We start from the raw sequence: 57,671 nt of genomic DNA, 5'->3' as shown, positions 1-57,671 counted from the left end.
CTACATCAGAAGCCAAAGCGTTGGCGAAGCAGTTGCAGTCCGCCAAAGAGCACAATCCCCGTGAAATTGGGTTGCAGTGCTTGGCAATCATGCAGACCGATGATTGCACCCAAGAAGATGCCGCTCAGATACTGGGGATCAGCCGACAAGCGGTCGGACGTGCACTGAAAGCCGCCAGAATTGATGCCCGCCTGATTGCTTTGTTCCCTGTCGTTAACGATTTATCGCACACGGACTATGCGCTCCTCGATAAGGTGATGAAAGCATTTCAGAGTGACGATGCTGGTTTGGCCGCTTTCATTGCCCAGTTGACAGAGCAGTTGTCGGTCAGCGATTGGAGCCAAGTTGATCTGACAACCAAAGAATGGTTGATCCAACGTATCACCACCGAACTTAAGATTGTGACAGCGAAGCAGGTGGATGCCAGCGTGTCCGTCACGCAATTGAAAGCTTTCTCGTCGAGTGCGCAGTTTGCTCGAAAGCGGGTAAAAGGTCGCAATTTTAGCTACGAGTTCGGGCGCTTACCCAAGTCCGTCCAACAAGCGCTCGATGACGCCATTTGCCAGGTACTTGACGGTTATCAGGAAGACTGACTGCCACTCGGGATCACCAGAACCGGGCAGTGCGACTGCTCGGTCACTTCTTGCGTGACGGAGAAAGATAAGGCTCGATTGAGTAAGGTCGCATGACTGTGTTTGACCATGAGTAACAGCTCTGCGTCTAACGCCCGGCCCCGGCCAACAATGGTTTTGGCTACTTGAACCGGTAACACGTCCGAGATCGCCTCGCTGGTGACATCGAATCCGTGGTCACTCAATTGTTTAAAGTATTCTTTCAGCCGCCCTAAGGCTTGGCTCGGTCCTTCTCTTACCCCCTCCCCTTCGACACCTTCTACTACATTGACCGTCACTAACAAGAGTCGATGGTTGTTGGGGTGGAGAAATTGACGCGCATAGTTAATCGCTACGTCGTCTGAGTCACTGCCATCCATTAAGATCATGACGGGACGGCGACGCCCCGAAACGGTCGCCCTCAATGGGGGTAAAGGATGGCTGATCTGGGGCTTGGGCAGTCTCGCTTTCGAAATGATGAAACACGCAATCAACGCAAACACGGCCGCTAACAAGAAGCTGTATTGCGATCCGTAATGCTCGCCAATGTGAGTGATCAAAATGGGTGCGATGGCCCCACCTAGCCAACGTACAAAATTGTACGCCGCGGAAGCGATGGAGGTAGAGTTGGGATGGGTCTCCAGAGCCAGCTCCGTGAATAACGTATTGACCACGCCAAACAAGCCGCCCGAGATAATGATGGCAATCACCAGTGGGGCGCGATGAAAGTGGCTAGGCATAGAAAAGTAGCCCATGATCAACATCAGAACCACCAAGACCCACTGACACCGGCCGACAATGGAAACGGGATGTAATTGACTCTGCCACCTTGGGGTGATCAGCGTTGATGTGATGGCCAGCGCGATACCCCAACCAAAGAAGACCGCTCCGATTTCTAATACCCCGAGATCAAGTACGAACGGGGAATACGCCAATATGGCAAAGAAGACAAAGTTGTAAAAAAACGCGCTCAGGCTAATGAGCCTAAGTTTGGGTTGTTGCAATGCTTGAAACGGGGCTGATAGTGCGTGGCGTTGGTTGTGTTTAACGGGGGTCGCAGGAACGAAGTAGGCAATCGAGACGAAACCAATCAGCATCAGCAATGCTGTCCCCCAAAATGGGTAACGCCAAGACCCCTTCCCTAATATCGCACCAATCAGTGGTCCTATGGCGATGCCCACGCCAAGCGCGGCTTCATAGAGACGAACCGACTCCTTACCTTTCTTTTGTGACAGTGTCACTATTAGAGTGAGAGCGGTGGCAACAAACAAGGCATTGCCTAACCCCCACCCGCTCCGATACCCGACCAACTGTTCGACCGTTTGTGATGTTCCCGATCCTAGCGCAAAGACCGCGACAATAAATGCCCCAAGCATGATGCTGTTTTTTAACCCAATACGTGTGGCGACTATGTCAGTGATGAGCATCATCACGGCGGTGATCAGGAAGTAACTGGTGAACAGCAACGATACTTCGCTCGGCGTGGCATGTAACCCCTCTGCAATGGCGATTAAGATCGGATCGACCAAGCCGATCCCCATAAAGCCCACTGTGGAAGCAAAGACAACGGCATTAATGGCGGCTCGTGGTGAGCGTGTTTGATTCATGGGCACAATTCCTCTACCAGGGTAAGACATCAGAAAATGGAATAGATAAAGAAGCTAACGGTCATCAGTAACCAATAAAGCGCGATGAGGACACTGGACAACCATGCAACACGACGCCGTTTCCAATGCAACCACGGCACAAGTACACACCATATCGCCCCAAATATGACGGCAACAAATCCAATCGCGATCAGGAATCCATGCGGAAACACGTACGAGAACACCATCGGTGGGATAAACGCAATCAACCCGGCTTGTAAGAAGTCACGTTTGCTCACCGTCAGTTGGTCGGGTAGCAAGTAGTCGAATAGGCCTTTCGATACTCCGTATATTGGGGGCACCAGCAGAGCCACTAACCAGACGATGAGAAAAGCGTGCGTCAAACCGCTCATGGTAAATACCTGATAGAGCACGTCGAAAGAGCTGACATCAAGAGCCAACTGACTCAGCACCGATTGTTGGTCAAACAAACTTAGAAAAATACCTAACCAAATGGCATAGCCAACGATGATGAAGATGACGCCAAGGCGTAGTGATGCGATTACCCCTTTTCGCTTTCTCCCTTGGTCATGCAGGACTCTCAGTGCGGGCATCATGGGTTGGAATCCAAAACAATTCGCAAAGAAGATGGGCAATAAAGGAAGAGCGACTCTCGGATCGTCCAGCATGCCCATCGCATCCTCTGCAACTAGGTTCTGGACGTGCAATTGCGGGAATAAGGTAACAATTAGGCTGACAAAAATGATCAGCAATAGCACGTTGCAGATTAGGACAACAGCCGACATGCTTCGGATACCCAGGGCCATCATCACAAAACAGATGACACCGATGATAATAGTAACCACGCCATGAGGAAGGTGGAATGGCAACAAAGACATAGTCAGCTCACTGATGACCGAGAAATACGCGTACAACAAGACAAACAGAGATAGGATGATGATGGCATCGACCCACTTTCGACCGTACGCGCCGACTGCTTTTTCTAGGATTTGGCGCATTCCATCGGAAACCCTGTGATAGCTTGAAATTTCCAAGTACTTGATACTGGCTGTATAACTTACGGCTAAGGTGACGAGTAAAATGATGATGACGCCGGAGGTCCAAGCGGTGACGCTCAAGACTGGTAAGATAATGAAGCCTAATCCAATGCATGAACCAAATACCACGGCGGCGCCAGAAACGGCTTTTTGAGTATTGGTACCGAGAGTGACACGATGAGAGCGGCGCATCTTAGGCTCCTCTGCGTATTGTTAAGGGTATCGCCCAACGTCGGTGGTGGGTGATCTAGAGGACAATCATCGTGATTGATGTATGGGGGGCAATGCCAGTTATTGATATTTATTAAGCAACATTAGTGACGGGCATCGTACATACTACTCCCCGTATACTCCCATGAAATTTGTCAATGCTCAGGGAGAGCATGGCACGACGGAGTGCAGCCGATGAGCGTTGGGTCAATGTGCGTGTGGCACTGTGCTGGGGTTGAGAGTTGTCAATGCTCAGGGTGAGCATGGCACGGCGGAGTGCCGCCGATGAACGTTGGATCAATGTGCGTGTGGCACTGCGCTGGGAGTTGGAGTTGTCAGTGCTCAGGGTGAGCATGGCACGGCGGAGTGCAGCCGATGAGCGTTGGGTCAATGTGCGTGTGGCACTGCGCTGGGGTTGAGAGTTGTCAATGCTCAGGGTGAGCATGGCACGGCGGAGTGCAGCCGATGAACGTTGGATCAATGTGCGTGTGGCACTGCGCTGGGATAGTGAGTTGTCAATGCTCAGGGTGAGCATAGTACGGCGGAGTGCAGCCGATGAACCTTGGGCCAACGTAAGTATGGTACTCCGCTGGGATAGTGAGTTGTCAATGCTCAGGGTGAGCATGGCACGATGGAGTGCCGCCGATGAACCTTGGGCCAACGTAGGTATGGTACTCCGCTGGGGTTGAGAGTTGTCAATGCTCAGGGTGAGCATGGCACGGCGGAGTGCAGCCGATGAACCTTGGGCCAACGTAGGTATGGTACTCCGCTGGGATAGTGAGTTATCAATGCTCAGGGTGAGCATGGCACGATGGAGTGCAGCCGATGAACCTTGGGCCAACGTTGCTATGGTACTCCGCTGGGATTGAGAGTTGTCAATGCTCAGGGTGAGCATGGCGCGACGGAGTGCCGCCGATGAACCTTGGGCCAACGTTGCTATGGTACTCCGCTGGGATTGAGAGTTGTCAATGCTCAGGGTGAGCATGGCGCGACGGAGTGCAGCCGATGAACCTTGGGCCAACGTAGGTATAGTACTCCGCTGGGATAGTGAGTTGTCAATGCTCAGGGTGAGCATGGCACGATGGAGTGCCGCCGATAAACGTTGGATCAATGTGCGTGTGGCACTGCGCTGGGATTGTGAGTTGTCAATGCTCAGGGTGTGCATGGCACGACGGAGTGCAGCCGATGAGCGTTGAGTCAATGTGCGTTTGGCACTGCGCTGGGGTTGAGAGTTGTCAATGCTCAGGGTGAGCATTGAGCGATGATGAGGGTAATTTGTTACTTTAATGTCTAATAAATCATAATGAATCGTGCTGTATAAGAGGCTGGCGTACGATGCCTGAAAAGGTTGTTTAATTCGTAACTCGGAGTGGTCATTGACTAGAGACGATGACACTCCACTACTGTTAGGAGTACTGTTATGTCAACGGAAAACAGCGCAATCCCCGCCTTTGCCTACAAAATTAAAACGGTTGAGCCCATTCGATTGTTGTCCAAGGAAGCGCGAAAGCAAGCTCTAATCGACTCAGGCTACAACCCTTTTGGTCTAAAAAGTCGAGAAGTGTACATCGATCTGCATACCGATTCAGGGACTGGAGCCTTGAGTCAAGATCAGTGGGCCGCTCTGATGGTGGGCGACGAAGCTTACTCTGGGAGTCGAAGTTTTGAAGCGCTCACTGAGTCGGTGAAACAGGTGTTTGGTTATGAGCATTTTGTTCCGACCCACCAAGGGCGTGGATCAGAAAAAATACTTTTTCCTATCTTGGTAAAGCGGGTGAAAGAACGTCGTAGTGAGGCGAGCAAAGACGTTAAACCAGTCTTTATCTCCAATTTCCACTTTGATACTACGGCGGCACATGCAGAAATAGCAGGCGCTAAAACCATTAATAGCGTGGTGGATGAAGCGTTTGACACTGGTAAAAGCTACCCGTTCAAAGGGAACTTGAACCTAGAAAAGGCCAAACAACAGATCGAAGAGTATGGTCCTGAAAATGTTGCTGGTCTGGTCATGACGATCACTTGTAACAGCATGGGTGGACAACCCGTGTCAATGGCGAACTTGAGAGATACGTACGCATTGGCGAAAAAACACGGTATCCCTGTAGTCATCGACGCCGCGCGCTTTGCTGAAAATGCCTATTTTATTAAACAGCGGGAAGTCGGCTACCAAAGCGAAACCATCGCGGACATCGCTTTGGAGATGTTCACTTATGGCGATGTGATCACGGTGTCCGCTAAAAAAGACCCTATGGTCAATATCGGGGGGCTATTAGCTGTCAAGGACGACGACGATCTCTTCCGTCAAGTGCAAGTACTGTGTATTTTGAACGAAGGCTTTATCAGTTACGGGGGGTTATCAGGCCGAGATATCCAATGTTTGGCGGTGGGGCTAAAAGAGTCGGTGGATGAACATTACTTGCATGCCCGAGTGAGCCAAGTGGAAGCATTTGGTAAAGAACTGATTGAGGCAGGGATCCCTATCCAGACTCCAGTGGGTGGACACGCCATTTTCGTTGATGCCGCGCAACTTCTTCCTCACATTCCTAAGACGCAGTTCCCAGGCCATGCGCTTGCAAATGAGCTGTATTTAGAAGGTGGGGTACGAAGCGCGGAAATTGGTTCGTTTTTGATTGGACGTGACCCTGACACCGGAGAACAAAAAGAAAGTGGTGTCGAGCTGACACGATTGGCCATCCCTAGACGTGTCTATACCAATGATCAATTGTCCTATGTGGTCGATGTGTTACGTCGTATCAAAGCTCGAGCCGCACAAATAGGCGGTTATGAGTTTGACTATGAACCACCTGTGTTACGCCATTTCTTGGCTCGCCTCAAACCTGTCGACCAATAAGTCAACGTAGGTTTTACTGAGTAATGTCTAAGCTTCCCCCATCCTGATCGGATGGGGTGTTTTCATTGTCAGCCAAACACAATTGGTAGCCAATGTTACGCTTGGTATGAATAAATGACCGCCCGAGTTCTGTCCGCATTTTCCTCCTTAACCGACAAACCAAAACCCGGACTGCATCATGGTTTACAAGTTGGTTGTGACGAATAGAAACTGCAATGTCGTCCAATGATGCATAGCGGTTTACGTTCAGCACCAAATAAGCCATCAAATCAAACTCAGACGCTGTCAGTGGTAAGGTGACGGATTGGCAACGGAGAGTGTGGTCGTGAACATGCAAATGCAAGGGCCCATAAACCAGGTGACTCTCGGCCATCACACCGTGATGCCAGCGCTCCAAGATAAACGTCAAACGGGTTTTCAACTCGAGCGTGGTCACGGGCATCATGATCCAATCGAGCATGCCTGTAATCGGATAGGGGATCGACTCTTCTTCGGGCAAGCGATCGGTTATCCATAGTAAAGGTGACGGAAAGTAAGGAAGGTGAGGGGACTCCAATAAGTCGATCACCGCTTGGAGAGGCCGCATGATCGCGATACAGTCATAGCCTCTCAACATCGGAATGGTAAAAGCGTAGCTGTTGGCATACGACACTTGGACTTCAAATGACTCAAGGTTAGTGAGGCGATGGATCACATCCTGACTATAATCGACAGACGTTTGCGTCAGCAACAAGATTTTCATGACGGCACTTTCCACATATTGACATCAAACCACCTTGTCATACGCAATGAGTTTCTCAACTTATTAGTGATTTTTAACTTGATTTTTGATGGTCTGTGCGCTGACTTCATTAAACGTTTTTAAATGTTACGCCGTCACTTAGGCGTAATCCAAAAACGTACCTTAACGGCGATGGTCACGTTAATAATCATTAATATAATTTTGAGCGCTCGGGAAAGGTGCGTCATGGCAGAAAACTAATTTAATGATAAATAAGTCATTTTTACGTCTAAATAAAAAAAAGTGTATGTTTTTCAATTAATAACGCAAAGTGATTACTCTAATATATTGATTGAAATAATAAAATAATTTATTTCAAATAGAGATCTCATCGGAGCAGGGAGAAGAAGGAGGCGACATGTCGGCCGTTGAATGCACGAAAATTTCATGCGCGTTTTGTCGAGAAATTCGTTTGATTGAACAGGTGCTAGGAATTCAAATTCGTTCGACCAATGGGAAAATGTCGGTGGTACAGGGAAATCGACACATAGGTTGCAGCCTGAATGCCGTTCGAGCCATGTGTTACTTTTGCAAGATGCAGGATTGCCTTGTCACCAAAGCGGAAATCGAAGACTACGTCTGGCAGGGCGGCATCGTAGGCATGAGCAGTTTGCCCGTCTTGATGCATGAAGTGCGGCGGCTCATCGCGGCCAGTCCCTACGAAATTGTGACCCTTCGTAATAAAGGCTTCGTTTTTCATAACGCTAGAAACAAGCGTTTGATTGACCGAAGGCCAATTGTGATGCTGCAACCATCCGCTAGCTAAGCAATAAATTGATATAAAGATTTTTAATGCCGATATCGACGCGACTTGCCGTATTCTGGTGACTTCTGGATCAATCCTGTCGTCAGGACGTGCGGTGGCGGCTGTGTTTTCGGAGCGATCAACACCAGACGTGCTGACTCCCCTGCAGCAGGGTTGATCCAGTTCTCACCATAGGATCGCGAGCGGCTTGAGCCTGGAGAGGTCATAAATGCCCCCTTACTTTATCCGACCCTTTGTTCTGTCCCCTCAACACAAGCGCGTGACCGTCGCTGAGCGGGTGTTCTTATATCGAGCTTGTCACGAACATGTGCTAAGCGAACTGTATGCCTCAACAGGGAAAGTGGTGCAAATGAACCTTAGTGCGCAGCAGCACCAACTCTTTGGGCCGCGAGGCTACGGTATTGTTGTGGAGCAAAGCCAACCCGCGCAGTGGTTCTCGTCTGTCGTGCTCCACAGCGATCGAGCGTTGAAGGTCGCCGAGTGGCTGACTCGAGATCTGCTGGTCGCTCAAGGTCGGCCCTTGGTGATCTGTGTATGTTCCGATGGGGATATCCCCGCTTTTCGCGCCCGTCTTCATCGGGTAACTTGGCCGAAAGACGCAGTATGCGTACTGGGTCTACGCATTGACGGAACCCTTTGGGTGACCATTGAGGAACGTCGTGAGGAAGAACGACCGCCTTGGCTGAGCGTCGATCACCGCTTAGCATCCGCCCCATTGTCCCACCGTGACACTCAATACATATCCACCATGCTCTACCAGATTGTCATGGAATGTTTTGTGATGGGGTTTCGCGCGGGAGAAACTACCCCCATGCCATGTCGCCACTATAGTATTCATCTGTCGGGGTTTCGTTCGGAACGACATTGGCCATGATCGGACAACCGCGTGCGCAAGAAAGTTGTTATAGTCAACAGATAACGCGTGCAGTAAAGTAAAGGGACGTTCCCGGATGGATACCAAGATGACTGCATTGCCCCTCAGTATTGCCCAAGTTCATGCCTTCCTCGCCTTACAAGGCCACAGTGTGCGTGTCCACCATCCGCCTACACGAGAACCCAATGCACACCTGCACCGCTTCTGGCAAGCCGAACGAGGGGAGAGTATCTCAGTGATCAGTGCCGATGTGGTCCCCCCTTGCGCACAGCGTATCGCGCGTGCCCTCGGGCGAACGTTGGGTCACTGTATCCACCATCAAGACTCGGTACAAGCGTTTGATCCCGATCTGTCGATGTCGCAGACTGCCTCCTCGGTGGTGGTATTGGATAGTCGACTGTTGACACAACGTTGGATAACCTTACCCGTAGTGCAGCTTGACGTCGTCCTTCAACTGAGCCCTTCAGCGTTAGAAACCCTAACGCAAGGGCGGTGGCTACCAATAGCCTAGAGCTCCGTCGTGTTCATGCGGCAGGCCGCAATCACGTCTGTTTCGCCATTGATTAACCTGCCGTTATGGACGTCAAACTCTTGGCGATTTGAAAGTCAAAAAAACAACCTCTGTCTGGACCGTTTGAGGTCGGATTCGCCCTCGCTATACGCATTTTTTTCACACTTGTTGAGCGATTACCAGCAAAGCCTAATTTTTTGTCTATGCTTTAGTTAAGCGACTGAGTTTGCTATGAAGTCGTGATGGGCATCACCAGAATCTTAGGAAGAATGACAAGCGAGAGAGTATGGCAAAGAGCAGTTTTCAGGTTCTCTACATCGATGATGATGAATTCATGCTGAAAGCCGCCAGTCGGTTGCTGAGGCGTTTGAAACCCGACTGGTCAATCACCTTGATCCAAGATCCGGCGACGTGGCGGGATCTGACTGACGCTCAGGCCATATCCCCCGATTTGGTGTTGAGCGATCTCATCATGCCTGAGCTGAAGGGAGACGAGCTTCTAGCGCAAGTCAGCCAACATTTTCCCAATAGCATCCGAGCCTTGATCACTGGTGACACCACGGTCGAGATCGAAGCGTTGACCAATAACTGGACCCATTTTATTTTACCCAAACCGTTCTCCGAAAAAGACTTTGAGCAAATTCTCACGTGTGCTGAGAGGCTCAGGACTTTACCGTTCTCCACCCGCTGTCGACAAAAATTAGCCGGTATCGAGAACTTGCCAGTGCTGCCCAGCATCGTTCGACAGCTGGAACGGTGTATGGACGACGAACAATGTGGCAGTGCTGAGTTTGCCCATATCGTTGCCAATGAGCCTCCCTTGGTGGGTCAGGTGATCAAAGCCGCGAATTCCGTGTATTTGGGGTTCGAAAGCCGCACCAACTCGTTGAGTACCGCAGTGTCTCGATTGGGCATGAAGGTGGTCTGCGGCATTGCGATGACCATGATGAATCGCAACGCTTTTCGCCAACTTAGCGATGAAGAGCATGAGGCGATCGTGGCACACCATCAAACGCTTGCTAACCTTGCTGGGGCTCTTGCCCAGCAATTACATTGGTCTGTGGAAGAGCAAGACAACGTCTATTTAGTGTGTTTATTGTCTGCGATTGGGGAATTGATCCTCAAGGAGATGGGCCACACGCAATCGCTGGACAGCGACAATCCGCTTGATTTACAAGTGGGCTATCGAGACACCGACGTGATCAGTGCCTACGTGCTGATCTTGTGGGGCTACCATTTGCCCGTGGCGGAAGCGATTCTGACGCTTGGCCAGACGTCCGACGTCGCTGAACCTCATCAGTGGGAAATGGGTCAACTGGTGCACTTTTGCCACGATTATACGCAAGCGCAGAATGCCGGGACGTTGAACGAATGGCTGGACTCCCTGCCTGAGCCATTGGCCGTGTTGCCGGCCCTGTTGCTATCACCGGAAGAGTAGGAGGAGCCTATGTCATCCATTTCAATCACCATTGTTGATGATTCTAAAATGTCACGGAAAGCTGTGATGCGTGCCTTGCCGCAAGAGTTGCATGACAACGTCTATGAAGCCACCAATGGGGTAGAAGCCCTTGAAAAATTCCATGAGGGGAAAGCCGACGTCATGTTTTTGGATCTGACCATGCCCATCATGGACGGCTTTGAAGTTTTGTCTGAGCTAAAAAAACAGGCCGCACGGAACTTCGTGTTTGTGATCAGCGCCGATATTCAGCCTACGTCTCAGCAAAAAGTCATGGAGCTGGGCGCGGTGTCGTTTCTTAAAAAACCACTGGATGCGTCGATGTTGAAAGAACTGCTGCATGAGGTAGGCATAATATGAATCCGACCTTAAGTGCCGACCATGAAGACTCGCTCAAAGAGTTGCTCAACATTTCGATGGGACAGGCGGCCTGTAAACTGGCCACTTTGCTCAATCATCCAGTGACCTTGACTATTCCCAGCATTGACATCGCTTCGCCAGGTCAGTTGATGGAAATGTTCGGTGATGTCAAAGCCAATTACTATACTAGGCAACCGTTTTTCGGCCAAATGTCTGGCGAAGTCATTACCCAACTGACCAAGCAAGGCGGCCACACCATTGCCAGTGATTTGTTGGCACTGGACGATGACCAAGTGATCGATAGCCAAACGCTCCACGACAGTTTGCTCGAGGTGTCGAACATCCTGTCTGGCGCGAGCTTGAGAGGGCTGTGTGAGCAAATTGAGCTGGATACGCGGACTCAACCTCCGGTCATGTATTCCCCGGCGCGCCAACCCATTCCTAGCAATAAATGGCAACAAGCGATCATTTTGCATGTTTCTTTCTTGATCGAGTCTGCAAGTTTTGAAACCAAGACCATCATTTGTTTCGCCGAAGATGGGTTTAATGTCATCGTAAACCGATTGGACGAGTGGCTATAGCAAGGGGGAGATATGAAAGCAAAACTGGCGCTCTCAGATTTACTCAACCAACTGTCGGTAGCGATGTGCATCGTTCGTAAAGACTACACCATCGTGATGGCCAACGCGTACTTCCAGTCACGGGCAGGCCTCGCCAAAGACGCGCTACTAGGGCAAAACGTCTTGTCGGTTTTCTCAGACGGCGCCGCGTTACTGAAACGCAAAATCGACACGGCGTTTGTCATTGAATCGCCAAGCTTTTCGTCTTGGGAACAAGCTCCCCACGTTCTGCCGTTCCAGTCTTCTCGCCAAGTATCTGGACAAGAAGAGGAAATGTTCCAAGATCTGGAATTTATCCCTATCCATGGCCAAGACGGTGCTCTGGACCACGTGTGCATCTGTGTCTACGATCTCACGGCTCAAGCCTGTCAACAAACCGAGCTCAAGAGCCTGTCTCGCCGCCTGCATCGTGAACAAAAAGAACTCAAAGACGCGTTAGCCCACCTTAAAAATGCCCAAAGCCAACTGCTGCAGTCGGAGAAAATGGCATCGATTGGTCAACTGTCGGCGGGTATCGCCCATGAAATCAATAACCCTCTCGGCTTTATTACCTCCAACATTCAGACGTTGGACGACTACTTTCGCAAGATCTCTGACGTCGTGAGTACACTGGGGGAAGCGATCGACGGGTCGGGTGACGCGCCGCTGGTCGAGCAAAAACGGCAGTTGATGGAACAGTCTCAACTGACGTATGTGCTGGAAGACGTCACCGATCTGATCGCAGAGTCGCTGGAGGGCTCCTCCCGAGTGATGGCGATTGTGAAGAACCTGAAAGAATTCTCCCACGCCGACGACTCTGAATGGCTTTATAGTGATCTCAGACAAGGATTAGACTCCACTCTGCGCATCATCAACAACGAAATCAAATACACCGCCACCGTCGAGCGCGAATACGCTGACGACGTGCCAAGTGTCTACTGCCAACCTATGCAGCTTAATCAGGTGTTTCTCAATCTGTTGGTTAACGCCAGTCACGCCATTCAAGAAAATGGCGTGATCCGGGTGCGGGTGCAACCACTCGCGAACGACCAGGTGCAAATTCAGATCGAAGACAACGGCGCGGGTATCCCTAAAGAAAACCTGTCGGCGATCTTTGAGCCGTTTTTTACGACCAAACCCGTCGGCGATGGCACAGGGTTGGGGCTCTCTGTGTCGTATGGGATCGTCAATGCACACGGGGGAACCATCGAAGTGGATAGTGAAGTGGGTAAGGGGACCACCTTTACGCTGACTCTACCTGTGCACAAAACCACGGCGGACGCCGCCGATCCGATCAGTTAACGCAGTCGACAGGATGGGTTGTCATGGATTTTGCTGAGATTCTCATAGTGGATGATGAAATGAGCATCCGAAATGCGCTACGACGAGAGTTGCGCTTTAAAGTCGCCACCGTACACACTGCGGAAAACGCGGCCCAGGCGCTCGAGGTCCTCGACGCCCACCACATCGATTTAATCATCACCGATTACCGTATGCCGAGGATGACCGGCACCGAACTGCTGCTGGAAGTTAAGCAACGACACCCAGAAGTCCCCGCGATCATGTTGTCAGGCCAGGCTGATTTGAGTGGGGTGACGGCGGCCATCAATGCTGGCGTACTCAATCAGTACGTGGATAAACCTTGGGACGCCAATAAACTGGCCTCAGCCATCGCCACCACGTTGCATGACCACGATCCCGTTCGAGATCGGCGAACTCAAATGGCGACTCGCCGAGAGCTTGACCGACGTTTGGCGTTGCTGCCTGAGCACACGGAGAATGGCCGGCCCTGGCTGCTGGTCATTGTCGACATCGCCGAGTTGGACGCCTACAACAACACGCACGGTAAAGCCTCTGGCAACACCCTGATCCAGCAGATGGCCATCGCTATTCAGCGCAGTACGGACCAGGTCTGGTATCGAGCTGATGACAAGTTTATTACGCTCACCGAATACTCGGCCGAAGGCCATCAAACGATTGACACTCTCAGTCAACGCATTAAGGCGATCTGTTCAGCGCACCCACAAGCGGTTGACATGCGCTGTTACGTTAGCGAGGCCAAACAATGGGATGGCTGGAATGAGCAACAGATGTCGTCGAGTAAAACCAACGCTTTGCCCATCAATGCTCACGTCTACTGGCTGGTGCAAGAGGGCAATCGGGCGATCGCAGAGGAGTACACCGAATTAGGCACCCTAATCCAAGATCTGGAGCAGGGCAAAGTCGAGGCGTTTTTCCAACCCCAATTGGCACTTGAGACTGGTGATATTACGCACTGTGAAGCCTTGGTTCGGCGCCGATTGCCCGACAATTCCTATCAAAGCCCAGCGGATTTTCTGCATTTGATCCATAAGTATGACCTCGACGACTTGCTGACTGTCGTCATGCTGCGTCATGCTGTGGCCATGTTGAAACGCAAAGGCGCACCGGGGACGTTGACGGTGAGTGTTAATGTCACAGCCAAGCAACTGATCACAGGGTATGCCCAGCGCTTGCTGCGTGAGCTTGAGCCCCACCCTGCGGTGGTCCTTAGCGATATCGAACTCGAAGTCGTGGAAAGTGATCAGATCTTCGACTACCCGCGGGCCCTCACGCAGTTTCATCAGTTACATGATCTGGGAGTCACGATTGCTATGGACGATTTTGGTACCGGGTACTCAGGCTTTGAATCCCTGTGCGAACTGCCGTTCGATGTGGTAAAAATTGACGGCCGCTTCGTTCGTGCTCTGGGCAACAATTTATCCGATGAGGTCATTTTGTCCTCGATCACCAACAGTGCCAAATCACTCAAAATGGAGGTGGTCGCAGAATGGGTCGAGAAGCGTCGTCAGGCCGACTACCTTAAGCGCAAAGGCTGCACTCGCATTCAAGGGTATCTGGTCAGTCCGCCACTGCCCCTAGACGAATTTTTGTATTTTTTAGACAACCGTGTAACAGGAGCCGAATTATGAATGATGCTGACGTCAGTGCCCCCTCAGAAAAGTTACACCTTTTGCTCTTGGACGACGAACCCGACATTCTCAAGTCCTTGACACGTGTGTTGCGTTTTGATTATCAAGTGGTGTCGTTCAACAACGGTCATGACGCCTTGGCGCATCTCGAAGAGCATGACGTGTCGATCATCATCTCTGACATGCGCATGCCTGAGATGGACGGTGCGGAATTTCTCACTAAAGCCCGCGCGATCCGTCCTAACTCCATTCGGTTTCTCTTAACGGGGTACAGCGACATGGAGTCGACCATTCGAGCGGTCAATGAAGGGGGGATCCATACCTACATTGCCAAACCTTGGGACAACGAAGGCTTAAAACTGACGCTGTCTAAAGCCTCTGAGCTGTTCGAATTGCGCCGTCAAAAGCAGGCGCTGACTGATGAACTGCAACAAAAGAACGCTCAACTGAGTGACTGGAATGACGCCCTAGAAGACAAAGTCAAACAGCGCACTGCCGCATTGCAAGATTCCAATAAGAAGATGAGTGCGCTGCTGACCAGTCGGACCCGAACGTTTAAAGACATTCTCGCCGCCCTGTCCGCCATTATTCAACACGCCACGGGTCAACCACACCACCAAAGTGAGCGGGTCGCCGAATACACTAAGTTGGTCGCGGCACGTATGGCACTGCCCGAAGCCCAGGTGACCCATTGTTACTTGAGTGCCCTGCTGCATGAAATTGGCTTGATAGGTGACAGCCCCGCGCCCGAAGTTCTGACGACCCAAGGAGAGGGGGCGCAGATCCGCCTGGCTCCTCCGGCAAACGCGGAAGTCGGCGCCACCATCATTGGTCAAATTCAGCGCTTTAGCCCGTTGGTAGATATCATTCGTCATCAGGACGAAAACTTTGACGGGACTGGCCACCCTGATCATCTTGCCGGGGATGCCATCCCCGTCGGTGCCCGAATTTTACGCGTGATCAAAAATTACGATTTTTTCGTTTCGAGTCTGCACAACTCCGCCCGTCTCAAGCCGAGCAGTGCGAGGGCCTTTTTAGAGCAACAAGCGGGCACGCTGTACGATCCTGAGGTGGTTCGCCATTTCTTGGAAGTGCTCAAGACCGAAGTGGAAGATGCCGACGTCGACTTATGTGTCGGCCTTGATGAACTTAAAATTGGCGCTGTGCTTAAGCAGGACGTGTATCACCCGAACGGTCAGATGATGCTGTCTGCGGGCCAAGAGATCAACGAGGCGTTACTTAACAAACTGAAACAAATTGAAGCGTCCGTGGAAGTGCCTATTGCCGTGTACGTTTGAACCGATAGGAAGAGAGGTAAATATGACAAAACCTACCTACGGCTTTTCCCCAGATACCATCGCTGGGTTAGTGGGAGAGGAGGGCATTGAAGAATTGCTCACCGAATATCAGGGGTTGGCCAATCAATATTTAGCAATGCCCGCTCCGGCTCTAGGGGAAGTGGTCAATGCCACGTTCTATCGCACGGTGCATTCACTGAAGGCGGCCAGCCAGTTTGTCGGGGCTGAGCGAGTGGCCGAAGAGGCGCTCGCCTTGGAAACGGCGTGTAAGGATGGCGCGGTGTGCAACGGGGCCATCACCACCATGGCGACCGACCTTCAACTGCAATTAAAAGACATCAATACGCAAATCACGCACTATCTGCAGTCTCGTTGATCGCCTGATCTGAGAGTGAAAGGGGGAAGGCCAGCGTGACAACCACACCGCCGACATCGCGGTTTTGGACGCGCATCACCCCATCATGATGACGCACGATATTATACGCGAAGGTCAATCCCAACCCCATTCCTTGGCCAACTGGCAAGGTGGTAAAGAAGGGGTCGTACACCCGCTTGAGATCCGCCGCTTCAATACCCACCCCGTTATCCACCACGTGGATCACCCAACGTTGGCCGTCCTGTTGGGCGGCGATGGAGATCTGGCCTTCCTCTGGGTTAGGCTTGCGCTCGCACGCTTGAATGGCGTTCCTCAGCAGTTCAGTGAATAATTGTCGAAAGTCGTCTGGGTGCACGCGCCATTGGGGTAAGTCAGTGAGCGACGCGCTGACAGTGATGCTCAATGTCTCCGGCGGCGCCAGCGTCTCTAGGCAGTGAGTCACTAACTGTTTGAGCAAAATGGGCTCTCGAGAGCCTTTCTCTTGGTGAAGCTGGGTGGCGTAACGTTGCAACGCCGTGACGATCGCTCGGACCCGGTCCACGCTCACTAGCGCATCGTTCAGGCTGTCACGAAAGTCTTCCTCTAGACACTCTACGTACTGGGCTTGTTTCCATTGCTCTAGGTCTTGATTGGCTTGAGCATCGCTGCCATCGCGCAACGCTTCACTGCGCTCAATCCACGTTTGGTAAGTACCTAGGTAGGTCTGGCACATTTGAAGGTTACTGCTCACAGCCCCCATGGGGTTGTTGATTTCATGCGCCACCCCAGCAGCCATGGTACCAATCGAAGCCAGTTTCTCCGACTCGACCAGCTTCTCTTGGGTATTTTTAAGCTGCTCATTCGTGGCCGTCAACTGATGATTGGCCTCGGTCAGCGCTTGCGTGCGCCTTTGTACTCGGGTTTCTAATGTCGCGTTGGCTTCCGCCAACTCGTTATGATAGCGTTCAGCTTTGTCTTCGGACACTTTGATCTGGGCGACCATGTTACTGAAGGCGCGTGACACCGTGGCCAGCTCGTCTCGGCCGTCAGTGCGAACGTCGACATCCCTCGCACCCGCCGCGATGTCGTCTGCGGCCCGTCGCAGTTCGCTCAATCGTTGAGTCAGATACGCTCCGAGCACATAGGAGAATAGCGCCACTAAGGTCATTTCACCGACCACGATAAGCGTGCTCCATTTCTTGGCCGAATCGATGGCAGCATTAAGGGCCGACAGGTCAAAACCAAGCCACACCGCGCCAAATTCGATTCCAGCTTCGGCGATCGGGCTCGAAACATCAAAAATACCATCCGTCACTTGATGCGAGCCCTTCTCCAAGCGTGAAGGATCGTGATCACTGGGTACTGAACCGACACTTGACAATACTTGCCCACCCTCACCGAACACCGCCACATAGACAATGTCTTCGTTGCGTAGCAACTCTTGGGTAAAGGACTCGACGGTCGCCAGATCGTAAGAGAGCACCGCATTTTTGACCGTGGAGGCGAACAAGTCAGAGGTGGAAAAAGCGCGTTGATCCAAACCGTCAAAGTTGGTCGTGCGTAAGTAATTGAGCGTCAACGTCAATAGAATAGCCAACAGCACAGCTTCAATCAGGGCCACCCCGAGGATGGTTTTCAGTCTCAGTGACATGGTTCAAACCTAAGGCGTTAGATACTTGTCGAGCAAGGTGATATTTAGGGCACGGACATCGTCCCAGTCACTGTCCTGCGCCGGCTCGATCCCCTTGAATTTGATCCTCCCTAACAGCGCTTGTCCTTCGCTGTCGTCATTCAGTGCCAACATCGCCTCGGCGATCTTCGCGCTTACGTCTGGCGGCAGAGCGGGATGGGTCGCAAATGCATGCGGTGTGTAGCCGGGGGTGCGCCACAACACTTTGAGCTGACTGCGTACCGCCGGATCGGTGTTGTTAAGGGTGCGCTCTATTCCGCCCCCTGCTGGGAAGAAATCTTTGGCGACATTGATGTACACCGAATCGTGCGAAGAGACATATTGCGGCGTGAAGGTGATCCCCATCGCTTGCAACGACGACCGGGGGACGACACTCGCGGCAAAGGCTGCGGGCGAAGGAAAGACCAACGTCTCACCATCCAAATCCTTCAAGTCTTGGATGGGACTGTCGCTCTTGGTGATGACGATGCCACGGATCAGCTTGTCTTTTTGTTTGGCAAACGCTTCGTACCCCGGTTTTTGATGAAACACCGTATAGTGATAAGGGTTCATGTAGGCGATATCGTACTCGCCTTTGAGCACGCGCTGCTCAAACTCTGGGATGTCCTTGGCGGTGCGAAAGACGATTTTGTAGCCGGTCTCTTCGGATAGGTGCTGCAAGATCGGCCCCCAGTTTTTGGCGAGGGTGATCGCCGATTGTTGTGGAACTATGCCGAACGTCAGGACGTTTTCCTGAGCCTGCAGCGGCAGCCCGACGATTAACGCAACCAATGCCAGTTTTTTCATGTTGTTATCCCTTTCCATAGCCAACTTACTTAAAGCGTAGACAAAAGGTGGAAAAATTCGAATTTTTTATGAGTTTTCATGGCGTTGAAGAAACGTAATGTGACACCGTCGAGTGATTTCTCGCCCCCTAACTTGGCGAGGGGGAACTCTGTGGATCGTCCAACGCTTGGTCGCCATCGGGGGCGCAATCAACGCAACGTCAAAACTTGGGCATCTATTATGCATTGTTATAGAAAGATTCTTAAAATCAGTGTGTTACTTGGATTTTTTTTATTGGGGATAGTGTCATTGTGATGACGCGGCTGTCTCAATAATGAGAATGAAAAAAATTATTTGACAGAGTGCTCAACATGCACCACGTTTAAGGAAACACAAGAATTTTGGTCAGTTGGCATTCTTTTCCGGTTAGGTTTGGTCAAAGCGGGAGTTTGAGAATGTTTCACGGTTATGAACACGCACATCTTGCCCAGCGTTTCGCTGCACCTGCGAACTTGTCCCTGCATGAAAATGCGTTAGTGGGTGGGGCGGGAACCTTTTCAGACTCACTTCCCGTCGTTCTGACGTTTCGTCCCTTATGCTGCGGCCGGAATGACAGGCGAAGACCGTTTTGCGCCAAACCGGCCGGAAAACCCAACGACACCCCCCAACCGTTCCGAAAGAACACACATAATCACGGGGCAGGGGAAAGGGAGCGTATCTGCACGCGCCGGGGTGAAGCTGGGTTTGGACGATTGAAGATTTCTCGCACCAGAGAAACGACGTCAACAAGCTAGAAACTGTCTCCTAAGCTAAGACCAAATGGCCGCGTAGCGGCCATTTGCATGTGTGCCTAGTCGCCCAGCTCCACCCGCGCTGTGGTAACCATAGTCCACCCAAAGGCAGGCCGCAAGTGAGGGAGACAGCCAGTAAACAACCAGGCCACTGATGGTCGATTCAGAGGTCACGACCCATCCACAGGACATCTGCAACAAGGAGACATGTGATGATACCCCAACCTCAAATCCTCCCTGGCAGTATTGTGCAAATTACCTTGAATAATGGGCGATTAGGTTTTGGCCTCGCGCTCAGATCCCCTCTGATGGCGTTTTCCAGAATGACGCTGACGGTCTGCCCTGAGCCCATTACCTCGGTGTTTGACTGGCCAACGTTTGTCCTCAGGATGAAATACTTTAACCAGTGTCCGGACAATTGGCAGGTGATCAGTCAGGTGATCGACCACCCTTGGATTGAGCGTTCGTTTGACTTCTACCGCTACGATCCGTTGACCCGAACGTTTGCCATCGTCAGCTGTGAGAGCCACCGTGAAGCCACCTATGAACAATGCCTGCCTCTTGAATCGACTCTGCTGTGGAGTGCATCGGAAGTCAATGATCGTTTGCTGGCCTACAGTGAAGGGCGCCCCTGCCAATGGACCAAAGCCCGTTCAGCGACTCTGACGACGCGACGGTGATCGCGACCGGAAAGGGCGCCGTATGAAAATCACCCTTGGCCTTCAGGCAGAGGGGCGTCAATAAGGAGGGCGTACTATGCACACCGACCGACTGATCATTCGATCTTGGCTCCCTAGCGACCGAGCGCCGTTCGCCCAGCTCAACCAACATCCTAACATGGTGGGTTGCTGCGCAGATCAGCAATCGCGTGATGCCAGTGACCGCTTCGCAGCGCAGTGTGAATCGCTCATTGAAGCGCGCGGCTGGGGGCTGTGGGCGTTGGAGCTGAGAGCCACCCACGCCTTCGTTGGCTTTGCGGGGTTGCAACTGGAGCTATCCCCTTTGGGTGAAGAGCAGGTGCTGTTGGATGCGCGTCTGTCCCCCACCTATTGGGGGGCTGGCTTGGCTCAAGAGGCCGCGACGTTCGCACTTCGTTATGCGTTCGGCTCTCTGGCGTTGAACGAGGTGTACGCCCTAGCGCCTGCCCCTCAGTCTCGCTCGTGTCTCTTTCTGTCCCGACTCGGCTTCGAAGGCGATAGCAGGCAGCCTCAGACGGCGAAGGGGCAGTGGATATTGAAGGCCTCGAGCTGGTATTCCCGATCTAGCGCTGGTGAGAATGGACAGTAAGACATTGGGCACATTAGCGTAACAAAATGGACGATTTTTCCCCGATTTTTTAACCATTTGGTGCTATACCTTAAAGAAGCAGCGTGAGCTTCCAGGCGCTGGCGTTTGACCCCTCATCAGCCAACAGAGAAGGAGATCGGTATGCAAGGAGCCGTCTTTACAGCATTTTCCGATATGATCATCGAAAAAATGGGCATGGAGATGCTCGATGATCTGATCGACTCGACCGAACCAGAATCCGGCGGTGTCTACACCGCAGGTGGCAACTACGCCGACAGTGAGCTGATCAACATGGTTGGTGCGTTAGCCGAGAAGACCAACCTGCCCGCCGGGGAACTGGTGCGTGCATTTGGCCACTACCTGTTCAAAAAACTCTATGACAGTTGCCCCACCGACATCTCGCAAATCACCGATCTCAAAACCTTCCTGCTCGCGATCGACAGCGTCATTCACAAAGAAGTCAAACGGCTCTACCCCCAAGCCTATTTGCCCACATTCGCGTACGAGGAACAAGACGATGGGTCGTTGGTGATTTATTATAATTCTGACAGAGCGCTGTGTGAACTAGCGGAAGGACTGATTGTTGGCGCTTCTGAACATTTCAACCAACCCATCCACTTGGCGCACCCAGAGTGCCTGCATCGGGACGATCAGCACTGCAAGATCATCGTTTCATTTGATTAATGGAGCATAACCATGAGCGGTGGGGTGAATTATCAGCGCGCCTACGAGCGTGAGCGGTTAGCGCGAACCGAAGCCGAGCGTTTGCTGGCGGACAAAACGCGAGATTTGTACGATAACGTGATCGTGCTTGAAAAGACGTTGGAAGAATTAAAAGTGAGTCAAAAGCAGCTCATTCAGGCCGCTAAAATGGCGTCCATCGGCCAACTAGCTGCCGGGGTGGCTCATGAAATCAATAACCCTGTCGGGTTCTCGATGAGCAACGTCCAAACCCTGAGTGAATACCTGTCACACATTTTTCAACTCGACCAGTGGATGATGACCCAAGCGGCACTTCCCGATGATCTGAAACATCAATACGAGCAGCAGCGTCAAGCGTTGGCAATGGACGAACTCAAAGACGACACGCAGGCGCTGATCGATGAAACGCTTGGCGGACTTGACCGAGTTCGCAACATCGTATCGAGCCTCAAGCAAGTGACCCATGCAGGCGGCAATTCGAGGGAGCTGTGCGACATCAATCGCTGCATCGACGAATCGCTGAAAGTGGTGTGGAATGAAATCAAATACAAGATGGAGGTGGCCAAGCACTTGCTGCCCGAGCTTCCCTCGGTGCAGGCAGATGGGCAAAGCATTCAGCAGATCCTCATTAATATGTTCATCAATGCCGCCCACGCGTGTGAGGATAAAGGGACACTCACCGTCAGCACGCAGGTCTACAAAGGCGTGCAAGGTATCCTGATCAAAGTCAAAGACGATGGAGCAGGGATGTCCGACGAGGTCAAAGAGAAAATCTTCGACCCATTTTACACCACTAAGAAAGTGGGCGAAGGCACCGGGTTGGGCTTGTCCGTGACCCACAATTTGGTCGAAAAACACGGAGGTCACATCAGTGTCAACAGCAAAGTGGGGGTGGGGACCTGCTTTGGTATTTTTCTCCCCTTGGGCCAGCGAGCGAGTGAAGAGGGATTATCAGCGTGATCATTTACGCGGTGTGATCGTCCGCTCAAAACTTGCTGTTTACAGTGCTCGCGCGCAACTGTCCGTTTCTCATCGTCTATGCTTGTGAATGATTATGCGCATAGTTTCATTTTTCGTTAGACAGACGACAGCAAGGAGAGGACCCCATGGGCAAAGTGATCCAAGGCAACACCCTCAAATACACCAGCGGTCAACTTGGGCGCTATGGTGATCACATTGGCTCGGCGAAGCAAGCGGTGCATGACGGAGACACGCTGACCATCGCTGTAGACGGCAATTTTTCCATTCGCTTTCTGGGCATTGATACCCCTGAAACGTCGTTCGAGATCCAAGGGGATGGCGATTTTCAGTCCTTGGGTACCCAAGCTTGGCACGCTTATCTTGAGGCCCTAGTCGAGGATTGGTCTGACATGGATGTCGTGCTCGGTGAGTCATTGAGTGCCGATCTGCGGCAGCGACTGGCACAGCCTGCCGTGGCGTTCAACCACAGTGTGCACGCTAAGCGTGCCGAACGACAGCTCGAAGCGCTCATTGAGGCCGACATGCATATTTACGGTTTGACGCGCGAGACCTTTCGGTTCTTTCTTCCCTTCGCCTACGATATCGTCGATAGCTACGGGCGACTACTCAGCTACGTGCAACTGGACAAACGCAACCCCGCGATGGAAGTGCCTCCGGCTTATGTGATGTCCTACAATCAACATTTGTTAGAAACGGGCCACGCACTGCCTTACTTCATTTGGCCCAATGTCAATCCATTTCGACGAGCAGAGAGTGTGCTGGCCGCGGTGTATGACGATCCAGAAACCTTTAGGCAACAACTGCGGGGAGATCACTCGTTACAACGTGCCAGAACCGCCGTTCGTCGCGCTCGAGAGTCGCAGGAAGGCGTGTTTGGTCACACGCAAGATCCAAAAGGGGCCGACGTTGCCCCCTTGTTGCTTGAGCCATTTGAGCTGCGCTTCCTCAGTCGCCGCTGTGCCCCGTCCCGCCCCTTTATCGATTTGTCGGCGGACGACGACGTGATCTGCGCGCCGTGTAACTACATCCACACGCGGCCAGAAGACCGACTGTTCATTCCACCAGAGTATGTTCCATTGTTTGAGCAACGAGGTTGGACAAAGCAGACCTAATCATGAACAAACGCTCTTTTAAGCCGCACTCGATGCGGCTTTTTTGTCAGCGAGGGTTGAGACTCACAGGGATAGGAAGGGGATCTGTTGAGAAAGGGATCGGGATCCAACTCTGTGCTCGGAAAGGGCGCCGAATTCGTGGTCGGAGGAGCCTGATTTTATAGATTGTAAATAATTAAATATCAAGGAGTTAAATTGTTTTTTAGGGCGTTGTTGCTCGTAGTGGGAACGGTTGCATTATCGACGGATGGCAGCCTATAATCGCGCCTTCCAAATGTTGCCATTTTGTAAATTAGTTTTACTTTTGGTAATAATTGTTGTCATTGGTATTTTGTTTGCGAATGTGTTGACGCGGAACTCCCCCTCTGGCGAGACGGGCAACATTTGGAATTCACTATTTCACCTCACTAATCAATAATAAGAGAGAGACTCCATGAACAAACCCACTCTGGCGTTGGCCGTTTCGCTTGGGTTAGGTGCCGCCATCACGACGTCTTCGGCGCAAGCCTCCGGCCTCTATGGCGCGTGCTATGACTATGCCTCCAAAACCAGCAGCACCTCCACGTCCGTTGACTACCAAGCCGCATCGACCACCCTAGTCCGTAGCTTGGTGGGCCTTGCACTCGGCAGTTCGTCCGATCTGTCGGCCCTCGCTACCTTGTATCCCATCTTGTATTTCACCATCACCAGCGGCATCGCCGAAAAAAGTGTGACTGGCGCCGATCCAGAGCTGGTGGCGTGTCTTGCCCAGTTCGAATCGCGTTTGTCGAGTTTGGAAGTGGACCAACTGACTGATGACATGTATGCCTTGGAAACCATCATTCATGACGTGCAGCGCAATGTCTCATCTGGGTTGGACTACTACCAGTTCGAAGCCGCAGAACGTTACGCGGATTTGGCCAATGAATTGGCGTATAAGATCCAAGATCGCTTTGCCGATATGGAGAATGGGCACGGCTCAGTCGCCGTGTTTGATACTCTGGCCAACACCACGATTCCTGGGTTTGTTGCGGCGATGCAAATGGCGTTTTTGCATCGCGCCGAGTTCGATCACTATTGCCAAAACCTAGCAGAGCCGCCGTATTGGAATGGGGTGGACAATGATGCGTTGCCAGCGTACACCACTCTATTTGATGTCTACGACTACAACATCGATATCGAATCGGTGCTGACGCGCCCGGAGACGGCCAAAACCTACGATTACAACTGCAGCCTCGGCTACGGCACCTTTTTTGATTTCATGAATGTCAAACAAGGCCTGTGGGGCGAAACTCTGCGACAAATCGGTTTAGAGGTGGTGGCCAATGGCCGCAACGCCCACCTGATCTCTGTCAATGTTGACTTCGCCAACTCTAAGCTGATGGATTACCGAGCCTCGTTTATTGGTCAGTGCAGTGGGGAAACCTACACCGATGAATACAGTGGTTACACCAGCTACCCAAGCTCGATGTGTGCCACCTGGCGAGACAATCGAGTGGCTGAGGTGTACAACGCGTCTTTGGTGGATCCCGACTCGAAGATCCCGGATGTCAAAGCGACACTCTACGATTTGGCTCATGTGCTTGATGCGTGGGATCTGACTAACCTCATCAAGACGCGCAACGAGCACCTTGACTCCGTGGGGGCGATTGACTTTCATAACGCGCTGCGCCTCAGGCACAGTGAACGCAATCGTTGTATGAACGCCGCCGGGCAGGTGACGGACTACTGCAAAACCAACGCCAACCACTTTGTTTTTGAACCCTACAGTGATGGGTATTCCATCATGCGCGCCGAAGACGCGCGTTACCTTAAAGACAAAGGGGAAGACGACACAGGGTTTGTGATCCGCTCGGTGCGCGGCACCGACTCAACGTGGTATCTCGACGGACCCAATACGCTTGGCGCCTATCAGATCCGCAACAAGCACACCCAATTGTGCTTGCAGGCCGATGACAGCGATGCAGTCATGACCACCACCTGTTCTTGGGATACCTACGCCTGGAACATTGATGGCAGCCATGTACCTACCGACGATCGCTTAGTGCGGTTCAAAAATGTACAAACTCAAACCTGTCTCAGCCAAGCGTGCAGCGCCAATGCGTATGAATTTGTGCTGACTGAACTGGCCGATGGCTACGAAATCAAACGCTGGACGGATGCGGCGTACCTCAAACACCAAAATAGCGGGATCGTCTTTTCTACCACCACTTACTACTACAATGATGCGCCTCGCGCAGGAGGGACGATTTCCATCAACGGTGACAGCGTATGGTATGTGCTGGATACCAATGGCGATGGCTATTTCGCCTTGCGTAATCAATCGACAGGTCAGTGCATGGTGTCTGGCTCCAGTGCCCAAGCGTGTGGCGATAGTGCTGCGACTGAAGTCTGGGCTCTGGAGTACCAAACCCCACCTGTGGGACAAAACCTCGCACTTGAGGACGACGGTCGTTGCTTGGCGAAAAAATACAACGTCGCTGGCTCGCCTGACGGTTACGCCGTGGGCATGTGCAGCCTGTCGAAACAGCACCTGTCGTTGGAAAGCCACAACGATGGGTATCTGCTGATGGACACGGGCAATCGAACCTATCTGGCCGACGAAGGGGCCAACGAGTATGACTTTGCGGCGATGGCCACCGTCAGTACGGCCAGTGACAGCGCCACTTGGGTTTTCTTGGGGCCCTATGATAACGACAAGTTCCAGATCCGAAACCGCAGCACTGGAAAGTGCTTGAAATCCATGCAGGCCAACCAGTGGAATTCGTACCGTGCGGTGGTGATCAATTGCAGTGATGAGAGCAGTAAAGCCTGGACATTCTCAACGCCTTGATCGGGTGGTACTCGCAACCAAAGGCGCGTTTTCGCGCCTTTTTTCCTTACTAATATCGGTTTTACCTCATTCAAACTTAGGTGTTACGCCTGGGTGAGCGCTGGCACTGGCTCGGTGATCTCGTGCTCGTTGTCAATAAAGCGCACGGCTTGGTAATCCCCCCGTTCGACCATGATGATTTTACTGAATCGGAACGTGGTACCGACAGTAGGGCGCTGTTCAGTGCGGTAATTAAGCACTAAAGTGTCATTTTCGATATAAGGTGGGGTGTTGAACGCGTACTCAGTGATGGCCTGAGCTTCGGGCTCGACCACTGCAACCACCAAATGGTGTTTGAAGTCCTTTTCGGTGAGCCAGGTTTGAGGCCCCATGGTTGCCGCAGGGTGGAAAACCGACTGGAAGGCTTTCAGATCATCAAACACGAAATAGCGTTGTTCGTCCGCGGGTAACGTGTTGCCACTGAAGTAATTGTTGATGACCTGGTATGACACTTCATGTTCATGCTCGCTGACGGTCACCTCAAATTGCTGACTCTCAACTGCTTCGGTCTCCCAAATGCGCATCAGAACGAATTCAAGCAATTGCGGCTGAGTGGTCGTGGCGATCGCTTTGAAGGTGAATGCCTGGGTGTTACCGTAGCCGACGACGTGTCTTGGATGCGGATCTGGGTACACCTCTGTGCCCACTAGCATCAGGCTAGAGGGTAACGTTTTTAGACACCAATTCATACCAGTGGATGCATTGCCTTTGAGTTCGATTTGAAAAGTGCTGCCCTTTTTGATGTGTTTTTGTTGGAGTGTGGTCATTGGTTTTCTCCTGACGTTGAATGATAAAAAGGCGTATGCCTTGTCCCGCATGTGAATGTGATTGTTTGCGTGACGTCCATACTCTAGGCAGGATGAGGCGTCCAGGCAGTATCAATTCGGTATCATTCAATGTGTCGAGCGATGAAGACGCTCTCGGATAAAAACCGGTTGGTGGTAGGGAGCGTGTCAATCACCACTTGGTACCCATCGAAACGGAAAGCAAAAGGGAGGTGGGTGACGTTGGCAAGAGAAGGGGGCAGGGCTGAGCAATGAATGTGCAGCGTTTGCTGCGTTTTGGTGAGAACGGCGCGGCGATGGTGCGCGTCGCTCAGATGGAGCTGCCAATCCATTGTCTGACCGTTGGCTTCAAGGAAAGGAGCATCAACTACATAAACGGGGTATGAGCAAAAAAAGCGCACCATGGCGTCAATGTCGTCAAATGCTGAGAGAATGAAGGTCCCGATGTGCGCTTGGCTGAGCACAAAGGCGTTCGTGGGGATGGTCAAGGTTGAGCGTGGGCGGACCTTGTCATTGCTTATGCGGAGTGCAAGCTGTAAGCCAGCTTCGTTCTTCCCTTGTTGCGTCATTAAATCATGAGGCAATGCGTCCGGAAATGTTTGATGAGAAAAGGCAAATTGCCCAGACCAAATAGCGCGCAGAGGGGCGGTATCTGGTTCAGGTTGCACACTCACCTCAAACACTTGTTGGGTGCGAAACCAAGTTAAAGAAGAGATTTGAAACGCCAAAGGCGAAGAGATAAAGGGATGAGGCATTGGTTGTTCAGGATGGGTTAACAAAAACATGTCTTTTCCACGGTAACGATGGGGGTGGTTTTATTGAACCCTGTTTTTATCAGCTGTGCAGTCTCATTTCGGTATCAAGTACAAAAAAGCCTGCATTGAGGCTTATTTTGTACTTCGTTGGAATTGTTCTTGTTTCATTGCTAAAGAGTGTTTACCACGATGATTGATGGTTATAGTAATCGGGCTCTTTTATGAAATGAATGGCATTGATGTCTCAATGTTCATACCAGCACTTTAGGGCGGTAGGGTTCTTCACGAACGCCATGAGACAGCACCAGTTTAATGATGAAAACAGGGGCTAGCCAAGTCAAGCCGATCGGGGAAGGTAATAGATCAGACAGGATTATGGACAGCATGACTGCTAGTAAGGCCACTGGCCGGTGAAGGTATAGGGGCAAAAAATGCAATAGCAAAACAGACAGCATCATAATGGTGTACCAGATGAACGCATATGACCACCCAATGTCAAAGAATAACGGTACGAGATACAGCTGGCCATGTATCGCAGGAAACAAAAATCGACTTCTGACTAGTTGCGCGAGCCAGCTCTCATTGCTTACGCTCCCCTCTGTATGCAGAAAGCGCTTCATCGAGTTTAAGGAATTGGTCAACACACCTCCAACCATATCGAGGGTCAAGACCGCTGCAATGCCTACTTGCCACAGACTCCAGTTTAACTCTCGCCACGAAAAGAAATACAAAATCACAGGGACAATAAGTGCCGCATAATTGGCGAGGGCATGCTCTGCACGAGTGGCGCCATAGCCGGAGGTAAAATTGAATCCCCCCTGACAGCGCCAGTCTATAACGGCACCTTTTACAGTAATGTGGTTCTCTGACACTAGTCGATCCTCGTTTTGAAAAATAGGGTGAAAAAGCTGATTACTTTAAAAGTCCAACCGGTCTAAAATGTATATAATTCGAAATTGAGCATTATGTCAACTTTTTAGTCCAAGTGGACTTTTACTTAGAAGGTAAGGGTACTGACTCTGATGAAAACACGTTATGATGGTATCCATTGACCGAAAGAGAAGCTCAAAGTGCCAAAAATAGTTGATCATGAAGCGTACCGAAAAGAGATCGTCACAAAAGCGGTAACGATATTTTCTGAACATGGCTATCACGGGTTAGGAATGAGAAAAATAGCGCAAGCACTTGGTATGTCCAAGGGGGCACTTTACTATTATTTTTCGACCAAAGAGGCATTGTTTACAGCGTGTACAGAATCTGTGTTAGAACCTTCGAGCCTATACGGTTTATCCTCTGGCGAGCCAGTCCCAGAGAACAAGCAGGATGCGTTGAGAAAATTGGTAAGTTCACTGGATCTCCGGTTTAAAGGTGAGATGACGGTCTTGTTGGATTATGTGAAAAATCGAGACCGACAACAATTGGCCGACGACGTGCTGTTGAAAATGTCTGATGAAAGGTTGCTGCTCGAGTTGGAGAAATGGGTGGGTAAATCGAACGCGCAACAGGCGTTAGCATTGCTCATGGGGGGGTTATTGATGCGTTTATTGAGCGCCAACCCAACGCCTATTGATACAGTTGTGTCATGGATTACTGCTCTAAGTGAATAGTGGCTATATTGACGCAGCATGGTTTGTCTGTTTTTTCCTGAAATTTGTCATTTTTTGTTTCCATACCAGCGTATTGTACGTGGCGTACAGGGGAGATGCGAAATGAAGGTCGCTGAGACGCTCACTCCGCTCTGGTGTGTCTATCTTTACTAAACTGAGGATGCAAATCCGCACAACACGCCCAGCCCAAGCAAATAACACTAGGGTACTGGAACCTCTATTTAGTTAAGCTGATCAATAGGAACAAAAATTATGGACTACTTGGACATCAATAAAAAGACGTGGAATCAACGCACAAAAATCCACGTCGACTCAAACTTTTATGATATCGAATCATTCATGAACGGTCAGAGTTCACTCAATGCCGTAGAGCTTGAACAGGTCGGGGATGTGGAGGGGAAATCGTTACTGCATCTTCAGTGCCATTTCGGTCAAGATACACTGTCCTGGGCCCGGCTTGGAGCGAAGGTTACAGGAGTTGACTTATCCGGCGAGGCGATAGACCAAGCGAAATCGCTTGCCCACGCTCTTGGTTTGGAGGCCTCGTTTGTTGAAAGTGACGTGATCCAATTTGGACAGCACAACCATCAAAAGTTCGATATCGTGTTTACTTCGTATGGTGTGCTCAGCTGGTTACCTGACTTGACTCAGTGGGCGCAAATGATCGCGGGTGCTCTGAAAGCTGGGGGCGAATTCCATTTAGTTGAGTTTCACCCGTTTAACGACTTGCTCGGCGGTTATTCCTACTTCCCTAAGCAAGAACCTGAAATTGAGCAAGAAGGGACCTACACTGAAAACTGTGATGGGACAGAGTCTACGACGGTGACGTGGTCGCACTCACTCGGAGAAATTCTAGCGGCGTTACTCGATGCGGGGTTGATTATCAATACGTTTTCGGAACATCCTTTTAGCCCATACAACTGCTTCGATGGGCTTGAATATGTCCCAAATGAAGGGTACCAGCTTTTACATCAAAATCAGCAGGTTCCAATGCTGTTTTCAATCAAAGCGACCAAAGGTTGATGACAATTGCCCGCTTATGAGCGTCTCTCTTCCGCGACGGAGGGCTAATGGGCCGAAATTCTAATTAGCTGGCCGTGCAGATCCGCCGCCTTAAACGACCCATAAGCGTAACTTGTCCCCCAGCCAGCAGACCGAAGTTGACAAGAAAAGCTGGCCAAGACATCCACTCAAGACAGAGCAGTAACAGGGCGAACCAGTGTAAGCTGTATAACACTGCCAGTAGGTTTACGTGGTTTAGCAGGAGTGAACTTTCTCGCAAATCACAGAATAGTAATAAATTCTGGTGTCGTTGAGTGGCATTGACTGCTTTCGGCCTCGGTGGACCTTCCGATAGGAGCCATTCGACTTTGTTTTCCACCGTCCAAGAAGCACGAAGACTTGGCAGCGTTTGAGGCTGTGGTGGGGTGGTTTCGACCATAGTCTGAAGACCTTATAGGGGGACATAGGTGTAAGAAATTAACCGCATCGTGCGTCATTGAAAAGGACAATACAGCCGCAGAAATAGACAGCTTCTCTACTGAGGCTATATCCATGATCTGGGAAGCTTTAGGATGATAAGTATAGTCTTGAAAAGAACGCCTAAAAGGTGACAAAAAATGCTCCTAGATGACGACAAAGTAACTTGCCCACCACCGGGGGCACCGAAGTGGTTGTCAACGTTTGCTGACTTGATGTCGCTGCTGATGTGTTTTTTCGTTCTATTGTTGTCGTTTTCCGAAATGGACGTGCTCAAGTTTAAGCAAATCGCCGGCTCAATGGAGTATGCTTTTGGTGTGCAACATCAGATGAAGGTGGTCGACATCCCAAAAGGCACGAGCGTCATCGCCACCGAATTTCGGCCTGGAAGGCCGGAACCGACTCCGCTGAACTTCATCATGCAGCACACCAGTGAACTGACGAAACCACATCTAGATCTCCAGCCCGGAGAGGAGCGGCAAGGAGGGGGAAAGGGGCACGAGGAGGCTGAGTCAAATGAGGCCAATAAAGCTTTGGCTGCGATTATTCAAGCCGCATTCAAACGAGAAGTGGATGAAGGGATGGTAGACGTGGAAGACTTGGGGCAGGAGTTAGTGATACGGATCCGAGAGAAGGGCATGTTTCCTCAAGGCTCGGCTTTCCTCCAGCCTACTTTTCGGCCATTGATACGGCAGCTAGCCGATTTAATAAAAGATGTGCCTGGTCAAATCCGGATCGCGGGTCACACCTCGTCGATGACGTTTGATTCCGAGCTCTATCGTTCTTCCTGGGATCTGTCAGCGTTGCGAGCTGCTTCAGTGGTGTTGGAAATGGAAAAGGTCCCGGGATTTGATTCTCACCGTGTGGCGATACAAGGTTGGTCTGAACACAAGCCTTTGTCTTCCGAGCAATACCCTAATTCAGTTGGGAGTAGTCGGCGTGTGGAGATCAGTCTGCGACAAGGTGAGCCCACAATCAGTGATGAGGTCAGTGTACAAGATCAAGAGGTAGGCTCACCTCAATAATAGTGAGAGGGTTCATCACTTAGCCATGAAATAAACGTAGTGAGAGTGATCGTAATAATGCTCAAGCTACAAAGTAAGATCAATCAAACCAATTCGTTATGGCTTTGTAAGGGGAAAAGTGCTGAAAAGAATTCGGCATAAACGGTCCATCAAACAGGAAAAAGAGAAGAATTGAAAAAAAGCCAACCAAGAAGGAGAACTGGTTGGCTGTGGTATATTGAAATACTCAATATGATGTTTCAACTAGCCCCACTAACCGAGCTTAGTACTCCCCAAGTCCGTCCCATTTAGCAGACCTGCATATTGGACTTGGAAAGGAAAACCAGTGTATCCAAAAGAGGACGGTGTTTTCTGACAACATTTACGCAAAAAGTGCCAGTCTAAGCGAAAGTGGCGCCTCTGCGCTGCACTTTCTTCACCCATTTTTCCCTATTCTCTGGCTTGGAATGAATCACCGGTCCTAAGAAGAGTGTGGATAGATTCTTGATGCCGGCAAAGTCTAAGATTGTGCGTTTGAGGTGATGATAAATTGGATTACCTTGAACCCATTTGTACCAAAAAACGGGCGTATCCAGCGTGATGATAAGCTCGGACGTTTTTCCCTTGAGCAGCTTTTTAGGAAGAGTTTTACCTGCTTCGTACTTGAAAGCAAATCCCGATAAGAATGTGCGATCAATGATGCCTTTAAATTTTGCCGGAACAGTGCCCCACCAGACTGGGGTAACAATCACAATGTGGTCGGCCCAAGAGATTTTTTCTTGAAACTGGATCAAGTCTGCTTCGAGGGGCATAAGCTTATCATATCCTTCACTTAAGTCAGGTTGAAAGTTCATGCCCCCGGTGTGAATTGTTTTTACTTCGTGTCGAATAGACGCGGACTCAGCGTAGTGCTCGGCTAAAGCATGGCATAGACTGCTTGACTTAGGGTTGGCATTGATGACCAGTATCTTCTTCATGGTAAATCCTCTACAAGATAGTGTGAAGTTAAGCAGAAGATACACTGTGACCTAAGGGGCAGAGTCAAGTGCTTTTATGCACGCTATGATTTCTTCTTTACATTGTTGCACTTTTTCTAGGTAACGTTGGCGCTCTCTTATATCCGCCAAAGCCTCCGTCCGTTTTGAGTCTAGAACTGATAAGACAGCGACCCAATCGAGATCAGCTTGTCGAGTCTTTAGAGACTGCAATTCCGCTAATTTGATGCCCAGCGCTTGAGCCTCTTTGATAATGACAATGAATTCGACATCTTGCTGTGTGTAGACACGATACTTCCCATGGCGATTTACGTGCAATAAACCGAGTGATTCGTACAGCCGGATTGCTCTGGGGGTCGAGCCTGTTTTTTTGGCTACCTCTCCTATAAACATCGCGTATCCCTTACGTATCTATGAATATGTGCGAGAAAGTGTATGCCATTCTATCCCAGAACACTAGTAGGACAACCGTAGTGAAAATAATTATGTTACGCTTGCGTTTCATAATTATTGGTGTATGCTTTTTAAGCATTAAGGAGAACCTATGAGCAACACAACAGTGGTCAAACCCGGTCGACCAGTTGATCACGAGCGCACGCGTCGGATGTTCGATGCTATTGATACCGTTTTGGTGGAAGAAGGTGTCGCCGGGCTATCGATAGAAAAAGTTGCCAAGATAGCAAACGTATCAAAAGTGACACTTTATCGCCGCTTTGGAACACTAGAGTCCATGCTGAGAGCGTACGTTGAGTACTACACCAGTCAAGCGGCACATTCCATTCAGTTGGACGCGACTGTCCGGCTTGACGTGCGTTCGCTGGAGGAACAACTGATTGTTCTGGGAATTGATACTCTGAATCTGATTGGGAATCCTCGTGTTATCGCTTTTGACAATGCTTTATTGGGGAGTGGTCAATTATTCGGTGATCTAAGAGAGCAACTTTATGTTCAGGGACCTAAGCGCCTGCATGAGCGCATAGCCCAGCTTTTGCTCATGGCGGGCATAGAATCAGACATAGAGGACCTAGCTGACATTTTGTTTCATCTGTGGCGCAGCGGGATCTACGATGCGGCACGGGTAAAAGGCAACATGACGGTGACCGAGTCGCAACTATACGAGCATGTTGCCTCTCGTACCCGTTTTTTTCTTCGAAGCGTTACCATGGGGAATGATTGAAATGAAGAGTGAACCAAAGATTCTTGTCGTTGGCGCAACTGGCTATCTTGGACGTCATATTGTCCAAGTATTGTTGGACCAGCAACGAACGTTTACGGCCGTGGTCAGAAACGCATCTAAACTGATTGCTATGGGGGTACCTGAGTCACAGATCCACCAAGCTGATGTGACGGCGTCCGCGTCGTTAGCAGGGATCTGCCAAGGGGTCGATGTTGTAATCTCGTGTTTGGGTATCACGCGTCAAAAAGACGGCCTTGGGTACATGGATGTGGACTACCAAGCAAACCTTAACGTCTTGCAAGACGCTGAACGGTCGGGGGTGAAGAAGTTTATTTACGTGTCAGCATTAAATGCGCCATTGCATCAAGAGGTGCGTTTGTTACATGCCAAAGAACAGTTTGCCCAACGACTGCTAGCGTCGGAGACCATCACTCCCTGTGTCATCCGACCAAATGGTTTCTTCTCCGATCTCAAAGAAGTGTACGACATGGCAAGCAGGGGGACGGCGTACGTGTTTGGCTCCGGTGAGGCTCGATTGAACCCTATTCATGGCTCGGACCTCGCGCAGTTCTGTGTCGAAGCGATCGATGCTTCTGAAACCGAACTGGACGTGGGCGGACCAGATATTCTCTCCATGACCGAGATCGCACAATTGGCTTTTGAAGCGCAGCACAAGCCTCCTTCGATCGTACACGTCCCCGATTGGGTTAGAAAGATCGGATTGAGGTTCGTAGGGTGGCTGCCCGAAAAATGGGGAGGACCAGCAGAGTTCTTTTTAACCGTAACGGCACGGGATATGATTGCCCCGCAAGTTGGTACGCACTCGCTCAAGGCGCATTATACTGAACTGTCGCGTGAGGGCCAATAAATACAACGTAAGGTTGGGTGTCGCATCCCCGCTCTGCCATCTATCTGGGAAAAGGGGAAGTGGCGCCTCTAGTGCGGTATGAGGAGAGAGATTCTGTCGGCATGAAGTCATAATCATAAGTGTCAATCAACGCGCAAAAAGTGTCAATATTAGGTGATGGCCTTGTTGCAATAGTGGGTATCCGATAGCGTAAAACGTCATACAACGAGACGGAAAAGGAACCACAATGTCAGAATCTGTTTGCCGAATTTGTCTAGGAAATCATGACAATATCGAACCGATACATCAAGCCTGCACAGAATGCATCACACTTTGCTTGGACAATGCACAAAATGTCAAACCGTGGAGTTATTACAGTATGGTGCTTCAAGTGTCGAAGAAACGCGTGTTTAACTCTCTACACCGCACTGAGCATCTATCGGCTCTTGAGCGGCAGCAGGTGTCGCAACTAATCAGTGAACTAGAAGCCCTTTCTCGTACCATTTTTACCAACGCATTCTCTGGCGAAGAGCAGTATAAAGTTCAGTTCTTACGCGAGATCACCCAGTTTAAAGAAAGTATTGCCCAGCTAACCGCTTCCGACTTAGAACCAGATCTTCTCTCATTTTCAGATCACTCTTCTCGATGATTCAAACATTTATTTGTGGATGATTGTATGTCACTGCAGGTGCTTTCATTTAAAGGAAAAGGCAATGCTAGATTGGATCAAGAAACAGAGTATCAAAACACAACTTAAGTTGACGCTTTGTGGCCTCTTGCTCGTAGCTATAACATTCATAGGGAATATGACTTACCACCAAGTGTCAGCTATTTTGATTAACAAAGGAATACAAAGTACTCGCACTCAGCTTTCTGCTTTGTCGACACAGTTGCAACACCAATATCAGACATATCAAAAAAAAGCGCGACGATTCAATCAGATATTACGCTCAGCGTATTTACCGAGTATTCGGTCCACCACTGCCATTCGGATGCTAAACGGAGTCCAGTATCAGGAATTGACCACCGAGGGTGAAAGGGTGACTGAACGTTTTACTCAGGTCGATCAGTTTTTGCAGGATACCGGTGTCGTGGCCACAATTTTTGCTGCGACGCAGGATGGCGATTTCATTCGGATCACGACATCGCTGATGAAGTCCAAATATCAAAGAGCCTACGGTACGACCTTAGGTAAATCACACCCGGCTTACGAGAATCTGCGGGCCGGCGGTGAGTACAGCAGTCGAGTGTCGCTGTTTGGGCAAGATTACTTATCGTATTACCAAGCGATCACTGAGGGAGACCAAGTGATTGGTGTGAGCTTTGTCGGTATTCCGTTGCAACAGGTGCAAAAAGAGTTGTTCTCAAGCCTAAGAGCTATTGTATGGGGGCAGACGGGGTATTCTATGGTGGTAGAGGGGAAATCGGGGGAGCGGCAAGGACAGTTTTTGCTCCACCCTCATTACACTTCGAATGACCGAATTACTGATATCGGCGCGACAGAAGACACTAGCCCTTTTCGACAGTTGTTTGAAAGCACCTCTGGAATTGTGTCGTATGAGTTGGCGTCTAGAGCTGGAGACGCTCAACGGAAATACACTGCGTACCAATATGTTGAAGGGTGGGACTGGGTGATCATGGGGGGAACGTTTGAATCTGAGCTGGCTCAGGAGAGTAAAACGGTGATCATGCAACTCCTAGGGGTGTTTGGTTTTGGTTCGTTCCTGATGATATTAAGTCTCAACTGGTGTGTGGCGCGAGTATTTGCTCCCCTGCTAGAGATTACAATGCTATTGCATCGATTGGGCCAAGGGCAGTTTAATGTGAGTATGGCAGCAAGCTCTCAAGAGACAGGGAAGAATGAAGTCCGTAAATTAAATGAGGCCGCGCGAAATATGGTCTGGTCAGTTCGTGCTATCTTAAGCAGTAATCAGCAGATAGCTTCCACAAGTGATGTCCAGATTTCGAGTTTGGAAAGCAGCGCGGCGCGATTGAAGACGGACTCGCACCATGCTCAGGAACAGTTGAGTCAGATGGTTTGTGCGGTAGAAGAGCTCTCGGCGTCTTCTGGCGCGATAGCTGACCAAGTTATTAAGATATCCGAAAAAGCGGAGAGAGCCAGGATGCAAGGGCAAGCGAGTCAACACTCCGCCCATCAAACCAGAGACTCATTGGATAAGATGGCTAATGATCAGGCTGAACTGAAAGACAAAATTCAGGCACTGGAGGTCCAAGCCGCTCAAATCGAGCAGGTCACTGGCCTGATAGGCGAGGTGGCTGAGCAAACTAATTTGCTGGCGTTAAATGCTGCCATCGAGGCGGCTCGCGCGGGCGAAGCGGGACGAGGATTCGCGGTGGTGTCAGACGAAGTACGTGTCCTAGCTGCAAAAACTCAAACAGCGATTCGGGAAATATCAACCATGACGGAAGCCTTAGGCAAGCGTGTCCATGAAGTAGTTAATGGTATGACTAAAACGTCTCAGCAAAGCGAAAGAATGCATAGCACGATGATAGCACTGGAAGAAAGCGTATCAGAAATGGGTCACCTGATTAACGACATCAATACCGAAACCGCCGGAATTGCCACCACCACCGAAGAGCAGGCTCAAGTCTCTCAATCTCTCGCCAGTCAAGCGCACCACATTGATACCCTCAACCAATCCGCAGCGCAAACGGCCGATCATCTGTCTAATCTCACCAGTGAAATACAGAGGTCAATGCACACGTTGCGCGGTGAGCTGAACAAGTTTCAACTTTGAAGCTGGAGGCCTTTAGAAGTGATGTTCAGACAACCGCAGCGCAAAAGCAGACAAAAAGATACCCAAGAGCGGTCTGCCGATAGGCGCCTGTATATGGATCTGTTACACGTATAGCATTGAATCCTCTCTTTAATCGTGCATTTACTAATGCCTGCATCTTTCGGAGAGGGGGAATATGTTGAGTAAGAGGTTTTATGAAACTGAACAACAAACTGATGTTGATACTAGGGGTGCTGTTCTCTGTCACTTTAATGACGACGACAGGGGTTGGCTATGTTGAATTTCGCAATGAATCGATTTCAAAATCTCGCCACCTTTTGTCAGAAGAGGCAAGGCTGATTGGGCAAGCAGTTGATGAACGAATGTCTCGCAATTTTGATACATTGAACTTAGCGGCTCGTCAACTTGATTTGACAGCACATTCGTTGGATGCCTCGTCAACATTGAGCACACTTGAGGCGATCGTGGATACGCTGGAGGTGCTAAACGCCTATGTCGCGCTGGAAAATGGCCAAACGTTCTCCACGTCATCGGGAGGGTTTGTGCCGAACTTCAACGCTCGAGATAAACAACGAGAATGGTACCATCGTATTTTTTCAGGAGAAACCCGGGTGATTACCGCACCATACCTGAGTGCGGAAGGTGAGGTGGTGATGGCGTTAGGGGTGCCCGTCATGCTAGAGGGAAGAGTCGTCGCCGCCCTAGTGTCGAACATGAAAGTGGATCTCTTGACGCGCTACATCGCTAGCTTGTCTCACGACAATCAGCTATGGGTGACTCGTGAAGATGGCTACATACTGGCAGCAAAATACCCAGATTTGATTGGGGAAGACATTTACGGTGTCCGACCCAGTTACCGTGCCTTCAAAAACCATAAGGCGAGTGAACATACTTACTGGCTCGGGGAGACCCAATTTTTTGTCGTGTCACATCAAATTCCTTCATTAGGATGGACGGTGTGGGAGTGGACGGAGTGGGAGAGTATGACTGAAGCCTCAGAGAAGAATCTTTTGGAACTCGGGGGGATGGCTTTGCTTTTTGGGGCCTTATTATTAGGGCTGATGTATCGATGTGTTCATTTTTATGTCGTTCGACCGCTTGGTGAGGAGCCAGAAAAGATAGTCACGCTCATGCAGCGAGTGGCCAACGGGCAACTGACGTTTGATTCGCCATCCAACACGGCCTCAGGTATTTACCGCGAAACGCTGGTGATGGCTGAACAGCTCAAATCTTTATTGATGCGGATCCGCTATCTGTCGGGGCAAGTGGAGGAAATCGCATGTGCTATCGATCGTGGTGCTGCTGATGTCAATAGCAACGCCTTCAACCAAATGCAGCAGTTAGAGCAAACGGCCACAGCCATGACTGAGATGGCCTCGTCCGTAGACGACGTGGCTAGCAATGCAAATCGAGCCTCGTCGTCTGTACAACAGGCAATGGGAGATGTCGCCCAAGGGCTTGCCTTGGTGGCTGAAGTGGATACGGGGTTGCGCTCTCTGGGTGAAGGTGTGAGTGAGGCGCAACAAGCTATCGAGTTGGTGGAAGAGCAGTCGAGACAAGTAGAAAAAATCTTGGATGTGATCCAAGCGATCGCCGAACAGACTAATTTGCTGGCCTTGAATGCGGCAATTGAAGCGGCTCGGGCAGGGGAGCAGGGGCGTGGGTTTGCTGTTGTGGCTGACGAAGTACGCCAGTTGGCCAGTCGAACTCAAAGCAGCACGGCGGAAATCCAGTCACTGATTACAGGGTTGCAGAGCACCATTACTCGATCCGTGACTATCATGTCGAGTAACACTGAGAATGTTCACACTATATTGAATCGTTCTCAGTCTGCCTCGGTCGCCCTACAAACTATTGAAGGCTCTGTGCTAATTATCCAAGACCAAAATGGTTTGGTGGCGACGGCCACCGAAGAGCAGTCAGTGGTGGGTAGTCAAATTAATCAGTCAGTACATGACGCCCATACCATTGCCACCACCACACAACAAGGCTCTGAACGCAACCGCGGTTTTGCTTCAGAACTGATGGCATTATCAAACTCAATGGATGAACAAATTACTCGTTTTGAACTCGACTAAGTTCCGTATTCAAACCTCAGCCAAGGCTGAGGTTTTAGTCACGTCACCATGTGCAATGGAATACCTTACTCAAGGTCGGCTTCTCTGGTTTGGGAGTGTGGGTGGGAGGTGGCGGCGCAATGCGTAATAGCTGAGTGCTAAAGTGGGTTGGAAGATTTCCACTTCGACCATAGAGTGACAGTTGGATGGCTTGTTCCTCTAACTGAAATTCCACTTCTTGATTACATGGAGGGGAGAAGGTTTGTGCGAGAGCGGCTTTGGCTAGGTGACGTTCAAACGGCGCTAGTGGGGTCGTCGCAATACACAGTGTTTGACCTGGCTCTAGTTCAGCGAGAAAGTCGAGGCTGAGCGGGTGTTGAGAAAAAGCCCGATGAATGTCAGTGCTACAGCCGACATAAATTAAGTTGAGCAGCCTGAGCGTGTTACGGTCAACGGCAAACTCACAGGTATAAACAAGATACAGTCCGCCAATTTTTGGCAGTCGGTGGCGATGGCGATACAACCAGTAGCCGTCAAAGGTCATTTCTAGAATTTTCATCATGTGGTCTCCAAATAAAGGTCACAAGCGGCGTGTCATTGTCCTCCAGTGTCGCTAAAACCTCTCTTCAATAACGGACAAAGAGGAGGCAATTTATGTCGTCCTGAACGCTTGGCTGAAAACTGCGCTGTTTTGTCTGATTTTAGCGACACGCTCCGTCTAAAGTAGGACGCTTACGTCCATGTGAAGAGCAGGAAAGATGAATTGGATTACAAAGGTGATAATGGCAGTCGCAAGTGCTCTGTTAGCGTCAGGGGCACAAGGTAAAATTACGCTTCATCAACCAAATTATTTCACTTTTGGCTATGTTGACCAGGTCAATACTAGCGTCGCAGTGGAAGGGGAGCATGGGGAGTATCAAGGAATGAAAAACACTGAAGCGAAATTTCAGTTCAGTCTGAAATTCCCTCTCTTTGAACAGCGAGATAGGGCCATTATGGGGGCATTCACGCAGACGTCTTTTTGGCAATTAGGCAACACTGACCGATCTTCTCCTTTTAGAGACAGCAATTACCGTCCAGAACTCTTCAGCCTGCATCATGTGAGCCGTAGGCTGCGCGTATCTCAAGGCTATCGTCATCAGTCGAATGGACGAGGGGGTGCACTCTCTCGGAGTTGGGAGCGTTACTTTTTGGCCATGCACTTCGATACGAGCTCTTGGGGCATGACTCTTCAAGGGTGGCATGCGTTCGCACTAAGTGATAATCCTGATATTTCCCACTATATTCCTCCGTGGCAGTTGGATGTGAACGTCCCCATTGGGAGGGGAGAGTGGGCTGTTACTGGTGCCTATGGAGGACCTGCATCGCGTGGTTTTATTGAGACTTCAGTGACGCATCCGCTAACCCATACTCTGGCGGTGTTTGCCCAGTATCGCTCAGGATATGGGGACTCATTGCTGGATTATCGAACTCGTAACACCCGCATTACATTAGGATTCCGACTGTTCCCTTCACGCTTCTGATTTCAAGATAGGGCAAGGATTGTCTCAAAAAGCGTAAGCTTTGGCATGTTCGAAGAGGGAAAGTCTGATTTACTGAGTATATAAATTCAACGTTATGCATATCTTATTGCTAAGAAGGATGAGTGGTAGTCATACGATCTTTTAAATCGAAAATCTTGGTCGCGACCTCGTCGCTCTTGCTTGCTTGTCTCATTATCCTGACATCGCTTTCCTACTTTCTCGTCTCTTCAGACGCCAAAAAGCACATAGAGACAATTTCCGACCTCAAACTGCAGATCCTGACTGATGGTATTGCGCAATGGGCGTCGTCGTTCACACACGCTGTCGAACAAGTGGCGCCGGACTTTTCAATCGATCGTCGTGATCTTCAAATCCAATTGATGGTGGAGCAAATACAAAAAGCGACCCGAGCCAGCGAAGTGCTAGTCGCTTTCCAAGACGGGCGCTCTTATCACTCTGACACTGGGATCGGTAATGTGTATTTTTACGACCCACGCAAAGAAGCGTGGTACCAAGGTGCATCTCGCGCGAAAGCAATGACATTGAGCAGCAACGAGACCGCGTTACAAGTATCGGTGCCATTTTACTATGAAGGCAAGCATCGTGGTGTATTGAAAGCAACCAAGCCACTCAATGAGTTGCATTCTTTCATCGAAAAAGCGGAGCAACATGATGTAGATATCTATCTGCAGAATAATCACGGTGACGTACTTTACAGTTCATTACCTCTGCAGGGTACACCGCTATTCACGAGTGACGTCAGCCATATCGCATCTGGAGAGCTACTGAAAAGAGAGCAGGTCATTGAAGGCGTTTTGACTTCGGTGTACCAACAAACGGTAGCTATTTCCCAAGCGAACGTGTGGACTCTGAGTGTAGCTACTCCTAACAGTGTGGCGTTCGCGAGTCTTACCCAGATGACTCGTGATATGGGAGCTTTGACGGTGGGTATAGTGATCTTAGGGACAGGTTTTATGGTGTGGCTATTGAGCTACCTATGTCGACCTTTAGAGAGTCTGGCCAGCATGATAACGGACTTGGCTTCGGGGAGCAGTGATTTAACTCGTCGACTGACGTTACCTAAGGAGACCGAATTCGCTGAAATTGCACTTAATGTCAACCAATTTGCGGACAAATTGCACGGCACAATAAACACAGTAAAGAGCCTCAATGAGCAATTGCATGAAGGCGCACAGCAAACCTCTAGTGATGCCAATGGTGTGTCCGATGTCGCAAAGCGCCAGCTTGACAAATTGGAACAGTTGTCAGTGGCCATGGAACAGCTCTCCGCCTCTTCTCACTCGGTGGCTGATATTGCATACCAAGCGGCGGAGTCGGCAAAGTTAGCGCAAACATCTGTTTCACAAGGACGTACCGTTGTGCATGAAACACGTCGAGCGATTGCATCGATGTCGGGGGAAATCAAAGATGCGGCCAATGTTATTGAACGGGTTCAAGCGAATGCAAACGACATTGAGCACGTGATGTCGGTGATCGAGGATATCGCAGAACAAACCAACCTTTTGGCACTGAACGCCGCTATTGAAGCTGCTAGAGCAGGCGAATCTGGTCGCGGGTTTGCGGTAGTCGCCGACGAAGTCCGTTCCTTGGCCAAACGAACTCAGGACTCCACACGGCAGATCCAGCAATCCGTCATCCAACTGCGAGACAGTGCGATGGCTGCCAGTCATGTGATGAAGCAGAGTTTGATCACGGCAGATACCACCGTCAAACGGGGTGAGGCGTCACACCAGATGCTCGAGGAAGTTGAAATGTCTGTTGTGACGATTTCGGACTTGATCAACGACACAGAAATGGCGGCAGACCAGCAAAAGACAGTGGCATTGGAAGTTAGCTCAAACACCAATGATATTAAGGTGTTGTCACAGGGGGTATCGGAGTCCGCCTCACAAACGCATGAGAGAATGACCTGTCAGATGTCATTGACACTTGCGCAAAAGGACGCCGTTTCAGGCTTTGTTGTTTAACTAAAGGAGAACTAAATGAAACATTATGTGATTAGAACCGTTGGCGTTTTAGCTGGACTTATTGCGTCATTTGCTCAGGCTCAAGAGACGTTAGCGTTGGTGATTTCGAGTCTCAACAATCCGTTTTTTGTCACGATGAAAGAGGGGGCTGAGCAACGAGCTAATCAATTGGGGTACCGTTTGATTGTTCTTGACTCCCATAACGATCCAGCAAAAGAACTCGCAATTGTCGAAGATTTGTTGGTACGCCAAGTGGATGCTTTGCTCCTTAACCCGACAGACAGTGATGCTTCTTCCGCATCGGTTCGCGCTGCCAACAGAGCGTCTGTGCCTGTGTTTACCTTAGACAGAACCGTAAGTCATGGCGAGGTGGTCTCTCATATTGCATCCGACAATGTTCGTGGTGGATACCTAGCGGGCCAGTTTTTAGCAGAACAGTTAGGGCATGGTGCCTCCGTCGTGCAATTGGAAGGCTTGCCAGGTACGTCAGCTGCACGAGAACGAGGACAAGGATTTATCTCGGCAGCCGAACAATTAGAGTTTGAGGTTTTAGGGAGTCAGCCCGCCGACTTTGATCGCAGTAAGGGGCTAAGTGTGATGGAGAATCTGTTGGTTTCGTATCCCGAGGTTCAAGCTGTGTTTGCCCAAAACGATGAAATGGCGCTCGGAGCATCCAGAGCCGTTATGGCTGCGCAAAAATCCGTCATTATTATTGGTTTTGACGGCACAGAAGAGGGAATTAAGGCAGTAAGTGAGAAGATCATACATGCCACAATCGCACAGCAACCTAAACTGCTTGGTTCGACCGCGGTTTCCACCGTTCAGCGATTTATGATGAACCATTCTGTTGATACTTATATCCCGGTTGAACTGAAGTTGATCACTGGTCCAACGCCCAAATAACGCCTTTGAAAGGATATGGTAGACGGATGGAATTTAAGGAGCGCTAAACGGGAGGAATGACTGTGCGTAGCTTGGAGGATATTGAGGTATTTTTGGATTATTTGGGGGATGCGGTGGTGGTGGTGGACGAGGAATCGAACGTCGTATTCGCCAACAGTGCTAGCCAAAAGCTGTTTAAATACACCAAGCAGGAGTTTGTGTCCTTAAAGGTAGAACAACTAATGGCGAATCACGGGGTTCGAGAAGGCCACAACGACAGAATGCGAACGTATATTCGAAATCAGCACCCCTCTCGGACAATTCAGCGTTCTTCCTCCCCGATTCTAGTGAGAGAGGCGATCCCATGCGTGCGTGCTAATGGGCAAGTCTTCAATGCGCGCGTATCCGTATCGAGTATTGAAGCAGGTAGTTCACGATATGGGATGGCTATCATTCATGACTACTCCAGTGTCTACGACCTGATATCGAAGCTTAACCAGGACGCGGTTACGGATAAGCTGACTGGGTTGTTTAACGGACGATACCTCGAAGACTGGCTGACGCGATCACCGAAAAGCAATACATCAGTGGGGGTCGCCTATTGTGATTTAGGCAAGTTTAAGCACATCAACGATCAATATGGCCACAAGTGCGGGGATACCGTGCTGCGGGAATTTTCGGTACGACTTAAACAGATGCTTAGACCACAAGATAAAGCGATACGAGTGGGGGGAGATGAGTTTTTGGTGTTGTTCGAGTTGCAATCGAAAGGCCAAGGACGTGACGAAATGAGGATTAAAGCTGATGCATTGTGCAGTGTCCTGGCTGCGCCGTTTTATCTGCCGGATAAGCGCTTGAACGTCTCACTTGTTATGAATATGGGGCTGGGAGTTTACCCGGAGGACCACCCAGAATGGGAGGTACTGATCGATCGATGTGATAAGGCTATGTACGCCTCTAAGGCACAATCGATGCCTTATCTGTTTGTCCAGGATATCCCGTCCCAATAACAACACGGTGAAGGCGTGATCAGATTGTAAATCGGTTTTTGTCTTAAATTGCTCTGGATTTGTCCGCTCTAAAGTTCTTGATAGTTTTATCATCGTTAGAAAGCCACCTAACCAAGCTATTTACAAACCATTTTGGTGATTTCAATGACAAAAGATAGTGTCCTAACCCCACCTAATACTTTGATGGGACGCCGCAGACTTTCAATTCATGACCGACACAAAATGGAACAGCTGACGTCAAAAGTGATGACACGGTACCATTTGTGGCTCGTCAATCATAAGTACGCGTTACAGCATGCAGATGACCTTTTTTTGGACGAGCAATGGACGAAATATAGGGGGCTCTCGGAAGAGGATGAGGCCATCAGCCAGCGCTTCAAACGAGAATTGCTTGAATGTGAACAAGCGAGCCAGTCCAGCCGTCAAGACGCGCATGCGGAAAAACTCAAAGTCCAGTCTCGCGTGATGCAGAACGTTGAAAATACCCTGAAAGCAAGGTTGGCCACTTTATTCCAGGAAGCCGATCTCTCGAAGCTACTGAATCCAGTACCCGATTTCAGCTACTTGGTGAGCGTGGCCTACCAGCCCTCGTTATCATTCAGTCGCTTGTATCCGATGTGTGAGCTCAACCGAGCGTTGTCTAAGCAAGTTATCCACTTAGCCAAAAGCCCTCGTTTCTCGATGAAAGGCACTCGCCGTACGACAGCTCTAGACGACCCGAAGGTAGCTCTCGCACAATTGGGAATAGAAAACTGTCGGCGGTTCCTTCCCTTGCTGATGGCCCGACCGCTTGCTACACCCACTGATGGGGTCATGAGTTCCATCAGTAATAAAGTCTGGCAGCATTTACTGGTGTGTGCCAATGCTACCCACCACCGGCTTGAAGAGGCTGGCGTTGTTTCTCCAGAGCAGGGCATGTTACTTGGTACGATCAGACATCTTGGGCTCTTAGTGGTGATTAATCACTTTCAAACACAATTTGAAGAAGCGCTGCTGCAAGTGATGCAAGACTATCGACAGAGTAACTGTATGACGGAGTATTTTGCTTGCAGTGAGATAAAAATGCCCTTGGTGTTGCTGCCACAGCTCCTACAAAGGCATGAGAGAGGGATCGTTGAGCGTTTGATCGCACACATAGATTGGGGGCCGAGCGCAATGCCCCTAGCTAGAGCATTGCTGGAAGATTTGGAGGACGCTCCTCTGGACACTCGTTCAATCTATGGAGTAGCACTGGGCCAAGGAAGAGCGTTCGCAGTGTTCGATAACATGGATAAAAATCAGATCTTTCCGACCAAATTTGCCCCTCATTGGTTTGCTAATGTACGCCTGAGTGGGGAGGCTTTGTCAAAGCTGCAGCAAAGCCATCCAGGCATGCTGAAGCCATACCAATAGCAGAGGTGAGAATGGAAGCCCACGAAGGACTGCTCGATCAAAGGGTCAAGTTGCTGAACGTATTTGATACGGGAAGCGAGGGATTATGGTTGATGCGAATGAATGGGAGGATTCGTTACTACAACGACGACTTTTATCATCAATTTGATATTGTTCAAGAAGATGCTGATGTAGAAGACTGGATCCGGCTTATTCATCCTCTGGATATCGAAACGTTTCGCACGCAAATGCATCATCACGCAATGGCCAAAGAGGAACGGGTAGTGTCCGAGTACAGAGTGCAGAACCGGCAAGGTCAGTATCTTTGGATAGAGGCCTCTGGAGTCATGATGGTGGATGAGGAAGGTGCATTCATGGTCGGTTGCCATCGCAATATTTCCGATCGAAAATTGATGCAGGACTATCTGTACCAAACGGCGTATTTCGACCCTGTTTCTGGCTTGATGAACCGTAACAAGCTGAGGGTAGATCTCCTAGAGGAACGCGTCGATTTAGAGGGGCAAATTTTGCAGTTAGCCATCCAACGTTCTCACCTCTATTCGCGTCAGTATGGACAATCGGTGGAGGACGAATTTGTCTCGGCTATTCATGCCTTTATGCTCAAACAAAACCTCGAAAGCTATACGTTTTATCGACTGAAATCGGGTGTCTACGCAGTCCTCATGTCGATGAATATGTCAGTCAACGCACTGCGAGCTCTTGCCATGAAAATGCGCGTTTTTTTTGCCGACTTTGGTTCGTCCAGCAAGATATTTGTTGGCGATGAATTAGCGATTGGCGGAGTGTTCATTCGCCAAACTACTTCGGCTGAGAAAACGCTGGAAATTTTGGATAAGACGTGTGATTACGCGGGACGACAATGCGCTGGTCGAGTGGCCATTTATCATGGAGAGGTTCAGCAACATATTGAACGGTTTTTTACCATTCAGGAGTCGTTAAAATCGGCGATCGAGTCACAGCAAATATCAATAGCTTTGCAGCCCATTTGTCTGGCTGGATCGATGAGAACGGTCAGCTACGAAGCGCTGGCTCGATGGACGCACCCTGACATTGGTTCCGTAACGCCAGATGAGTTTATCCCGTTGGCAGAGGAGCAAGGATTGATCCATGCTTTGGGCCTGAGCGTGCTGGAACAAGCATGTCAATTTTTGTCAATGTCCGATCGACAAGGCCAGCCAGCAATCAAGGTCAACGTGAATGTTTCTGCGTTGCAGATTATGCGACACGATTTTGCGAAAAAAGCCATGCAAGTGCTCCGAAGACAGGGACTGCCCGCTGAACGTATTACGTTAGAGATCACCGAATCGGTATTGCTTGATGCCGATGAGAGTATTGTTAAGAAATTGTACCGGTTGCGAGCGTTAGGGTTTCAACTCTCGTTGGACGATTTTGGGTCTGGTTACAGCTCCGTTTACGGGCTGTTCAACTTGCCATTCAACCAAATTAAAATCGACAAACTTATCATCTCTGAAGCGCAGCATAATCGCTCATGTCAGGCTTTTATCCGTTTTCTGACCGATCTTGGTGAGGTCAATGGGATAGATATTGTCGCTGAAGGACTCGAGCATCAACACCAAATCGATCAATGTGCCACCTTGAATGTTTCCCACCTACAGGGATTTGCGATCGAGCACCCGGCAGCTATCACACAATGGCAGGCTCGTTTTGCTTGCGATCAACTGAGTAAATAGAATTGCGTAAATCAACAGTGGGCCTAGCATTGGCAGGGCTGACGTCCTGCGGTGGTGGGGGCTCCTCGAGTACCGACATGCATCTTCAGACGTTGCCAACATTAATCATGGCGTTTGTGGATACCCAGAACCATAAACAAGTCATTTCGGGAGATCTGGAAATTCGACAAACGCGTCGCGAGCCCCTTTTGCTCAACGGACCTGCCACTTTAACAGTATCACTTGGTAGTCAAGACATCGTGGAGCAAACCATCACGAGTTTACCGACTACGATTTCAATTCCAGAGTCTTCGTTGAATACAGCTCTTGTCGACCGTTTGTTAGTGAAGTTGGAGAGCGAACAGTTTATCAACGTGCAGCAAGCAGTTCGATTTTTCGATGCGTCCGGCGAGATTGAGGTTCAGGGGCCAGGAGGCAACGCCAAGCAGGCTTGGCTCTATGGTATTGAGCGTCCTTCGTTGCGTGTTACTCGCAGGGGCAATCATTGTTACCTTAACAATGGCATAGTTGCAGTGATTGACATGCAGAATACCACCGACCCACAAAGTTCGCCTATGGCGGCAAATCGCATAGACGATGATACCTATCAGCCCTATCATTTTGACTGTTCGGCGTCGACATACCATGCTCAAAAGAGTATCAGTGACAGTGGGGGTATTTGGACATACTCGACGTTAAATGATGCTCTGTATTATGGAACGATAGTGCACAACATGTTTGTCCATTATCTTGGAGAACCACCGTTGGATCATCAAATCCGCTTGCGGGTACATTACGGTCCCCGTTCGTCAGTCCGGGCGTTTTGGGATGGAGCTTATGCTAACTTTTCTGATGCCTATCCATTTCAATACTCGACGGCGTCCCTAGATATTATCGCGCACGAAGTCGCCCATGGGGTGCTGCTGCGCCTATCCTCGATGTCTTACACCACACCGTTAGGTCTAGATGCGCAAACTCTATCGGAAGCGTTCAGTGATCTATCAGGCGTAATGGCTAAGCACTGGCTTGATCCGACTACCAACCTTTGGTGGCATGGTGAAGAAACCGACGGCTCAATTCGTAAATTGAACCAAATTCAAACCGAACCCGCCGCAGTGTCAAGCTATCTGGATTACGCCACTGCGGGCAACAATCCGTACTTGAGAATAGGATTGATCACCTACCCATTTTATCTACTGTCGCAGAAGTGGGGGGTAGAATCGACATATCAGGTTTATATTGATGCTACTCGGTGCTGGACAGCTGAGTCGACATTGATTGACGGGGCACGGTGCATCGTGTCATCCGCTGGTCAATTAGGGTATCCGACGTCTGATGTTTATGAAGCTTTTGACGCAGTCAACATGCCGCTGTTATAAGCAGCGGCATGGCTGAGTACATTAGAGGAGTGAGGTGAAAAAGCGATCTAAGTCATCATAGCGAGTCGTTTGACGAAACAGCTCTTGCCCGTTAACGATGAAAGTAGGAATCGATCGAATATCTAGTGCTTGTGCGCGCTGACGATCGGTGTCCAAACGGGCAAAGGTTGTTGGGGCATACATGACTTCGAGAAAGGCATCCGTATCATAACCAAGCGTTCGAGCAATATTGAGTAGCACATCAATATCAGCGATGTTTTCCGCTCGTTGGAGGTGAGCTCGTTGTAAAGCATCAAACATGTCCCAATGACCGTTTTCGCCTGCCAACTGCTCCGCGGCTTGGGTTGCCTGCGCTGCGAGCAAACCGCTCGGATAGCTAAACGACGCCTTTGCCATCGCCTCAATATTGAATCGATCAGTTGAGCCCTCAAACCGTTCACACGAGGCCCAATGCGCTAGGATCTCTTGTTTTGCTTGCGCCAAAGAACCGAAACGCTCAGCCATGTCCTGCGGTGTTCGCTGAAGCACATAGCTACGGTGCATTATCTTTAGAGGGTATTTTTTCTCTAGTTGTCGAAGCACTGATGATTGGATGTAGCACCAACCACATACCACATCATGAAAGAACTCGATATGAATGGTCATGGTCGGCTCCTCTTAAAGCATGCCTTCAAATTCGGTCGCCAAACGTTTTAACGTAAGGTCCGTGTCCGAAGTGAATTGGCCTTCGATGTAATGGGTCCCAAAGCAGCCAAGACTAAACGTAGCTTTGACTTCAGCTCCCCACCACGGCATTAGACTATGCAAAGTCTGCAGGCTAGTAGCTCCGCCGTTTGCCCCTGGTGACGTACTGAGCAACAGAACGGGAATATTGTGAGTACCAAAAAAGCCGGTTTCTGTCGTCGATAAACGAGATAACCAGTCGATAACATTCTTCAGAAAAGCAGGCATAAAGCCATTATGTTCTGGGACGGCGATCACCAGTGCATCGTGCTCAGAGAAAATATCCCAGAGTAATTGTACATTGTCAGGAATACCATTGGATTCAATGTCCTGACTGTAGATGGGTAAAGGGTACTCTATCAAATCCAGTAAGGTCGTGGTGTGAGATTGAAAATGCGACACCGTTTGCTTTAACAACTTGGTGTTGATAGAGCCTTGGTGGTTGCTTCCCGAAATTGCGAGGATCTTTTTCATTATATTCTCCTGTTAAATGAATCATCCGTGATTCACTATAATGTTTACTGTAGGATGATAAAGTTCCTTTTTGTGACTATATAATTCACTATCAGTAAATAATTTTTTGGAGGAGGAAATACAGTGGATAAATTGGTGGCGGCCAACGTGTTCAAGCGAGTGGTTGAATTGGACAGTTTTCACCTCGCGGCAGACGACCTTGGCTTGTCTCGATCTGCGGTGAGTAAGAACATTGCTGAGCTAGAGGGATTTCTTGGGGTTGCACTCATTACGCGCACTACACGCACTATGCGCGTGACACCGACTGGTGAGGAGTACTATCGCCAGGTTTGCCAATTGCTGGATATGTGGGCGATGGCCGATCAACAGGCGATGGCCGCTTCAAGCAGAATGCAAGGGACTCTCACTGTCAGCATTCCGATGTCGCTGGGTTTGGTGTCCATTCAACCCAAATTGTGTCAGTTTGCCAAGCAGTATCCAGACCTACTGCTCAATGTTCTTCTTTCAGATGAGCAAATTGATCTTGTCACTGGAGGTATTGATGTCGCTATTCGTGGCAGTGGGCATCTTAAAGATTCGACGCTGCATGCGCGTAAACTTGAGACTCTCCCAAGAGTATTATGTGCTGCCCCTTGTTATTTGGCCGATATTGATCTTCCTCTTAATCATCCCTCGGACCTTAGCCATCATGATTGTTTGATTTACAGCTTGTCTACCTCGCCAACAAACTGGTTATTTTATTCAGAGGCTGAAGAGTGTCAGATCGCCATTCATCAGATTCGAATGCAAACCAATAACACCCTAGCGCTTAAGCAGGCTTGCGTTGAAGGGTTAGGTGTGATGCTGGCGCCCAAGATAATGGTGGAAGAAGAACTTACTCGCGGTGTGCTCCAACCTATTTTGACCGATTGGCGAATCCCCAATCACGATGTGTATGCTGTCTATCCGCAGCACAAAGAGCATTCCCTAATGGTGGCCGAACTGATCCGTTTTTTATCTCAAGAGATGGCGCTTGAAGCTAGCTTCTGAGTCAAAAAGTCGAGAAATACTCGCAATTTGATAGGCATATGGTCGCGCTCCGGGAAGAGAGCATAGATGCTTTTTTCTGGCATTACATACTGTGGGAGTAATTGCAATAACTCTCCCGAATGAAGGTATGGTCTGGCTATGAAATCGGGGAGTCTCGCAATACCAAGCCCTTGAGTTGTGGCCGACAATAAGGCTTCGCTGTTATTGACTCGGTAATTACCGGTTACAGAGATGCTCTCAATTTCGTGCCCTTGGGCGAAAACCCATTCTGCCGTCTCTGATGTGTGTCGATACGTTAAAGCATTATGCTGAATAAGCTCTCTAGGATGGCTTGGGACGGAACGTGCGTTAGACTCAAAATAGAGAGGGGAAGCGCATACGACGCTGCGACTCTTGATGAGCTTTCTAGCGATCAAACTGGAATCATCAAGATCCCCTCCTCGAATGGCCAAGTCATAGCCGCCTGCCACAATATCTACATAATCGTCACTCATGGTCATGTCGATTTGAATGCCTGAAAATTGCTCTAGGAAAGTGGGAATAATGGGGGCAACGACCAACCGCCCAAACGACATCGGGGCACTGATCTTAAGTGTTCCAATCGCCTGACTCTGTTGACTGGTGGCGGCATCCTCAGCCTTTTGCAACCAATAGTAAGCCTGATTTACATGCTGATGGAAGTTCATGCCAGCCTCTGTGAGAGACACTTGTCGGGTGGTTCTGTGCAGCAAACGCACACCTAGTCCCTCTTCTAACTGAACCACACGTTTGTTGACGGCGGATCGAGACACGCCTAATTCCCGTGCAGCTTGAGCAAAACTGGCGTGTTTAACTACCTCAAGGAAAAAAGGGATCGCATCTAAATGCGTCATGATTGTCACCTTTTTGGATACAGTGTGGATAGTATATGCTCTGTTCTCTAACCATTACAGTGAGCGTAAACTGGTTTTTCCACATCAATAAGGGAGAGCGAACTATGAAAACACTCGATACTGGGGTGGAGAAGCGAATCACACATCATGTTCCAGCTTGGTTCAAGAAGCTGCTTTATGTCGTGTGTATTGGTGGGTTAGTAGCGATTAACTTTACCCTATCCAAATACGCCGTTAATCAAGGGATCAAACCGATCGATGTCGCGGTTTTTCCTATGGTGGGCGCTGCGGCTTTACTGATGCTGATGCTGGTGAGTCAGCGTCAGTGGCGATTCAAGGAGTTTCGTCACATTCGTTATTACTTTTTCGCAGGCTTATTGGGCGTGAGTTTGCCCAATTTAGCGTCCAGTGTCGCGCTTCAAAATCTTAATGCCAGTACATTTAGTGTCCTAGTGACTTTGTCACCCATATTCACGTTATTGTTTGCGATTCCTTTTGAACGCAGCACGCTGACCATGCCTAAAATTTTGGCCATCACAGTGGGAGTTCTGGCTGCAATGATGGTGACGATCACGCCTTCGATGCAGAGTGAGGTGGATGGATACAGTGTGTTAATTGCTTTGTTAGTGCCTTTGTTGTTAGGCGCTGGCAATGTATATCGCAGTCGTGCATTTCCCGCCAACGCCAACCCCGTTGCGTTGGCGGCTGGGATGCTTGCCCTGCAAAGTGGGCTTTGGTTACCAGCGGCGAATCCGTCAATTTTACTTGCTCCATCAGGGGAGGAATGGGTGCTAGGCGTTATGGCTGTAAACGCCTCGCTTAGTTATCTATTGACCTTTCGATTTCAACAAGTGACAGATGGGATCGGGTTCAGCCAAGTAGGCAATGTCGTCACGGTAACAGGGGTCTTACTGGGCGTGCTTGTATACGGTGAAGCGATCACCATTGAGTTGTGTGCTGCGACTCTACTATTGGGCGCTAGCTTGTACTTGTTCAATAAATCTTAGGTTATTTTTAATAGGAGAAACACTATGTCTCATTATAGCGACTTCATTCGTACCCTTTATCAAATCGTAGATAACAAAGATGCTCGCGCATTAGCGGAATTGCTTCACCCGGACGTGATGTTTACTTTTTCCAATGCCGAGACGGTGAGTGGAGTGAATGCGGTGACGGCAATCAATGCGCAGTTTTTCGCGTCTATCCAAACGATGAACCATACCTTTGCGGGTATGTACGAGGTGGGAGATACTTTAGTTTGTGAAGGGCAAGTGGATTATATCCGCTTGGATGGCAGTGTGTATGACGCGAAATTTGCAACAATTCTGACGTTAAAAGATGGCCTGATTTACCAGTATAAAATCTTTGCTGATGTATCTGGGCTCTAGCGTAATTTACTTGTCAAAAAAAAAGCTGCCAATTCGGCAGCTTAACTTCACCAATTAGCCTGTAGTTCAAAGCAGTGCTCCATCGCCTAAAGGGTTATTCCTCCGCATTCCACCATTTTCACACTAAAGTGTCACAGTATTCATGTCTAACCCCTATCGGTGAAGGGACCCGAAGATCCTGAGGGAAAAAACACAGCATTAGCTCAAAGGAGGCAGTGACCAGTCACCGTCAGGAGATAATACACATTAAGCTTAATACGACAAACGGATAAGGTGCAGACAATGAATACGCATTTTCGGACAAGGCGTTGGCTTGTTATTGCCTTGGTAAGTTTATACTATGCTTGAAATAACCTTATTACTGATAAAAGTGTTTTTATGAGGCTGCTGTTTTATTGTGCAGACAATTTTCAACTGCTGGACTTGTCTGGACCCGCTGATGTATTTGCGATCGCCAATATTCTATCTGAAGTGGAACACTTTACCATGCAGTATGTCAGTGAATTCGGGGGGCGCTTACGGTCTAACTCAGGGGTTGAAGTTGAAACATCCTCGATCAATGACGTGATCGTTGACGAACGAGATGTGCTATTTGTGATCAATGGGCTCGACGTGGAGCGATTACCGTCACCCGCGGTGGTGCGTTTTCTTGATGAGGCGCATGATCGAGCAAGTTCAGTATGCACCATTTGTACAGGATTATTCATCCTTGCCGCGGCTCTGCGGCACATGCCTTATAAAGCTACGACTCACTGGCGCTATTTTGATGCGTTGCGATCGAAGTTCCCAAATATAGAGTTGCATCCCAATGCGCCTTTTGTGAATGATGGCAAGCTCTGGTCCTCTGCTGGGATCTCGACGGCCATCGATATGTCGCTGCATTTGTTGGAGCAACATTGTGGGCGCCGTCTCGCTCAGCAAGTTACAATGGCGATGGTCTTACCCAATCGACGCCGTCAAAACGATGCTCAGTTGAGCTTCCATCTTCTGTTGCAATTTGAATGCAGTGACACGAAATGGGAGAACCTGCTGCATTGGATCCAAGAAAATATCGCCACGCCTTTGGACACCGAAAAGATGGCCAGTTTTATGGCTATGAGCCCACGAAATTTTACGCGGCGATGTAAGCAAGAATTTGACATCACGCCGAAGAAGCTGGTCGACAGAATTCGCTTAGAATTGGCCAATTCTCTCCTACAAGAAACGGCCTATTCTCTGTCCTACATCGCCAATCGGTGCGGGTACGGTCGCGAGGAAAACATGAAACGAGCATTTTTAAAAGGGAAAGGGATGACGCCCTTTGCGTTGCGCCGGTTGGTTAGAGGGTCCTCATAACTCTGTCATTTTTTGCGGTGTGATTGTCGTTTCTTGGGGGCCATTTTCTGATGTTATGGATAGACCACCCCCTAACCAAATAGTTTCGGCAATGAAAACACTCAAATTTACTGATAAGACATACGTTATTCTCGCACCACTGAGTCTACTGACTTTTCTGTACATGTTCAGGTATGGGTATTCGACTTTTGACCTGTTCGTCAATGTTGGATTGGTAGCGGCCATCTTGATGCTCAATCAAGAGCGATTCAAGACGCTACTGCCGTATTTACTGTATGGTTTTGTCGCCTTGCATATTCATCAAGCCTACGGTGATACGATGTTGCACTTTGAGGTCTTCATATTATTGGCTTGCACGACAATTTATAATGACTGGAAAGTGGTGTTTCATTGCCTAATTGCTGCAGCTGTGCATCATTTGTTGTTCTACTACCTTCAATTTAACGCCCAATTTCCTATTTTCATATTCCCACCGAATAGCCCATTTTTAATGACCATCGAACACTGCCTGTACGCGGCATTGCAAGCTTTTGTCTCCATTTACGGTAGCTTGTCTCTTCGTCAAAACTTGGACAAACTGGACTATGTCGAAACTTCAATTGAGCACATGGTCAGAGATGACAAACTGTTTTTGGATGTGTTACTTAAAGACGACGGAGAGTTTGAAGTCAAGTTTAACCAAGTGATTCATCGTCTTAAAGAGTTGGCTGCTGCGCAAAGTAATGCCGTCGTTTCTGTGTCTAGTGTGACTCGCTCTTTGGGGGAAGATATCCAAAGTATTAATGATGAACTCTCTTCTCACGCTGTGAACACTGAAATGGTGGCAACCGCCATCGAAGAGTTGGGGACCTCATTTAACACAATTACTTCGTCCACAGAGCAGTGTAATGAAAATACTGGAAAAGCCCACCAGCTCAGCCAGAACAGTATGTCAAAAGCCGAGGATTGTCGCTTGGGTTTAAATGCACTGATGACTTTGGCTAGTGATACTCAAGTCATTATTGAGAACGTTACAAAGGACGCCGGTCAGATTTCGGCGGTACTGGAGACCATTGCCACGTTATCCGACCAAACCAACTTGCTGGCATTGAATGCTACGATTGAGGCCGCTCGGGCTGGGGAGGCAGGGCGCGGATTTTCAGTGGTGGCAGACGAAGTTCGTCAACTAGCTAACCGAACTGATACCAGTTTAGATCACATACAGAAATCCTTGACTCAACTGGCCGACAGCGTGACGAAGTCCAATAGTCACGTCGCCAGTATGCTGCAATCAGCGGATCAAGTGGGTCATGCATTGGATGAATTGATTGGGGGCTATCAGGATATTTCAGGAAATGTGACAGCCGTGAATGATGAGATGTACCAAGTGTCATCTGCGATCACTCAACAGAATAGCGCCTTAAGCCAAATCAACAATAATATGGCTTCGCTCAATACCTCCTCACAAAGCGTGAATTCTCGCATGGAATCCCAGCGCCAATCAATCGACGAGCTGCAAGCGCAAATGCAGTTGCTTCGGTCAATGAGCGAGAAATTGGTGGATAAATGAGTAACGCAATAATGTTGCTCTCAACGACCGTCGCATTTTTACTTGGGTTTGGATTGCCAGACGTATTACCTAAGAAGCAGACTTTTATAGAGGCCGCTCTACCGAGTCACGTCCAAGACTGTCAACTTTCTGGAGGGCGATGTTACGCCGAGGATGTGATACTGACCTTAGAAGTGGGCCAATTTACGCCACTCCGAGAAACTCTGTTTCATTGGAAGTCTTCGGCGAGCTGGCCAGAGGCAGGCACATTATATGTGAGTTCGGATGACCAGAGATTTGGCACGATCAAAGCAGAGCCGTTAGGTCAGAACCGTTATCGAGTCATGATCCCATATTGCTCAAACCAAGCGATGCGCATTATCGTGTTTCCTGAGCAGGAGCGCGTTGGGATGCGTTTGCCTGTCCTAGGCAACCCATCATGAACGATAAGCTTACTACACGTTTCTAGCTTTCGCTGGGCCATTATCTTGGCGGAGAGAGGTGCCGGGGATGCTTGTGGCGTGGACCATATCGATGGCTAGACAGCAATCTAACGGGTGGCTTCCT

At 49.7% G+C, this 57,671-nt stretch carries 55 protein-coding genes (1 of these 55 running past the window's edge); 39 read left to right on the top strand and 16 right to left on the bottom strand.

The annotated features are described in order from the left end of the window. Nucleotides 1–593 carry the 3' portion of a ParB family protein gene (locus FIU99_RS26470; RefSeq protein WP_152472879.1) on the top strand. 490 nt of this gene lie to the left of the window's left edge, so the window shows 593 of its 1,083 coding nt (coding positions 491–1,083); the start codon falls outside the window, past its left edge; its stop codon occupies nucleotides 591–593. Here the strand turns inward: FIU99_RS26470 and FIU99_RS26465 are convergent. From FIU99_RS26465 to FIU99_RS26455, 3 genes are all read right to left on the bottom strand, one after another. Continuing rightward, nucleotides 581–2,218, bottom strand: a complete 1,638-nt coding sequence (locus FIU99_RS26465; RefSeq protein ID WP_043011616.1) for an MFS transporter — start codon at nucleotides 2,216–2,218, stop codon at nucleotides 581–583. The genes FIU99_RS26470 and FIU99_RS26465 overlap by 13 nt on opposite strands. A 29-nt stretch (nucleotides 2,219–2,247) precedes the next feature. Continuing rightward, nucleotides 2,248–3,447, bottom strand: coding sequence for an aromatic amino acid transport family protein (locus tag FIU99_RS26460; protein WP_152472877.1), 1,200 nt, complete (start codon nucleotides 3,445–3,447; stop codon nucleotides 2,248–2,250). A 112-nt stretch (nucleotides 3,448–3,559) separates the two neighbouring features. Next, nucleotides 3,560–4,861 carry a hypothetical protein gene (locus FIU99_RS26455; protein ID WP_152472875.1) on the bottom strand — a complete coding sequence of 434 codons (1,302 nt, stop codon included), beginning with the start codon at nucleotides 4,859–4,861 and terminating at the stop codon, nucleotides 3,560–3,562. 24 nt (nucleotides 4,862–4,885) lie between these two features. On the opposite strand from FIU99_RS26455, the gene FIU99_RS26450 reads away from it, so the two are divergent. Then, entirely contained in the window at nucleotides 4,886–6,316 is a 1,431-nt protein-coding gene (locus FIU99_RS26450) for a tryptophanase (protein ID WP_040122624.1), read from the top strand. Between the two features lie 13 nt (nucleotides 6,317–6,329). Here FIU99_RS26450 and FIU99_RS26445 read toward each other — a convergent pair whose 3' ends face one another. After that, nucleotides 6,330–7,058 carry a winged helix-turn-helix domain-containing protein gene (locus FIU99_RS26445; protein ID WP_040122625.1) on the bottom strand — a complete coding sequence of 243 codons (729 nt, stop codon included), beginning with the start codon at nucleotides 7,056–7,058 and terminating at the stop codon, nucleotides 6,330–6,332. A 397-nt stretch (nucleotides 7,059–7,455) separates the two neighbouring features. Here FIU99_RS26445 and FIU99_RS26440 point away from each other — a divergent pair, with 397 nt between their 5' ends. The 10 genes from FIU99_RS26440 to FIU99_RS26395 all read left to right on the top strand — a co-directional run bounded on the left by FIU99_RS26440 (nucleotide 7,456) and on the right by FIU99_RS26395 (nucleotide 16,288). After that, nucleotides 7,456–7,863: a winged helix-turn-helix domain-containing protein gene (locus FIU99_RS26440; protein WP_040122626.1), complete on the top strand. Its 408-nt coding sequence runs from the start codon at nucleotides 7,456–7,458 to the stop codon at nucleotides 7,861–7,863. Nucleotides 7,864–8,071: 208 nt separating this feature from the next. After that, complete coding sequence (locus tag FIU99_RS26435; RefSeq protein ID WP_152472873.1) at nucleotides 8,072–8,737, top strand: hypothetical protein; 666 nt, start codon at nucleotides 8,072–8,074, stop codon at nucleotides 8,735–8,737. Between the two features lie 88 nt (nucleotides 8,738–8,825). Beyond that, nucleotides 8,826–9,248, top strand: coding sequence for a hypothetical protein (locus FIU99_RS26430; protein ID WP_152472871.1), 423 nt, complete (start codon nucleotides 8,826–8,828; stop codon nucleotides 9,246–9,248). Nucleotides 9,249–9,534: 286 nt separating this feature from the next. Next, nucleotides 9,535–10,686, top strand: a complete 1,152-nt coding sequence (locus FIU99_RS26425) for an HDOD domain-containing protein (RefSeq protein WP_043011626.1) — start codon at nucleotides 9,535–9,537, stop codon at nucleotides 10,684–10,686. Nucleotides 10,687–10,695: 9 nt separating this feature from the next. Continuing rightward, nucleotides 10,696–11,064 carry a response regulator gene (locus tag FIU99_RS26420; protein ID WP_043011627.1) on the top strand — a complete coding sequence of 123 codons (369 nt, stop codon included), beginning with the start codon at nucleotides 10,696–10,698 and terminating at the stop codon, nucleotides 11,062–11,064. Next, nucleotides 11,061–11,645, top strand: a complete 585-nt coding sequence (locus tag FIU99_RS26415) for a chemotaxis protein CheC (protein WP_039951344.1) — start codon at nucleotides 11,061–11,063, stop codon at nucleotides 11,643–11,645. Before FIU99_RS26420 ends, FIU99_RS26415 begins: the two co-directional genes overlap by 4 nt. 12 nt (nucleotides 11,646–11,657) lie before the next feature. Beyond that, nucleotides 11,658–12,965, top strand: coding sequence for a sensor histidine kinase (locus FIU99_RS26410; protein ID WP_006958437.1), 1,308 nt, complete (start codon nucleotides 11,658–11,660; stop codon nucleotides 12,963–12,965). A gap of 23 nt (nucleotides 12,966–12,988) precedes the next feature. Continuing rightward, on the top strand, nucleotides 12,989–14,614 hold the full coding sequence (locus FIU99_RS26405) for an EAL domain-containing protein (protein WP_152472869.1): 1,626 nt from the start codon (nucleotides 12,989–12,991) through the stop codon (nucleotides 14,612–14,614). Further along, the gene (locus FIU99_RS26400) at nucleotides 14,611–15,912 is read left to right on the top strand and encodes an HD domain-containing phosphohydrolase (protein WP_064487189.1); all 1,302 of its coding nucleotides are present in this window, start codon (nucleotides 14,611–14,613) and stop codon (nucleotides 15,910–15,912) included. Before FIU99_RS26405 ends, FIU99_RS26400 begins: the two co-directional genes overlap by 4 nt. 22 nt (nucleotides 15,913–15,934) lie before the next feature. Next, nucleotides 15,935–16,288 carry an Hpt domain-containing protein gene (locus FIU99_RS26395; RefSeq protein ID WP_006958443.1) on the top strand — a complete coding sequence of 118 codons (354 nt, stop codon included), beginning with the start codon at nucleotides 15,935–15,937 and terminating at the stop codon, nucleotides 16,286–16,288. Here FIU99_RS26395 and FIU99_RS26390 read toward each other — a convergent pair. The 3 genes from FIU99_RS26390 to FIU99_RS27450 all read right to left on the bottom strand — a co-directional run bounded on the left by FIU99_RS26390 (nucleotide 16,263) and on the right by FIU99_RS27450 (nucleotide 19,687). Beyond that, nucleotides 16,263–17,918, bottom strand: a complete 1,656-nt coding sequence (locus FIU99_RS26390; protein WP_043011633.1) for a sensor histidine kinase — start codon at nucleotides 17,916–17,918, stop codon at nucleotides 16,263–16,265. The two genes, FIU99_RS26395 and FIU99_RS26390, sit on opposite strands and share 26 nt — an antisense overlap. 9 nt (nucleotides 17,919–17,927) lie before the next feature. After that, nucleotides 17,928–18,743 carry a phosphate/phosphite/phosphonate ABC transporter substrate-binding protein gene (locus FIU99_RS26385; RefSeq protein WP_006958446.1) on the bottom strand — a complete coding sequence of 272 codons (816 nt, stop codon included), beginning with the start codon at nucleotides 18,741–18,743 and terminating at the stop codon, nucleotides 17,928–17,930. 788 nt (nucleotides 18,744–19,531) lie between these two features. Then, nucleotides 19,532–19,687, bottom strand: coding sequence for a hypothetical protein (locus FIU99_RS27450; RefSeq protein WP_154351836.1), 156 nt, complete (start codon nucleotides 19,685–19,687; stop codon nucleotides 19,532–19,534). A gap of 38 nt (nucleotides 19,688–19,725) precedes the next feature. On the opposite strand from FIU99_RS27450, the gene FIU99_RS26380 reads away from it, so the two are divergent. The 6 genes from FIU99_RS26380 to FIU99_RS26355 all read left to right on the top strand — a co-directional run bounded on the left by FIU99_RS26380 (nucleotide 19,726) and on the right by FIU99_RS26355 (nucleotide 26,407). Continuing rightward, entirely contained in the window at nucleotides 19,726–20,193 is a 468-nt protein-coding gene (locus FIU99_RS26380) for a hypothetical protein (RefSeq protein WP_152472868.1), read from the top strand. Between the two features lie 76 nt (nucleotides 20,194–20,269). After that, nucleotides 20,270–20,800 carry a GNAT family N-acetyltransferase gene (locus tag FIU99_RS26375; RefSeq protein WP_152472867.1) on the top strand — a complete coding sequence of 177 codons (531 nt, stop codon included), beginning with the start codon at nucleotides 20,270–20,272 and terminating at the stop codon, nucleotides 20,798–20,800. Between the two features lie 141 nt (nucleotides 20,801–20,941). Continuing rightward, a complete protein-coding gene (locus FIU99_RS26370; RefSeq protein ID WP_006958449.1) occupies nucleotides 20,942–21,484 on the top strand; it encodes a heme NO-binding domain-containing protein in 543 nt (180 codons plus the stop codon). 12 nt (nucleotides 21,485–21,496) lie between these two features. Beyond that, the gene (locus tag FIU99_RS26365) at nucleotides 21,497–22,462 is read left to right on the top strand and encodes a sensor histidine kinase (protein WP_152472865.1); all 966 of its coding nucleotides are present in this window, start codon (nucleotides 21,497–21,499) and stop codon (nucleotides 22,460–22,462) included. Between the two features lie 146 nt (nucleotides 22,463–22,608). Next, complete coding sequence (locus tag FIU99_RS26360; protein ID WP_040122634.1) at nucleotides 22,609–23,595, top strand: thermonuclease family protein; 987 nt, start codon at nucleotides 22,609–22,611, stop codon at nucleotides 23,593–23,595. Nucleotides 23,596–24,028: 433 nt separating this feature from the next. Continuing rightward, nucleotides 24,029–26,407: an RICIN domain-containing protein gene (locus FIU99_RS26355; protein WP_152472863.1), complete on the top strand. Its 2,379-nt coding sequence runs from the start codon at nucleotides 24,029–24,031 to the stop codon at nucleotides 26,405–26,407. An 83-nt stretch (nucleotides 26,408–26,490) separates the two neighbouring features. Here the strand turns inward: FIU99_RS26355 and FIU99_RS26350 are convergent, their stop codons facing one another. From FIU99_RS26350 to FIU99_RS26340, 3 genes are all read right to left on the bottom strand, one after another. Beyond that, on the bottom strand, nucleotides 26,491–27,213 hold the full coding sequence (locus tag FIU99_RS26350) for a protease inhibitor I42 family protein (RefSeq protein WP_152472861.1): 723 nt from the start codon (nucleotides 27,211–27,213) through the stop codon (nucleotides 26,491–26,493). Nucleotides 27,214–27,335: 122 nt separating this feature from the next. Beyond that, on the bottom strand, nucleotides 27,336–28,016 hold the full coding sequence (locus tag FIU99_RS26345) for a choloylglycine hydrolase (protein WP_152472859.1): 681 nt from the start codon (nucleotides 28,014–28,016) through the stop codon (nucleotides 27,336–27,338). A gap of 221 nt (nucleotides 28,017–28,237) precedes the next feature. Then, a complete protein-coding gene (locus FIU99_RS26340) occupies nucleotides 28,238–28,858 on the bottom strand; it encodes a hypothetical protein (RefSeq protein WP_152472857.1) in 621 nt (206 codons plus the stop codon). Nucleotides 28,859–29,056: 198 nt separating this feature from the next. Between FIU99_RS26340 and FIU99_RS26335 the strand changes: the two genes are divergently transcribed. The 3 genes from FIU99_RS26335 to FIU99_RS26325 all read left to right on the top strand — a co-directional run bounded on the left by FIU99_RS26335 (nucleotide 29,057) and on the right by FIU99_RS26325 (nucleotide 32,097). Next, entirely contained in the window at nucleotides 29,057–29,593 is a 537-nt protein-coding gene (locus tag FIU99_RS26335) for a TetR/AcrR family transcriptional regulator (protein WP_152472855.1), read from the top strand. Nucleotides 29,594–29,845: 252 nt separating this feature from the next. Next, nucleotides 29,846–30,616: a bifunctional 2-polyprenyl-6-hydroxyphenol methylase/3-demethylubiquinol 3-O-methyltransferase UbiG gene (locus FIU99_RS26330; RefSeq protein ID WP_152472853.1), complete on the top strand. Its 771-nt coding sequence runs from the start codon at nucleotides 29,846–29,848 to the stop codon at nucleotides 30,614–30,616. Nucleotides 30,617–31,212: 596 nt separating this feature from the next. Further along, the gene (locus FIU99_RS26325) at nucleotides 31,213–32,097 is read left to right on the top strand and encodes a flagellar motor protein MotB (RefSeq protein ID WP_152472851.1); all 885 of its coding nucleotides are present in this window, start codon (nucleotides 31,213–31,215) and stop codon (nucleotides 32,095–32,097) included. 380 nt (nucleotides 32,098–32,477) lie between these two features. Here FIU99_RS26325 and FIU99_RS26320 read toward each other — a convergent pair whose 3' ends face one another. Both FIU99_RS26320 and FIU99_RS26315 read right to left on the bottom strand, forming a co-directional pair. Then, a complete protein-coding gene (locus FIU99_RS26320; RefSeq protein WP_152472850.1) occupies nucleotides 32,478–33,053 on the bottom strand; it encodes an NAD(P)H-dependent oxidoreductase in 576 nt (191 codons plus the stop codon). A gap of 51 nt (nucleotides 33,054–33,104) precedes the next feature. After that, nucleotides 33,105–33,464: a MerR family transcriptional regulator gene (locus tag FIU99_RS26315; protein WP_039951355.1), complete on the bottom strand. Its 360-nt coding sequence runs from the start codon at nucleotides 33,462–33,464 to the stop codon at nucleotides 33,105–33,107. A gap of 151 nt (nucleotides 33,465–33,615) precedes the next feature. Between FIU99_RS26315 and FIU99_RS26310 the strand changes: the two genes are divergently transcribed. The 5 genes from FIU99_RS26310 to FIU99_RS26290 all read left to right on the top strand — a co-directional run bounded on the left by FIU99_RS26310 (nucleotide 33,616) and on the right by FIU99_RS26290 (nucleotide 39,932). Next, entirely contained in the window at nucleotides 33,616–34,248 is a 633-nt protein-coding gene (locus tag FIU99_RS26310) for a TetR/AcrR family transcriptional regulator (RefSeq protein WP_152472848.1), read from the top strand. A 1-nt stretch (nucleotide 34,249) separates the two neighbouring features. Next, on the top strand, nucleotides 34,250–35,116 hold the full coding sequence (locus FIU99_RS26305; protein ID WP_152472846.1) for an SDR family oxidoreductase: 867 nt from the start codon (nucleotides 34,250–34,252) through the stop codon (nucleotides 35,114–35,116). Between the two features lie 226 nt (nucleotides 35,117–35,342). Continuing rightward, nucleotides 35,343–35,744, top strand: coding sequence for a hypothetical protein (locus FIU99_RS26300; protein ID WP_152472844.1), 402 nt, complete (start codon nucleotides 35,343–35,345; stop codon nucleotides 35,742–35,744). Nucleotides 35,745–35,808: 64 nt separating this feature from the next. Continuing rightward, entirely contained in the window at nucleotides 35,809–37,854 is a 2,046-nt protein-coding gene (locus tag FIU99_RS26295; RefSeq protein WP_172974101.1) for a Cache 3/Cache 2 fusion domain-containing protein, read from the top strand. Between the two features lie 194 nt (nucleotides 37,855–38,048). Next, the gene (locus tag FIU99_RS26290) at nucleotides 38,049–39,932 is read left to right on the top strand and encodes a methyl-accepting chemotaxis protein (RefSeq protein WP_152472841.1); all 1,884 of its coding nucleotides are present in this window, start codon (nucleotides 38,049–38,051) and stop codon (nucleotides 39,930–39,932) included. A gap of 43 nt (nucleotides 39,933–39,975) precedes the next feature. On the opposite strand, the gene FIU99_RS26285 is transcribed toward FIU99_RS26290, so the two are convergent. Beyond that, nucleotides 39,976–40,473, bottom strand: a complete 498-nt coding sequence (locus tag FIU99_RS26285) for a GIY-YIG nuclease family protein (RefSeq protein WP_006958465.1) — start codon at nucleotides 40,471–40,473, stop codon at nucleotides 39,976–39,978. Between the two features lie 220 nt (nucleotides 40,474–40,693). On the opposite strand from FIU99_RS26285, the gene FIU99_RS26280 reads away from it, so the two are divergent. The 7 genes from FIU99_RS26280 (at nucleotide 40,694) to FIU99_RS26250 (ending at nucleotide 49,755) form a co-directional block, all read left to right on the top strand. Then, complete coding sequence (locus tag FIU99_RS26280; protein ID WP_172974100.1) at nucleotides 40,694–41,434, top strand: phospholipase A; 741 nt, start codon at nucleotides 40,694–40,696, stop codon at nucleotides 41,432–41,434. Nucleotides 41,435–41,556: 122 nt separating this feature from the next. Beyond that, nucleotides 41,557–43,422, top strand: coding sequence for a methyl-accepting chemotaxis protein (locus FIU99_RS26275; protein WP_152472838.1), 1,866 nt, complete (start codon nucleotides 41,557–41,559; stop codon nucleotides 43,420–43,422). Between the two features lie 15 nt (nucleotides 43,423–43,437). Continuing rightward, nucleotides 43,438–44,325, top strand: coding sequence for a ribose ABC transporter substrate-binding protein RbsB (gene rbsB, locus FIU99_RS26270; RefSeq protein ID WP_152472836.1), 888 nt, complete (start codon nucleotides 43,438–43,440; stop codon nucleotides 44,323–44,325). A gap of 62 nt (nucleotides 44,326–44,387) precedes the next feature. Then, on the top strand, nucleotides 44,388–45,314 hold the full coding sequence (locus tag FIU99_RS26265) for a sensor domain-containing diguanylate cyclase (RefSeq protein WP_171348576.1): 927 nt from the start codon (nucleotides 44,388–44,390) through the stop codon (nucleotides 45,312–45,314). Nucleotides 45,315–45,458: 144 nt separating this feature from the next. After that, nucleotides 45,459–46,706: an HDOD domain-containing protein gene (locus FIU99_RS26260; protein ID WP_152472832.1), complete on the top strand. Its 1,248-nt coding sequence runs from the start codon at nucleotides 45,459–45,461 to the stop codon at nucleotides 46,704–46,706. Nucleotides 46,707–46,804: 98 nt separating this feature from the next. After that, complete coding sequence (locus tag FIU99_RS26255; RefSeq protein ID WP_251768539.1) at nucleotides 46,805–48,397, top strand: EAL domain-containing protein; 1,593 nt, start codon at nucleotides 46,805–46,807, stop codon at nucleotides 48,395–48,397. Between the two features lie 2 nt (nucleotides 48,398–48,399). After that, nucleotides 48,400–49,755 carry a M4 family metallopeptidase gene (locus FIU99_RS26250; RefSeq protein ID WP_152472828.1) on the top strand — a complete coding sequence of 452 codons (1,356 nt, stop codon included), beginning with the start codon at nucleotides 48,400–48,402 and terminating at the stop codon, nucleotides 49,753–49,755. A 21-nt stretch (nucleotides 49,756–49,776) separates the two neighbouring features. Here FIU99_RS26250 and FIU99_RS26245 read toward each other — a convergent pair whose 3' ends face one another. Both FIU99_RS26245 and FIU99_RS26240 read right to left on the bottom strand, forming a co-directional pair. Continuing rightward, nucleotides 49,777–50,400, bottom strand: coding sequence for a DsbA family protein (locus tag FIU99_RS26245; protein WP_152472826.1), 624 nt, complete (start codon nucleotides 50,398–50,400; stop codon nucleotides 49,777–49,779). 12 nt (nucleotides 50,401–50,412) lie between these two features. Continuing rightward, nucleotides 50,413–50,952 carry an NADPH-dependent FMN reductase gene (locus FIU99_RS26240; protein ID WP_006958474.1) on the bottom strand — a complete coding sequence of 180 codons (540 nt, stop codon included), beginning with the start codon at nucleotides 50,950–50,952 and terminating at the stop codon, nucleotides 50,413–50,415. Nucleotides 50,953–51,075: 123 nt separating this feature from the next. Here FIU99_RS26240 and FIU99_RS26235 point away from each other — a divergent pair, with 123 nt between their 5' ends. Next, on the top strand, nucleotides 51,076–51,981 hold the full coding sequence (locus FIU99_RS26235; RefSeq protein WP_152472824.1) for a LysR family transcriptional regulator: 906 nt from the start codon (nucleotides 51,076–51,078) through the stop codon (nucleotides 51,979–51,981). Here the strand turns inward: FIU99_RS26235 and FIU99_RS26230 are convergent. After that, entirely contained in the window at nucleotides 51,951–52,853 is a 903-nt protein-coding gene (locus tag FIU99_RS26230) for a LysR family transcriptional regulator (RefSeq protein WP_006958476.1), read from the bottom strand. The genes FIU99_RS26235 and FIU99_RS26230 overlap by 31 nt on opposite strands. A 104-nt stretch (nucleotides 52,854–52,957) precedes the next feature. On the opposite strand from FIU99_RS26230, the gene FIU99_RS26225 reads away from it, so the two are divergent. From FIU99_RS26225 to FIU99_RS26205, 5 genes are all read left to right on the top strand, one after another. Continuing rightward, entirely contained in the window at nucleotides 52,958–53,860 is a 903-nt protein-coding gene (locus FIU99_RS26225; protein WP_152472822.1) for a DMT family transporter, read from the top strand. Nucleotides 53,861–53,884: 24 nt separating this feature from the next. Beyond that, nucleotides 53,885–54,241 (top strand): nuclear transport factor 2 family protein, encoded by a 357-nt coding sequence (locus FIU99_RS26220; RefSeq protein WP_152472820.1) that lies wholly within the window; start codon nucleotides 53,885–53,887, stop codon nucleotides 54,239–54,241. Nucleotides 54,242–54,619: 378 nt separating this feature from the next. Then, nucleotides 54,620–55,576 (top strand): GlxA family transcriptional regulator, encoded by a 957-nt coding sequence (locus tag FIU99_RS26215; RefSeq protein WP_152472819.1) that lies wholly within the window; start codon nucleotides 54,620–54,622, stop codon nucleotides 55,574–55,576. Nucleotides 55,577–55,667: 91 nt separating this feature from the next. Then, entirely contained in the window at nucleotides 55,668–57,125 is a 1,458-nt protein-coding gene (locus FIU99_RS26210) for a methyl-accepting chemotaxis protein (protein ID WP_039951358.1), read from the top strand. Beyond that, complete coding sequence (locus FIU99_RS26205; RefSeq protein WP_152472815.1) at nucleotides 57,122–57,547, top strand: hypothetical protein; 426 nt, start codon at nucleotides 57,122–57,124, stop codon at nucleotides 57,545–57,547. Before FIU99_RS26210 ends, FIU99_RS26205 begins: the two co-directional genes overlap by 4 nt. The last annotated feature ends 124 nt before the right edge of the window (nucleotides 57,548–57,671 follow it).

This window comes from Vibrio sp. THAF64 (genome assembly GCF_009363455.1).
GTDB classification, from domain to species: Bacteria; Pseudomonadota; Gammaproteobacteria; order Enterobacterales; family Vibrionaceae; genus Vibrio; species Vibrio coralliilyticus.
Note: the sequence above shows the minus strand (reverse complement) of the source record. Positions and strands in the feature narration are given on the sequence as shown.

Excerpts from the sequence above, each read along its gene's own strand:
- FIU99_RS26325 (WP_152472851.1), top strand. The coding sequence starts at position 31,213 with ATGCTCCTAGATGACGACAAAGTAACTTGCCCACCACCGGGGGCACCG.
- FIU99_RS26360 (WP_040122634.1), top strand. The coding sequence starts at position 22,609 with ATGGGCAAAGTGATCCAAGGCAACACCCTCAAATACACCAGCGGTCAA.
- FIU99_RS26460 (WP_152472877.1), bottom strand. The coding sequence starts at position 3,447 with ATGCGCCGCTCTCATCGTGTCACTCTCGGTACCAATACTCAAAAAGCC.
- FIU99_RS26410 (WP_006958437.1), top strand. The coding sequence starts at position 11,658 with ATGAAAGCAAAACTGGCGCTCTCAGATTTACTCAACCAACTGTCGGTA.
- FIU99_RS26225 (WP_152472822.1), top strand. The coding sequence starts at position 52,958 with ATGAAAACACTCGATACTGGGGTGGAGAAGCGAATCACACATCATGTT.
- FIU99_RS26205 (WP_152472815.1), top strand. The coding sequence starts at position 57,122 with ATGAGTAACGCAATAATGTTGCTCTCAACGACCGTCGCATTTTTACTT.
- FIU99_RS26210 (WP_039951358.1), top strand. The coding sequence starts at position 55,668 with ATGAAAACACTCAAATTTACTGATAAGACATACGTTATTCTCGCACCA.
- FIU99_RS26330 (WP_152472853.1), top strand. The coding sequence starts at position 29,846 with ATGGACTACTTGGACATCAATAAAAAGACGTGGAATCAACGCACAAAA.
- FIU99_RS26280 (WP_172974100.1), top strand. The coding sequence starts at position 40,694 with ATGGCAGTCGCAAGTGCTCTGTTAGCGTCAGGGGCACAAGGTAAAATT.
- FIU99_RS26295 (WP_172974101.1), top strand. The coding sequence starts at position 35,809 with ATGCTAGATTGGATCAAGAAACAGAGTATCAAAACACAACTTAAGTTG.
- FIU99_RS26260 (WP_152472832.1), top strand. The coding sequence starts at position 45,459 with ATGACAAAAGATAGTGTCCTAACCCCACCTAATACTTTGATGGGACGC.
- FIU99_RS26315 (WP_039951355.1), bottom strand. The coding sequence starts at position 33,464 with ATGTTTATAGGAGAGGTAGCCAAAAAAACAGGCTCGACCCCCAGAGCA.
- FIU99_RS26390 (WP_043011633.1), bottom strand. The coding sequence starts at position 17,918 with ATGTCACTGAGACTGAAAACCATCCTCGGGGTGGCCCTGATTGAAGCT.
- FIU99_RS26400 (WP_064487189.1), top strand. The coding sequence starts at position 14,611 with ATGAATGATGCTGACGTCAGTGCCCCCTCAGAAAAGTTACACCTTTTG.
- FIU99_RS26395 (WP_006958443.1), top strand. The coding sequence starts at position 15,935 with ATGACAAAACCTACCTACGGCTTTTCCCCAGATACCATCGCTGGGTTA.
- FIU99_RS26305 (WP_152472846.1), top strand. The coding sequence starts at position 34,250 with ATGAAGAGTGAACCAAAGATTCTTGTCGTTGGCGCAACTGGCTATCTT.
- FIU99_RS26300 (WP_152472844.1), top strand. The coding sequence starts at position 35,343 with ATGTCAGAATCTGTTTGCCGAATTTGTCTAGGAAATCATGACAATATC.
- FIU99_RS26240 (WP_006958474.1), bottom strand. The coding sequence starts at position 50,952 with ATGAAAAAGATCCTCGCAATTTCGGGAAGCAACCACCAAGGCTCTATC.
- FIU99_RS26350 (WP_152472861.1), bottom strand. The coding sequence starts at position 27,213 with ATGACCACACTCCAACAAAAACACATCAAAAAGGGCAGCACTTTTCAA.
- FIU99_RS26320 (WP_152472850.1), bottom strand. The coding sequence starts at position 33,053 with ATGAAGAAGATACTGGTCATCAATGCCAACCCTAAGTCAAGCAGTCTA.
- FIU99_RS26405 (WP_152472869.1), top strand. The coding sequence starts at position 12,989 with ATGGATTTTGCTGAGATTCTCATAGTGGATGATGAAATGAGCATCCGA.
- FIU99_RS26220 (WP_152472820.1), top strand. The coding sequence starts at position 53,885 with ATGTCTCATTATAGCGACTTCATTCGTACCCTTTATCAAATCGTAGAT.
- FIU99_RS26415 (WP_039951344.1), top strand. The coding sequence starts at position 11,061 with ATGAATCCGACCTTAAGTGCCGACCATGAAGACTCGCTCAAAGAGTTG.
- FIU99_RS26245 (WP_152472826.1), bottom strand. The coding sequence starts at position 50,400 with ATGACCATTCATATCGAGTTCTTTCATGATGTGGTATGTGGTTGGTGC.
- FIU99_RS26345 (WP_152472859.1), bottom strand. The coding sequence starts at position 28,016 with ATGTTTTTGTTAACCCATCCTGAACAACCAATGCCTCATCCCTTTATC.
- FIU99_RS26420 (WP_043011627.1), top strand. The coding sequence starts at position 10,696 with ATGTCATCCATTTCAATCACCATTGTTGATGATTCTAAAATGTCACGG.
- FIU99_RS26375 (WP_152472867.1), top strand. The coding sequence starts at position 20,270 with ATGCACACCGACCGACTGATCATTCGATCTTGGCTCCCTAGCGACCGA.
- FIU99_RS26440 (WP_040122626.1), top strand. The coding sequence starts at position 7,456 with ATGTCGGCCGTTGAATGCACGAAAATTTCATGCGCGTTTTGTCGAGAA.
- FIU99_RS26290 (WP_152472841.1), top strand. The coding sequence starts at position 38,049 with ATGAAACTGAACAACAAACTGATGTTGATACTAGGGGTGCTGTTCTCT.
- rbsB (WP_152472836.1), top strand. The coding sequence starts at position 43,438 with ATGAAACATTATGTGATTAGAACCGTTGGCGTTTTAGCTGGACTTATT.
- FIU99_RS26310 (WP_152472848.1), top strand. The coding sequence starts at position 33,616 with ATGAGCAACACAACAGTGGTCAAACCCGGTCGACCAGTTGATCACGAG.
- FIU99_RS26445 (WP_040122625.1), bottom strand. The coding sequence starts at position 7,058 with ATGAAAATCTTGTTGCTGACGCAAACGTCTGTCGATTATAGTCAGGAT.
- FIU99_RS26380 (WP_152472868.1), top strand. The coding sequence starts at position 19,726 with ATGATACCCCAACCTCAAATCCTCCCTGGCAGTATTGTGCAAATTACC.
- FIU99_RS26465 (WP_043011616.1), bottom strand. The coding sequence starts at position 2,218 with ATGAATCAAACACGCTCACCACGAGCCGCCATTAATGCCGTTGTCTTT.
- FIU99_RS26355 (WP_152472863.1), top strand. The coding sequence starts at position 24,029 with ATGAACAAACCCACTCTGGCGTTGGCCGTTTCGCTTGGGTTAGGTGCC.
- FIU99_RS26285 (WP_006958465.1), bottom strand. The coding sequence starts at position 40,473 with ATGATGAAAATTCTAGAAATGACCTTTGACGGCTACTGGTTGTATCGC.
- FIU99_RS26430 (WP_152472871.1), top strand. The coding sequence starts at position 8,826 with ATGACTGCATTGCCCCTCAGTATTGCCCAAGTTCATGCCTTCCTCGCC.
- FIU99_RS26385 (WP_006958446.1), bottom strand. The coding sequence starts at position 18,743 with ATGAAAAAACTGGCATTGGTTGCGTTAATCGTCGGGCTGCCGCTGCAG.
- FIU99_RS26435 (WP_152472873.1), top strand. The coding sequence starts at position 8,072 with ATGCCCCCTTACTTTATCCGACCCTTTGTTCTGTCCCCTCAACACAAG.
- FIU99_RS26230 (WP_006958476.1), bottom strand. The coding sequence starts at position 52,853 with ATGACGCATTTAGATGCGATCCCTTTTTTCCTTGAGGTAGTTAAACAC.
- FIU99_RS26365 (WP_152472865.1), top strand. The coding sequence starts at position 21,497 with ATGAGCGGTGGGGTGAATTATCAGCGCGCCTACGAGCGTGAGCGGTTA.
- FIU99_RS26255 (WP_251768539.1), top strand. The coding sequence starts at position 46,805 with ATGAATGGGAGGATTCGTTACTACAACGACGACTTTTATCATCAATTT.
- FIU99_RS26425 (WP_043011626.1), top strand. The coding sequence starts at position 9,535 with ATGGCAAAGAGCAGTTTTCAGGTTCTCTACATCGATGATGATGAATTC.
- FIU99_RS26215 (WP_152472819.1), top strand. The coding sequence starts at position 54,620 with ATGAGGCTGCTGTTTTATTGTGCAGACAATTTTCAACTGCTGGACTTG.
- FIU99_RS26370 (WP_006958449.1), top strand. The coding sequence starts at position 20,942 with ATGCAAGGAGCCGTCTTTACAGCATTTTCCGATATGATCATCGAAAAA.
- FIU99_RS26450 (WP_040122624.1), top strand. The coding sequence starts at position 4,886 with ATGTCAACGGAAAACAGCGCAATCCCCGCCTTTGCCTACAAAATTAAA.